Source organism: Novosphingobium capsulatum NBRC 12533 (assembly GCF_001598375.1).
Taxonomy (GTDB): domain Bacteria; phylum Pseudomonadota; class Alphaproteobacteria; order Sphingomonadales; family Sphingomonadaceae; genus Novosphingobium; species Novosphingobium capsulatum.
This window is the reverse complement of the sequence record NZ_BCYV01000022.1, coordinates 1-56,118: the sequence shown is the minus strand read 5'-3', so window position 1 is coordinate 56,118 and position 56,118 is coordinate 1. Positions and strand designations below refer to the sequence as shown.

Annotated in this window: 55 protein-coding genes (1 of these 55 only partly in view); 26 read left to right on the top strand and 29 right to left on the bottom strand. The window is 66.6% G+C overall.

The genetic code is table 11. The features are described from left to right. Together mltA and SCA01S_RS18285 are read right to left on the bottom strand one after the other, a co-directional pair. Positions 1-99 carry the start of a murein transglycosylase A gene (mltA, locus tag SCA01S_RS18290; RefSeq protein ID WP_062788068.1) on the bottom strand. The gene continues 1,104 nt to the left of window position 1, outside the view, so only the first 99 of its 1,203 coding nucleotides appear in the window; its start codon is at positions 97-99; its stop codon lies off the left edge, out of view. 66 nt (positions 100-165) lie between these two features. Further along, the gene (locus tag SCA01S_RS18285; RefSeq protein WP_062788066.1) at positions 166-846 is read right to left on the bottom strand and encodes a Tim44/TimA family putative adaptor protein; all 681 of its coding nucleotides are present in this window, start codon (positions 844-846) and stop codon (positions 166-168) included. A gap of 370 nt (positions 847-1,216) precedes the next feature. Between SCA01S_RS18285 and secB the strand changes: the two genes are divergently transcribed. The 4 genes from secB to SCA01S_RS18265 all read left to right on the top strand — a co-directional run bounded on the left by secB (position 1,217) and on the right by SCA01S_RS18265 (position 5,283). Next, entirely contained in the window at positions 1,217-1,744 is a 528-nt protein-coding gene (gene secB / locus SCA01S_RS18280; RefSeq protein WP_022675928.1) for a protein-export chaperone SecB, read from the top strand. A 44-nt stretch (positions 1,745-1,788) separates the two neighbouring features. After that, positions 1,789-3,375 (top strand): murein biosynthesis integral membrane protein MurJ, encoded by a 1,587-nt coding sequence (gene murJ / locus SCA01S_RS18275; RefSeq protein ID WP_054132481.1) that lies wholly within the window; start codon positions 1,789-1,791, stop codon positions 3,373-3,375. A 13-nt stretch (positions 3,376-3,388) separates the two neighbouring features. Then, entirely contained in the window at positions 3,389-4,405 is a 1,017-nt protein-coding gene (gene trpS, locus SCA01S_RS18270; RefSeq protein ID WP_062788050.1) for a tryptophan--tRNA ligase, read from the top strand. Between the two features lie 212 nt (positions 4,406-4,617). Next, positions 4,618-5,283: a DUF4136 domain-containing protein gene (locus SCA01S_RS18265; protein ID WP_022675925.1), complete on the top strand. Its 666-nt coding sequence runs from the start codon at positions 4,618-4,620 to the stop codon at positions 5,281-5,283. 109 nt (positions 5,284-5,392) lie between these two features. On the opposite strand, the gene SCA01S_RS18260 is transcribed toward SCA01S_RS18265, so the two are convergent. The 3 genes from SCA01S_RS18260 to SCA01S_RS18250 form a co-directional block, all read right to left on the bottom strand. Next, a complete protein-coding gene (locus SCA01S_RS18260; protein ID WP_054132478.1) occupies positions 5,393-6,241 on the bottom strand; it encodes a metallophosphoesterase family protein in 849 nt (282 codons plus the stop codon). A gap of 55 nt (positions 6,242-6,296) precedes the next feature. Beyond that, a complete protein-coding gene (locus SCA01S_RS18255) occupies positions 6,297-7,148 on the bottom strand; it encodes a diacylglycerol kinase family protein (RefSeq protein ID WP_062788049.1) in 852 nt (283 codons plus the stop codon). A 66-nt stretch (positions 7,149-7,214) separates the two neighbouring features. Further along, positions 7,215-7,481 carry a hypothetical protein gene (locus tag SCA01S_RS18250; RefSeq protein ID WP_062788048.1) on the bottom strand — a complete coding sequence of 89 codons (267 nt, stop codon included), beginning with the start codon at positions 7,479-7,481 and terminating at the stop codon, positions 7,215-7,217. Between the two features lie 374 nt (positions 7,482-7,855). Here SCA01S_RS18250 and SCA01S_RS18245 point away from each other — a divergent pair, with 374 nt between their 5' ends. Next, positions 7,856-8,236 carry a UrcA family protein gene (locus SCA01S_RS18245; RefSeq protein WP_022675921.1) on the top strand — a complete coding sequence of 127 codons (381 nt, stop codon included), beginning with the start codon at positions 7,856-7,858 and terminating at the stop codon, positions 8,234-8,236. Positions 8,237-8,390: 154 nt separating this feature from the next. Here the strand turns inward: SCA01S_RS18245 and SCA01S_RS18240 are convergent, their stop codons facing one another. Further along, a complete protein-coding gene (locus SCA01S_RS18240; RefSeq protein WP_062788046.1) occupies positions 8,391-8,924 on the bottom strand; it encodes a winged helix-turn-helix transcriptional regulator in 534 nt (177 codons plus the stop codon). Positions 8,925-9,076: 152 nt separating this feature from the next. Between SCA01S_RS18240 and msrB the strand changes: the two genes are divergently transcribed. From msrB to SCA01S_RS18225, 3 genes are all read left to right on the top strand, one after another. Continuing rightward, the gene (gene msrB, locus SCA01S_RS18235) at positions 9,077-9,475 is read left to right on the top strand and encodes a peptide-methionine (R)-S-oxide reductase MsrB (RefSeq protein WP_022675918.1); all 399 of its coding nucleotides are present in this window, start codon (positions 9,077-9,079) and stop codon (positions 9,473-9,475) included. A gap of 134 nt (positions 9,476-9,609) precedes the next feature. After that, a complete protein-coding gene (locus SCA01S_RS18230) occupies positions 9,610-11,841 on the top strand; it encodes a transglycosylase domain-containing protein (protein WP_054132474.1) in 2,232 nt (743 codons plus the stop codon). A gap of 109 nt (positions 11,842-11,950) precedes the next feature. After that, positions 11,951-12,196, top strand: a complete 246-nt coding sequence (locus SCA01S_RS18225) for a hypothetical protein (RefSeq protein ID WP_022677497.1) — start codon at positions 11,951-11,953, stop codon at positions 12,194-12,196. Positions 12,197-12,312: 116 nt separating this feature from the next. On the opposite strand, the gene SCA01S_RS18220 is transcribed toward SCA01S_RS18225, so the two are convergent. The 3 genes from SCA01S_RS18220 to hflK form a co-directional block, all read right to left on the bottom strand. After that, positions 12,313-13,869, bottom strand: coding sequence for a Do family serine endopeptidase (locus tag SCA01S_RS18220; RefSeq protein WP_028658191.1), 1,557 nt, complete (start codon positions 13,867-13,869; stop codon positions 12,313-12,315). Between the two features lie 117 nt (positions 13,870-13,986). After that, the gene (gene hflC, locus SCA01S_RS18215) at positions 13,987-14,829 is read right to left on the bottom strand and encodes a protease modulator HflC (protein WP_022677495.1); all 843 of its coding nucleotides are present in this window, start codon (positions 14,827-14,829) and stop codon (positions 13,987-13,989) included. Then, the gene (hflK, locus tag SCA01S_RS18210; RefSeq protein WP_062788044.1) at positions 14,829-16,064 is read right to left on the bottom strand and encodes a protease modulator HflK; all 1,236 of its coding nucleotides are present in this window, start codon (positions 16,062-16,064) and stop codon (positions 14,829-14,831) included. Before hflK ends, hflC begins: the two co-directional genes overlap by 1 nt. 183 nt (positions 16,065-16,247) lie before the next feature. On the opposite strand from hflK, the gene SCA01S_RS18205 reads away from it, so the two are divergent. From SCA01S_RS18205 to dnaA, 6 genes are all read left to right on the top strand, one after another. Further along, positions 16,248-17,216, top strand: coding sequence for an Mrp/NBP35 family ATP-binding protein (locus SCA01S_RS18205; protein ID WP_062788042.1), 969 nt, complete (start codon positions 16,248-16,250; stop codon positions 17,214-17,216). A 58-nt stretch (positions 17,217-17,274) separates the two neighbouring features. After that, positions 17,275-19,563, top strand: coding sequence for a molybdopterin cofactor-binding domain-containing protein (locus SCA01S_RS18200; protein WP_327195901.1), 2,289 nt, complete (start codon positions 17,275-17,277; stop codon positions 19,561-19,563). Continuing rightward, the gene (hemH, locus tag SCA01S_RS18195; RefSeq protein WP_062788039.1) at positions 19,563-20,615 is read left to right on the top strand and encodes a ferrochelatase; all 1,053 of its coding nucleotides are present in this window, start codon (positions 19,563-19,565) and stop codon (positions 20,613-20,615) included. Before SCA01S_RS18200 ends, hemH begins: the two co-directional genes overlap by 1 nt. A 167-nt stretch (positions 20,616-20,782) precedes the next feature. Next, positions 20,783-21,922, top strand: coding sequence for a cytochrome P450 (locus SCA01S_RS18190; RefSeq protein WP_084391114.1), 1,140 nt, complete (start codon positions 20,783-20,785; stop codon positions 21,920-21,922). 260 nt (positions 21,923-22,182) lie between these two features. After that, entirely contained in the window at positions 22,183-22,443 is a 261-nt protein-coding gene (gene rpsT / locus SCA01S_RS18185) for a 30S ribosomal protein S20 (RefSeq protein ID WP_022675888.1), read from the top strand. 721 nt (positions 22,444-23,164) lie between these two features. Next, positions 23,165-24,607: a chromosomal replication initiator protein DnaA gene (gene dnaA, locus SCA01S_RS18180; RefSeq protein WP_062788037.1), complete on the top strand. Its 1,443-nt coding sequence runs from the start codon at positions 23,165-23,167 to the stop codon at positions 24,605-24,607. A gap of 264 nt (positions 24,608-24,871) precedes the next feature. Here dnaA and SCA01S_RS22365 read toward each other — a convergent pair whose 3' ends face one another. Then, positions 24,872-25,033 (bottom strand): hypothetical protein, encoded by a 162-nt coding sequence (locus tag SCA01S_RS22365; RefSeq protein WP_157089035.1) that lies wholly within the window; start codon positions 25,031-25,033, stop codon positions 24,872-24,874. 82 nt (positions 25,034-25,115) lie between these two features. On the opposite strand from SCA01S_RS22365, the gene SCA01S_RS18175 reads away from it, so the two are divergent. Next, positions 25,116-25,904 (top strand): HesA/MoeB/ThiF family protein, encoded by a 789-nt coding sequence (locus SCA01S_RS18175; protein ID WP_174544811.1) that lies wholly within the window; start codon positions 25,116-25,118, stop codon positions 25,902-25,904. Between the two features lie 185 nt (positions 25,905-26,089). On the opposite strand, the gene SCA01S_RS18170 is transcribed toward SCA01S_RS18175, so the two are convergent. Further along, on the bottom strand, positions 26,090-26,821 hold the full coding sequence (locus tag SCA01S_RS18170) for an NAD-dependent deacylase (RefSeq protein WP_062788035.1): 732 nt from the start codon (positions 26,819-26,821) through the stop codon (positions 26,090-26,092). A gap of 72 nt (positions 26,822-26,893) precedes the next feature. Next, positions 26,894-27,943, bottom strand: a complete 1,050-nt coding sequence (locus SCA01S_RS18165; protein WP_062788033.1) for an NAD(P)-dependent alcohol dehydrogenase — start codon at positions 27,941-27,943, stop codon at positions 26,894-26,896. 110 nt (positions 27,944-28,053) lie between these two features. Between SCA01S_RS18165 and SCA01S_RS18160 the strand changes: the two genes are divergently transcribed. Genes SCA01S_RS18160 through SCA01S_RS18145 form a run of 4 tightly spaced genes read left to right on the top strand, consistent with a single transcriptional unit; the run spans position 28,054 to position 30,908 of the window. Continuing rightward, positions 28,054-28,983 (top strand): LysR family transcriptional regulator, encoded by a 930-nt coding sequence (locus SCA01S_RS18160; protein WP_062788032.1) that lies wholly within the window; start codon positions 28,054-28,056, stop codon positions 28,981-28,983. A 34-nt stretch (positions 28,984-29,017) separates the two neighbouring features. Next, complete coding sequence (gene dapB, locus SCA01S_RS18155; RefSeq protein WP_062788062.1) at positions 29,018-29,752, top strand: 4-hydroxy-tetrahydrodipicolinate reductase; 735 nt, start codon at positions 29,018-29,020, stop codon at positions 29,750-29,752. Between the two features lie 5 nt (positions 29,753-29,757). Further along, the gene (gene nth / locus SCA01S_RS18150; RefSeq protein ID WP_062788030.1) at positions 29,758-30,480 is read left to right on the top strand and encodes an endonuclease III; all 723 of its coding nucleotides are present in this window, start codon (positions 29,758-29,760) and stop codon (positions 30,478-30,480) included. A 29-nt stretch (positions 30,481-30,509) separates the two neighbouring features. After that, positions 30,510-30,908, top strand: a complete 399-nt coding sequence (locus tag SCA01S_RS18145; protein ID WP_062788028.1) for a hypothetical protein — start codon at positions 30,510-30,512, stop codon at positions 30,906-30,908. Positions 30,909-30,920: 12 nt separating this feature from the next. Here the strand turns inward: SCA01S_RS18145 and SCA01S_RS18140 are convergent, their stop codons facing one another. After that, positions 30,921-32,231: a dicarboxylate/amino acid:cation symporter gene (locus SCA01S_RS18140; protein WP_062788026.1), complete on the bottom strand. Its 1,311-nt coding sequence runs from the start codon at positions 32,229-32,231 to the stop codon at positions 30,921-30,923. Between the two features lie 261 nt (positions 32,232-32,492). On the opposite strand from SCA01S_RS18140, the gene SCA01S_RS18135 reads away from it, so the two are divergent. The 3 genes from SCA01S_RS18135 to SCA01S_RS18125 are packed head-to-tail and all read left to right on the top strand — an operon-like array spanning position 32,493 to position 38,436. Beyond that, complete coding sequence (locus SCA01S_RS18135) at positions 32,493-33,731, top strand: efflux RND transporter periplasmic adaptor subunit (protein WP_062788024.1); 1,239 nt, start codon at positions 32,493-32,495, stop codon at positions 33,729-33,731. After that, a complete protein-coding gene (locus tag SCA01S_RS18130) occupies positions 33,731-36,916 on the top strand; it encodes an efflux RND transporter permease subunit (protein ID WP_062788022.1) in 3,186 nt (1,061 codons plus the stop codon). Before SCA01S_RS18135 ends, SCA01S_RS18130 begins: the two co-directional genes overlap by 1 nt. After that, on the top strand, positions 36,913-38,436 hold the full coding sequence (locus SCA01S_RS18125; RefSeq protein WP_245652762.1) for an efflux transporter outer membrane subunit: 1,524 nt from the start codon (positions 36,913-36,915) through the stop codon (positions 38,434-38,436). The genes SCA01S_RS18130 and SCA01S_RS18125 overlap by 4 nt, the downstream gene beginning before the upstream one ends. A 73-nt stretch (positions 38,437-38,509) precedes the next feature. Here SCA01S_RS18125 and SCA01S_RS18120 read toward each other — a convergent pair whose 3' ends face one another. Beyond that, positions 38,510-39,304: a TorF family putative porin gene (locus SCA01S_RS18120; RefSeq protein WP_054132461.1), complete on the bottom strand. Its 795-nt coding sequence runs from the start codon at positions 39,302-39,304 to the stop codon at positions 38,510-38,512. Positions 39,305-39,557: 253 nt separating this feature from the next. Here SCA01S_RS18120 and SCA01S_RS18115 point away from each other — a divergent pair, with 253 nt between their 5' ends. After that, positions 39,558-40,358: a metallophosphoesterase family protein gene (locus SCA01S_RS18115; RefSeq protein WP_062788020.1), complete on the top strand. Its 801-nt coding sequence runs from the start codon at positions 39,558-39,560 to the stop codon at positions 40,356-40,358. Between the two features lie 412 nt (positions 40,359-40,770). Continuing rightward, complete coding sequence (locus SCA01S_RS18110; protein ID WP_062788018.1) at positions 40,771-43,359, top strand: TonB-dependent receptor; 2,589 nt, start codon at positions 40,771-40,773, stop codon at positions 43,357-43,359. A gap of 349 nt (positions 43,360-43,708) precedes the next feature. Here SCA01S_RS18110 and mtgA read toward each other — a convergent pair whose 3' ends face one another. Then, complete coding sequence (gene mtgA, locus SCA01S_RS18105; protein WP_084391118.1) at positions 43,709-44,377, bottom strand: monofunctional biosynthetic peptidoglycan transglycosylase; 669 nt, start codon at positions 44,375-44,377, stop codon at positions 43,709-43,711. 198 nt (positions 44,378-44,575) lie between these two features. Here mtgA and SCA01S_RS18100 point away from each other — a divergent pair, with 198 nt between their 5' ends. Both SCA01S_RS18100 and SCA01S_RS18095 read left to right on the top strand, forming a co-directional pair. Continuing rightward, on the top strand, positions 44,576-45,319 hold the full coding sequence (locus SCA01S_RS18100; RefSeq protein WP_062788014.1) for an SDR family oxidoreductase: 744 nt from the start codon (positions 44,576-44,578) through the stop codon (positions 45,317-45,319). A gap of 55 nt (positions 45,320-45,374) precedes the next feature. Beyond that, positions 45,375-45,803, top strand: coding sequence for a VOC family protein (locus SCA01S_RS18095; protein ID WP_062788012.1), 429 nt, complete (start codon positions 45,375-45,377; stop codon positions 45,801-45,803). A gap of 13 nt (positions 45,804-45,816) precedes the next feature. Here SCA01S_RS18095 and SCA01S_RS18090 read toward each other — a convergent pair whose 3' ends face one another. The 14 genes from SCA01S_RS18090 to SCA01S_RS22625 form a co-directional block, all read right to left on the bottom strand. After that, on the bottom strand, positions 45,817-46,335 hold the full coding sequence (locus SCA01S_RS18090) for a hypothetical protein (RefSeq protein WP_062788011.1): 519 nt from the start codon (positions 46,333-46,335) through the stop codon (positions 45,817-45,819). Continuing rightward, on the bottom strand, positions 46,332-46,592 hold the full coding sequence (locus SCA01S_RS18085) for a Pam3-gp28 family putative phage holin (protein ID WP_062788009.1): 261 nt from the start codon (positions 46,590-46,592) through the stop codon (positions 46,332-46,334). Before SCA01S_RS18085 ends, SCA01S_RS18090 begins: the two co-directional genes overlap by 4 nt. Next, positions 46,589-47,203, bottom strand: coding sequence for a hypothetical protein (locus SCA01S_RS18080; protein WP_062788008.1), 615 nt, complete (start codon positions 47,201-47,203; stop codon positions 46,589-46,591). The genes SCA01S_RS18085 and SCA01S_RS18080 overlap by 4 nt, the downstream gene beginning before the upstream one ends. A gap of 16 nt (positions 47,204-47,219) precedes the next feature. Then, positions 47,220-47,450, bottom strand: a complete 231-nt coding sequence (locus SCA01S_RS18075) for a hypothetical protein (protein WP_062788006.1) — start codon at positions 47,448-47,450, stop codon at positions 47,220-47,222. A gap of 67 nt (positions 47,451-47,517) precedes the next feature. Further along, positions 47,518-49,641, bottom strand: coding sequence for a hypothetical protein (locus SCA01S_RS18070; RefSeq protein ID WP_062788004.1), 2,124 nt, complete (start codon positions 49,639-49,641; stop codon positions 47,518-47,520). Between the two features lie 99 nt (positions 49,642-49,740). Further along, positions 49,741-50,238: a hypothetical protein gene (locus SCA01S_RS18065; protein ID WP_062788002.1), complete on the bottom strand. Its 498-nt coding sequence runs from the start codon at positions 50,236-50,238 to the stop codon at positions 49,741-49,743. Further along, positions 50,238-50,741 (bottom strand): hypothetical protein, encoded by a 504-nt coding sequence (locus SCA01S_RS18060; RefSeq protein WP_062788001.1) that lies wholly within the window; start codon positions 50,739-50,741, stop codon positions 50,238-50,240. Before SCA01S_RS18060 ends, SCA01S_RS18065 begins: the two co-directional genes overlap by 1 nt. Further along, the gene (locus SCA01S_RS18055) at positions 50,738-52,546 is read right to left on the bottom strand and encodes a phage tail protein (protein WP_062787999.1); all 1,809 of its coding nucleotides are present in this window, start codon (positions 52,544-52,546) and stop codon (positions 50,738-50,740) included. Before SCA01S_RS18055 ends, SCA01S_RS18060 begins: the two co-directional genes overlap by 4 nt. Then, entirely contained in the window at positions 52,546-53,196 is a 651-nt protein-coding gene (locus tag SCA01S_RS18050; protein ID WP_062787997.1) for a hypothetical protein, read from the bottom strand. The genes SCA01S_RS18055 and SCA01S_RS18050 overlap by 1 nt, the downstream gene beginning before the upstream one ends. After that, entirely contained in the window at positions 53,193-53,843 is a 651-nt protein-coding gene (locus SCA01S_RS18045) for a phage connector family protein (RefSeq protein ID WP_062787995.1), read from the bottom strand. The genes SCA01S_RS18050 and SCA01S_RS18045 overlap by 4 nt, the downstream gene beginning before the upstream one ends. Before the next feature lie 72 nt (positions 53,844-53,915). Continuing rightward, positions 53,916-54,083, bottom strand: coding sequence for a hypothetical protein (locus SCA01S_RS22360; RefSeq protein ID WP_157089034.1), 168 nt, complete (start codon positions 54,081-54,083; stop codon positions 53,916-53,918). A 13-nt stretch (positions 54,084-54,096) separates the two neighbouring features. Further along, on the bottom strand, positions 54,097-55,002 hold the full coding sequence (locus SCA01S_RS18040) for a hypothetical protein (protein ID WP_157089033.1): 906 nt from the start codon (positions 55,000-55,002) through the stop codon (positions 54,097-54,099). A gap of 71 nt (positions 55,003-55,073) precedes the next feature. Further along, positions 55,074-55,517: a Bbp16 family capsid cement protein gene (locus tag SCA01S_RS18035; RefSeq protein WP_062787992.1), complete on the bottom strand. Its 444-nt coding sequence runs from the start codon at positions 55,515-55,517 to the stop codon at positions 55,074-55,076. 34 nt (positions 55,518-55,551) lie between these two features. Next, positions 55,552-56,118 (bottom strand): major capsid protein (locus SCA01S_RS22625; protein WP_369405417.1); only part of this gene is annotated, 567 nt, incomplete at its 5' end.

Genomic DNA, 56,118 nt, shown 5'->3' with positions numbered 1-56,118 from the left:
CGGTGGACCAGGCTGGCGCCCTGGCGGCGTCGCGGTGGGAACGCAGGCGGCCAGCAGCGAAAGGGCCAGTGCAAGACCGGCCCTTTGCGCAAGCGAAATTCGGGAGAGGCGGCGACCGGCGCAGGCCACGGGATCAGTGCCCAAGCCGGTCAGCCCACGTATGCCTTAGGCTTCATCGGTTTCGTCGAGCAGCCAATCGGGATCGCGCGAGGTAAGATCGCGCGAGAACGTCCACAGGTCGCGGCTTTCGATCGCATCGTTGAGCGAACCGGCAACAACCTGCCCTTGGGCATTGCGCGTGACGGTGGCGATATCGGCGATGAAGCGCACGGTGACTCGCGCCGTGGAGCCGGCGAGTTCGGCGCCGACGATGCGGGCTTCCTCGATGCGGATGAGGCGCGCGTCGAGCGTTTCACCAGCAGCTTCGCGGGCGTCGAGCGCATCGGCAAAGCCGGCAAAGACATCGCCATCGCACAGCGCCTTGAGTTCCGAGCGATTCCCGCGCCAGAACGCCTCTAGCACCATGCCATAGGCGCTCTTGGCGCCAGCCATGAACAGGCCCACGTCAAACCGGCGATCGGCCGCGATGATGGCGCGGATGCCCGGTTCGGCATCGGCATCGAAATCGCGCGTCTCGGGCACCGGGGGCGCCAGGCGGTTGGCCGGCGTTGCCATGGCTTCGGGCAGGCGCGGCGCCATCGGGCGGGAAGCGCCTTGCGGATCGGGTTGTTCGATGCGGCGGCGGACGGGCTCCTCGTTCTGTTCGGGGCGACGGCCCAGAACCGAATAGAGCCTCAGGCCCAGGAAGGCCGCGATCATGGCCACAATGACGATCTCAACAATCACACGCACATGTCCCGCAAAGGTAGCCTTGGAATGCCGATCCACGTTTTGCGCAGCGCGGCCGGCCACCGGTTGATCGTGCATCAAATAGGTACGAATTACAAATGAACAACGCGTGGACGGCACAATGGCGGATTCCCGCGTTGTGACGTTGCCCACCGACGAAGTCGCCCGGATTGCGCCCGTGCGCTGCCTGATCGCTGCAATCGCGTAGGCGCGCAGTTGGTTCCCGTCCTTTGGTGCAATGACCGCTGGCAGAGGGTGACTGGCGTGCCAGACGCAGTCTGTTGCCGGGCGTTGCGCACAATGCTAGGCGCCGGGCACGTTTACCCGGCGCGTTCCCTGCGCCCCATCCGAACGAAAGCATGCGACCATGGCCGACGAAGGCAACATCATCAGCAATCTCTCCCTCGATGGCGCCGAAGGCGTGGTTTCAAACGGCGAAGACAACTCGCCGGCGATCGGGCTGATTTCCCAGTATATCAAGGATCTCTCTGTCGAGAATCCCAATGCGCCGGAAAGCTATCAGTGGACCGAGGCGCCCGAAATCCATGTCGATTTCAACATCGCCGCCCGCGCCCTGGCGCCCGAAGTTCACGAGATCGAACTCAAGATCAACGTGACGTCGAAGGGTGCGCAGGGCACCGCCTTCATCATCGAACTGGCCTATGGCGCGCTGATCGGCATGCGCAACGTGACCGACGAACAGGCCCACCCGTTCCTGTTCGCCGAAGGCCCGCGCCTGGTCTTCCCGTTTGCCCGCCGCATCGTGGCCGATGCCGTGCGCGACGCCGGCTACCCGCCGCTGCTGCTCGATCCGATCGACTTCAACGGCCTCTACATGGCGCAACTGGCCCAGGCCCAGGCCACGGCGACCGCCGAACCGGCCGGCCACGCCTGATTCGCTGATCGCCCGAGTCTCACCGGTCGCCTGAAGGACACCGCATGAACCTCCTCAAGGCGACCGGCACGATCGGCGGGCTTACCCTGGCCAGCCGCGTGCTTGGCCTGGTGCGCGACAGCCTGTTTGCCCGCTTTGTCGGCGCGGGCTTTGCCTCTGACGCGTTCCTTATTGCGTTTCGCCTGCCCAATCTGTTTCGGGCGCTGTTTGCCGAAGGGGCATTCTCCTCGGCGTTCATCCCGATGTTCAACAAGAAGGTGGGCGATCCTGCCGGCCAAGGGCTGCCCGATGGGCTGCGCTTTGCCGAAGAAGCGCTGGCGGTTCTGCTGCCGGTTCTGATCTTGATGACCGTGGCACTGGAAGTGCTGGCATGGCCAGTCACGCTGCTGCTGTCTGGCGGGTTCAACGGCGTTTCGTCCGAACAGTTCGCCTTTGCCGTGTCGCTCTCGCGGCTGACGATTCCCTATCTCATGCTGATCAGCCTGGTTTCGCTGCTGGGCGGGATTCTCAATTCGCTGCACAAGTTCTGGGTCAACGCGGCCGCGCCGATCCTGCTCAACATCACTCAGATCGTGGCGCTGTTCGGGTTCCACAATAGCGATCCGCTACTGACCGCGCGCAACCAGGCGATTGCAGTGTCGGTTTCGGGCGCATTGCAACTCGCCTGGCTCTACTGGTCGTGCCGGCAAAATGGGATCAGCCTGCGTTTGCGCCGACCGCGTCTGAACCCTGACGTGAAGGCCTTCCTCGCGCTGATCTGGCCGGCTGCAGCCGGGGCCGGGGCGGTGCAGATCAACCTGGTCATTTCCACCGCGCTGGCGGCCAAGCTGCTGGCGCATGGCAGCGTGACCTATATCTACATGGCCGATCGGCTGAACCAGTTGCCACTCGGGCTGATCGGCATTGGCCTGGGCACGGTCCTGTTGCCGACGATCTCGCGCCAGCTCGGCGCGGGCGAGGATGCCGCGGCGCAGGAAACCCAGAACCGCGGCATGGAACTGGCCCTGCTGCTGACGCTGCCGGCGACCATGGCGCTGGTGCTGTGCGGCGAACCGATCGCCGCCGCGCTGTTCGGCTATGGCCGCTATACCGCCGCTGATACCCACTTTACCGCGCAGGCCCTGGCCGCCTTCTCGATCGGCCTGCCCAGCTATATCCTGGTCAAAGTGCTGACCCCGGGCTTCTATGCGCGGCACGATACCAAGACGCCGGTGCGTTATGCCACGATCTCGATGGTGGTGAACCTGGTGGGCAACCTGGTGCTGATCGTGCCGTTGCAGCACATGGGGCCACCGCTGGCCACCGCGATCGCCTCGACCGTCAATGTCGGCATGCTGTATCATACGCTGCGCAAGCGCGGGCATTTCACCCCGGATGCGCAACTGCGCCGGCGCGCGCCGCGTCTGGCGCTGGCCGCCCTGGCCATGGGGCTGGTGCTGTGGGCCGGGCAGGGCGTGCTGATGCCGTATGTGCATGGCACCTGGGCCTTGCGCATCGGCGCGCTGGCCGTGCTGGTCATGGCCGGCATGGTCGTCTATGGCCTCGCCACCCTCGTCCTGGGGGCGTTCACGCGCGAAGACCTCGCGCTGCTCACCCGCCGCCGTCGCGCGGCACCCGCCAACAAATCGTAAGGCAAGACGTTCCATGCGTATCGTTTCCGGCATTCAGCCCACCGGCAATCTTCACCTCGGCAACTACCTGGGTGCGATCCGCAACTGGGTGGCGATGCAGGACGAATGGACCGCCAAGGGCGCGACCTGCCTCTATTTCCTGGCCGATCTGCACGCCATTTCCATGCCGCACGAACCGGCCCAGCTGGGTGCCAACACGCGCGAAATGGTCGCCGCGCTGGTATCGTGCGGGATCGATCCGGATCGCTCGATCCTGTTCAACCAGGCGCAGGTGCCGGCCCATGCCGAGCTGCAATGGCTTTTGAACGGCACGGCGCGGATGGGCTGGCTCAACCGCATGACGCAGTGGAAGGACAAGGCGGGCAAGAACCGCGAAGGTGCCTCGGTGGCGCTGTTCACCTATCCCGTGCTCCAGGCGGCTGACGTGCTGCTGTACCAGGCCACGCACGTGCCGGTGGGCGACGACCAGAAGCAGCACCTGGAACTGGCGCGCGACATTGCGCAGAAGTTCAACAACGACTTTGCCAGCGAAGACGCGCCCGTCTTCACGTTGCCCGATCCGATCATCCCGCCCGAAGCGGCGCGGATCATGAGCCTGCGCGATGGCACGGCCAAGATGAGCAAGTCCGATCCTTCGGACATGAGCCGGATCAACCTGGTCGATGACGCCGACACCATCATGCAGAAGGTGAAGAAGGCCAAGACCGATCCCGAGCCGCTGCCGAGCGAAGCGGCCGGGCTGGAAGGCCGGGCCGAGGCACGCAACCTGGTGGGCATCTATGCCACGATGGCCGGCACCGATGTGGCGGGCGTGCTGGCGCAGTTCGGCGGCCAGGGCTTTGGCCAGTTCAAGCCGGCGCTGGGCGAACTGCTGGTAAGCAAGCTGGCGCCGATGGCCGAACGCTATCGCACGCTGCGCGAAGACCGCGCCGCGCTCGACGCGATCCTGGCGCGCGGCGCGGAAAAGGCGCGCAGCCTGGCGGTGCCGACGCTCGACGCGGCCTATGCCGCGCTGGGCCTGGTGCGCTGAACCAACACGCGGCCAAGGTCTGCTAGACAGAAAGGGCGCTCCTTTGACGAGGGGCGCCCTTTCATTCATCTCCCTGGATTTCGGAGCATTTCACGGTCCTGTGCGTTATCATTCAAGCTCCATTCAGCCCCTCGCAGGCATCATTTCGTCGTGCTAACACACGACCGGCGCCGGGGATTGGGGACACCGGTGCGCATAAGGAGTCGATAGTAATGACCAAGATGCTTCGGGCCGGCAAACTTGCCTTGCTGGCTGCTCCCCTTCTTCTGGCCTTGTCGGGTTGTGCCACCAATTTCGACGCCAAGGTTTCCCGCTTCCAGCGCGAACTGCCGGCCCCTGCCGGGCAGACCTTTGCCGTGGTGGCGGAAGATCCGCGTGACCAGGGCGGTCTTGAATTTTCGCAGTATGCCGGCCTGGTGGCCGCCAAGATGGCCAGCCTCGGCTATGTCCAGGGTGATCCGCAGACCTCTGACCTCGTGGTCAAGTTCGGCTATGGCGTGGACCAGGGCCGCGAGCACGTGCGCTCGACCGGCGCCTATGATCCGTTCTGGGGTCCGTGGTATGGTCCCGGCTTCTATGGCCGCCCCTATGGCGGTTTCTGGGGCCGGCGCGGCTGGGGTTACGGCTGGTATGATCCGCTGTGGGGCCCGGGCTTTGGCGGCGTCGACGTGGTCACCGTCTATACCAGCGGCATCGACATGAAGATCGAGCGCCGCAGCGACGGCAAGCGCGTGTTCGAGGGCAAGGCCCAGGCGGCCTCCACCTCCAACCGCCTGCCCTATCTGGTGCCCAACCTGGTGGACGCGATGTTCACCGATTTCCCCGGTCACAACGGGGAAACCGTGCGCATCTCGGTGGCGCCCGAAAAGAAGAAGTAAGGCGTGATCGCCGGCTGGCGTAACTGGCCGGCGTGATGCCCAGCGAAGACCCCGTGCCGGCAAAGGCGCGGGGTTTTTGCTTATGCGGCGCCGGCGCGTTCCTGCCGGTTCAGTGCACCGGCGGATCGACCGGCGGGATGGCGGCGATCGGCGCGACGGGTTCGCCCGGCTCACGCGGGGGGAGCGCGTTTTCGGGGACGTCTTCGATCTGCATGGCGGGGGTGGGCACGGCTTCGAGATTGCGCACGGTCACCTCGATATCGCCGTTGCGCAGGACGAGATCATTGAAGCTGGGCGGGGTGGAGCGGGTGCGCAGCGACAGCGTGCCCGCCCCGATCATGCGCACTGGGCCATGTGGGGTGGGCCGAATCAGGTCGAACGCGTCGTGGACATGGCCCGAGAGCACCGCCATCACCTGGCGGCGGGCAAGTTCGGCCAGGGCCTTGTTACCATTGCGGGTCAGCGCTTTGCCGCGCGTGCCGGCCTCGACCAGCGGGTGGTGGCACGCCACGATCGCCCGCGTGCCGGCCGGCAGGGCATCGATTCGCGCCAGGCAATCGGCCAGGGCATGGTTGCCGACGTGGCCCTTGGACCAGTTGAAGCGCCACTGCGCGCGTGCGGTGGTCTTAAGCGGGACGATCGCCACGCCGGGCAGGTTGAGCGGCCGTTCCAGCACGTGTTCGATGGCGCGAAAGCGGCGGTAGGGATCGAAGAACCGCTCGATCGGATTGAAATAGGGCAGGTCGTGGTTGCCCACTTCGACTGTCACGGGCACGTCGAGCGCGCGAATCCATTGGCAGGCCGCGGCGAATTCGCGGTGCCGCGCGCGCATGGTCAGATCGCCGGTGATGGCCACGGCATCGGGCCGTTCCTGCGCCACGCAATCGACCAGCCAGGCCAAGGCCCGCGGGTCTTCCAGGCCGAAGTGGATATCGCTGATATGAAAGATGCGCGTCATGCCGGGCGGGTTCCTTGGGGCTGCCGGCCGGCTTTTCCCGCGCGGCGCTGCCCGGTCAAGAGGCGGCGGCCGCGCTGGCGAGGAATTCGACCGGCAGGGTGACGCAGCGGAAGGTTTCGCGCTGCGCGCCATCGCGGCGTTCGCCATCGATCATCAGCGCGATGGGTTCGTCGCTGGCGCAAGTCACGGCTTCGGCCTGGCCCAGTTCTTCATGCGGACCCTGGCGGAAATCGCGCTTGACCAGCATCGACACGCCATGGGCGGCAAGATCGGCCCAATCCTGCGCGTCATAGCCATCAAGCGTGAGCGTGCCATCATCAGCATCGATGCGCACGGCGCGATAGCCCTCGGGCTTGCCCAAGGCGGGCTCCTCCACGCGCACGGCAGCGCCGCCGGCGGTGCTGCGCACCGCTTCGCCCAGGGCACTGGCGATGCTCGACAGGTCCATGTCGCGCACACCCTCGCGCACATCGGCCCAGGTGGCGCCGGGGCCGGCAAGGACTTCGACCAGGGCATGGCCGGCCGATGTTTCGACCGCGTGGCGGCGCATCGCTTGGAGTTCACCCCGGCCCAGCCGCGCCGCGATCGTGGGGGCATCGACATCGCCATGCAGTGACTTGGCCAGGAGATTCTGCGTGCCGCCCGGCAGGATCAGTACTCGCCCCGACCAGCCGTGCAGACGCGCAACCTGGGCATTGACCGTGCCATCGCCGGTGAAGATCGCCAGCGTGGCGACATTGGCCGCCTCCAGCGTGGCGCGGCTGGGCAGATCGTCGGCCGGGATACGCAGCACGCGCGAGGGCGCGTGGCCGCCTTCGGCCAAGGCAGCGGTGAGTGCGGCAACGGCAGCTTCGGAATTGCTGCCGCTCGCCGGATTGACGACAAGCCAGAGCGGAATGGTGGTCATGAGCAAAGGGTCCTCCCCCCGGCCAATGCGCCGGGCACCGCGCGGTTCCCCGCCATGGCCTTATGGTCAGACCCGGCCCGACAAGATCATCCAGGCGGAAAAGCCGTTCATCATGCTGTAGAGGCCATAGCCGATCGCGCCCCACGCCCAGCCATGCGCGGCGAGCAGCATGCCCGCCACCAGCATGAGGAACTCGATCAGCAGCGAAAAGCGCTGGTTCATTGTCTTGAGCAGCGGCGGCATCTGGCGCAGCAGCGGATGGTTGCTGGCCATCACCGCGCGGTTGAGCGCGAAGTTGACGATGCCCAGGACAAAGATGACGGCCACTGCCATTGCGCCGCGATAGTGCGCCTTTCTTGCCGCGGGGCAAAGGCTTTGCTGCGCAGTGACACGCAGGTTCGGACGAATCGAGCTGGCATTGCCGTCCGCCGGCCCGCGCGGTCAAGGCGTTGGTCGGCCCAAGGGCGGAACGGTCGTGTCGTTGGCCGGTGCTGTATGGCGGTTCGTCGGGGACGAGCGGCGCTGGTCGGGATGGGGCCGTGCCTGGTCGAGCAGGGCGCGCCGGGGCGGCAGGACCGGGTTAAACCACTGACATACCGCAAGACAGACAGCCCAACGGGCCAACAGACGCCCTGCGGGATGCCACAGAAACCCGACTGATCCATTCGATCCGCGCTTTTGTTCCACCACACAAAAGGAATCGACCCATGTTTGCCACCACCACTGCCTTCCGCCCCGCCTTCCGCCCCCTCGCTCTCTCGCTTGCCGCGCTGGGCGCCCTATCGCTGGGCAGCATGCCTGCCGCCGCGCAGACCACCGCCGCCGTATCGGCCGAGTCGAACGCCGACATGGGCATGACGGTGACCCGCGTGCCGGTGAAGCTGTCCGACCTCAACCTGATGACCGTGCAGGGCCGCGCCGTGGCCGATCGCCGGGTTCGCGCTGCCGCGCGCCAGGCCTGCGGCATCGGTATCGGCAAGGTCACGCTCGACCAGGCGCAGGACCAGCGCAACTGCTTCAGCGTGGCGACGCGCCAGGGCAAGGTTCAGGTTGCGCTGGCCCGCGAGCAGGTTCTCGCCGCGCGCTGAGCAGTTCGCCGCATCCATGAATTTGCGCGAACGAAACCGTTTTGGCCCCATTCATCAAACAACGTCCAGACAAGAGCTTGCCGCACGCGCAGTCCCCCGTGCGGTTGGCGGGGCAGGGTCGCCGTTTCCACCGGCGATCCTGCCCCGAATACTGTCAGGCCCGTTCCTTGGACTTTGCGGCCGGCGCTTGTTCCCCACGATCATGATCGGCGTTTTCGGCCCGTGCCGGCGCATCGATTTCTTCCCGCCGGCGCCAGGCAAGATCTGCCGGGCCAAGCGGGCGGCCATCATGCGCGCGCAGCACGATCGGCGCGATCGGCTGGCCATCGCGGGCATCACACAGCACCGGGTTGCAGGAAATGCCCGCGCCCCACTTTTCCCCCCACTGGCGCAGCGCCAGCATCGCCGGCAGCAGGTCAAAGCCCTTGGGCGTCAACCGATATTCCACGCGCCGGCGATCGTCGCAGCAGGGAATGCGGGCAAGAATGCCATGATCGACCAGCCGCGACAGGCGGTTGGACAGGATGTTGCGGGCAATGCCCAGTTGCGAGAGAAATTCCTCGAAATGCGAGATGCCGGTGAATGCGGCCCGCAGGATCATGAAGGACCAGCGCTCGCCCATCACCTCCAACGCCACGGGGAGGCTGCACTGGGCAATATCGGCCAGAGGCTCTTGCAATTTTTCCATCACGCATCGGTCATAGCGCATAATGTGGCGGAATTTAAGCGATGTGCGACAGGAAGTGGCACAACGCGACAGAGGACGCCCCAGAACGCGCGCCATCCGGTTGTTCCGCCCGCGCCCGCACCCCATATTGCGCGGTAAAGGAGATCCCATCCATGACCGACAAGCTGAACCTGACCGAGGCGGAATGGCGCGAACGCCTGAGCCCGGAGCAGTATCACGTCCTGCGCCAGGCCGGGACCGAGCGCGCGTTCACCGGCAAGTACGACAAGAACAAGGCGCGGGGCGACTATACCTGCGCGGGCTGCGGGCAACCGCTGTTCACCTCTGCCACCAAGTTTGACAGCGGCTGCGGCTGGCCCAGCTTTACCCATCCGATGGATGAAACCGCGGTGGAAGAACTGCGCGACACCTCGCACGGGATGATTCGCACCGAGGTGCGCTGCGCCCGCTGCGAAGGGCATCTGGGCCACGTGTTTCCCGATGGCCCGGCGCCCACCGGGCTGCGCTATTGCATGAACTCTGCCGCGCTCGACTTCACGCCGGAAGAATGATGCGTTAGGGAGCGAGCCGAGGCGCCGGGTTGCCTGTTTCATTAACCCTGCGTTACGGATCGCCCGTGCAAGGGCGGCCCTTGGCTCGCAATCACGGCGCGCTCCTGCGCCTTCGAGGAAACCGGTAACCACTAATGGCCAGACGGGACGTTCCGCGCCGCGGACAAGACGGCGATGACCCCGCGCAGCGCAGCCGCGCACCTTCCATGATCGGACGATGGCTGCGCCGCCTGCTGGTGTGGGGCACGGGCCTGGCGCTGCTGGTCGCGCTGGGCATTACCGGCGCGGTGTTGGTCACCGCCCGTTCGCTGCCCAGCTATGACAAGCTCAAGTCCAGCCAGGCCGGTCAGATGATCGTGGTTCGGGCCAACGATGGTTCGGAAATCGTCACGCTCGGACCCAGCTACGGCAAGTGGATTCCCTATAATCGCATCCCGCAGCCGATGAAGGATGCGCTGGTTTCGGTGGAAGACCGCCGGTTCCGCGAACACTGGGGCGTGGACCCGGTGGGCATCGTGCGCTCGTTGATGGTGCGCGCGCAAAGCGGGCACTGGCGCCAGGGCGGCTCCACCATCACGCAGCAGCTGGCGCGCAACATCTTCCTCAACAACAGCCGCACGTTCGATCGCAAGATTCGCGAGGCGATCCTGTCGCTGGCCCTGGAAAGCAAGTTTTCCAAGGACCAAATCCTCGAACTCTATCTCAACAAGGTCTATTTCGGCGGCGGCGCCTATGGCGTGGATTCGGCCGCGCGCAAGTTCTTCGGCCATTCGGGCGAGCAGCTTTCGCTGGGCGAGGCGGCGATCATCGCTGGCCTGGTGAAGGCGCCATCGCACTATTCCCCGACGGCAGACGCCCAGGCCGCGGTCGATCGCGCCAAGGTGGTGCTGGAAACCATGGTCGATGCTGGCACGCTGACCCCGGCCCAGGCGGGTGCAGTCGATCTCAAGGCCGTGCATCTCGCCGCCGAGCAGGGCCAGAATTCGGCCCGCTATTTCACCGATTGGGTGCTGCCGCAGCTTGACGTGCTGGTGCCCGATAATGACCAGCCGATCGAGGTGTGGACCACGCTCGATCCCGTGGCGCAGCGCGCCGCCACCGATGCCATCAGCTCGCAAGTGCCCAAGGGCGCGCAGGGCGCGATGGTCAGCGTCGACCGCGATGGTGCGGTCCTGGCGATGGTGGGCGGCACCGACTATGTCACCTCGAACTACAACCGCGCCACCAATGCCGTGCGTCAGCCCGGTTCGGCGTGGAAGCTGTTCGTTTATCTCGCGGCGCTGGAGCGGGGCTATCGCCCCGAAGACCGCGTAGTGGACGAGCCGGTGACGATCGACGGGTGGAGTCCGCGCAATTCGGGCGGCAGCTATGCCGGCCAGATCGACGTGCGCACCGCCTTTGCCTATTCCAAGAACACCGTGGCGGCGCAGCTGGGCAACGAAGTGGGCTTTAGCGCCGTGGCCAACATGGCCCGCCGCTTTGGCATCACCACGCCGATCAACACGATGCCTTCGATGGTGCTGGGCACCAGCGACGTGCGCGTGATCGACATGGTGCGCGCCTTCGCCTCGGTCGAGGCGAAGGGCCGGCTGGTGACGCCCTATGGCATCCGCAAGGTGACCACCACCGACGGCGAAGTGCTCTACAGCCACCGTCCCGATGCGCAGCAGCAGCTGGTGCCCGATTACGTGGCGGCAGAGATCACCGATCTGTTGCAGACGGCGGTGAACATCGGCACGGGCCGCGCGGCGCAGATCGGCCGCCCCGTGGCGGGCAAGACCGGCACCACCAGTTCCAACAAGGATGGCTGGTTCCTGGGCTTTTCCAGCGGGATCACCACGGGCGTGTGGATGGGCCGCGACGATGCCCACCCCGTTCCCGGCCTGCAGGGTGGCACTGCCCCGGCGCGCGCCTTTGCCGCCTATATGCGCGTGGCCACGGCCAAGCGCCCGGTCGAGCAGTTCGACAACCAGCTCAAGCTGCCCGAATGGCAGCTGGAGCCCGATGACGAGGCGATGCTCAACAACCCCAACGACTATTACTATACCGACGAAAACGGCAATACGGTCAACGGCCAGCAGGGCGATGGGCTGGAAGGCGGCCAGAGCGGCGCTCCCAATGGCGGGCCGCAGGGCCGCACGCCCGACGATGCCATTCCGGTGGACCAGGATGGCCTGGGCACCGGCCCGGCAGCGCCGGCGCGCCAAGGCCCGCGCAATGCGCCAGCGGCGGCAAGTGATGATCTGCTCGATCGCGCCACTGGCCGCACCCGCCAGACGCCCAGGCCAGCCCAGCCGGCAGTGCCCCGGCCGCCGGCCACCAAGCCGCCGCCAGACCGTCGGGCGCAGGATTGGCAGGGCTATTGAAACCTGTGACAGCATGAAAATGCCACCGGGGCGCGAACCATTCGCGCCCCGGTTCGTTTGTGCCCCATGATCGGCGGCCTTGCTGGCTGCCGCAGATGGAGGTTGAGCGATGAGCATATTCCATTGGGCCGCTGCCGCAGTGGCGGGCTACGTCATCTATCGCAGCGTCCGCAACAAGGACGGCGAGAGCGCCGCGCCGGCCGCGTTTGCCCATGGCGAAACGCCGGGCGACAATTTTGCCAAGGTGCGCTCTGCCGGGGTGGAGGGCATGCGCTCTGATCCGCCTAAGTGGGACAAGCAGGACCAGGTGGTGGACGAAAGCTTCCCGGCCAGCGACCCGGCAGCCAACTATTGATGGCTTGCTGACGGCAGGGTGAGGGCGCTGCGTGCGCCCCACTCTTCACAAACAAAAAGGCCGGCATCCCGCGTGGGGATGCCGGCCTTTTTATGCTTGCTTAAGCGGTCTGGCGATCAGCGCAGGCGGATCGGCAGATAGATCGCCGGCTGGCCGGCGCGCTGCACGCGCAGGAGCACGGCCTCGCGGTTTTCGGCCTTGGCCTGACGCACCACGGCTTCCAGATCGGCGACGGTCGCGAGCATGCGATAGTTGGCCGAGAGGATGATGTCGCGGCGCTGCAGGCCCTTGGCCCCAGCGTCAGACGAGCTGTCCACCCCGGTAACGACCACGCCGCGCGTATCCTCGCTCACGCCCAGCTGACGGGCGATCTGCGGGGTGAGCGGCACAGCGCCGATACCCAGCGACTTTTGCAGCGCGCCCGTTGCCTGGGCCTGCTTCTGCTGCTGCTGGCCATCGCTGTTGTCGCCCAGGCCGTTGTCGTCCTGCTGGTCCTGGTCGAAGCTCTGGTTGGCCAGCTCTTCCTCGGTCGGGCGCTTGCCCACCACGGCATTGACGGTCATCGGCTTGCCGTTGCGCACCAGGTCGATGGCCACGGTCTTGCCCGGGGCGGTGTTGGCAACGATGAACGACAGCGTCTGGTCGGGCTTGACTTCCTTGCCATCGACGCGGGTGACCACGTCGCCCGCCTGGATGCCGGCCTTGGCCGCGCCAGCGCCCGGTTCGACCGACTGGATGAATTCGCCACGGTTCTTGGGCAGGCCCAGCGAGGCGGCAAGATCATCGTTGATCGGCTGGATGCGCACGCCGAGATAGCCACGCTCGATCGCCTGGCCGTTCTTGAGCTTTTCCACGATCGGCGCGGCGATTTCGGCGGGAATGGCAAAGCCGATCCCGACGCTGCCGCCGGTGGGCGAATAGATCGCGTTGTTGATGCCGATCACGTTGCCGGCCATGTCGAACATCGGGCCGCCCGAGTTGCCGCGGTTGATCGAGGCGTCGGTCTGGAGATAGCGGTCATAGGCGCTGCCCGAGCCGGTGGCGCGATAGACGGCCGAGATGATCCCCTGCGTTACCGTGCCGCCCAGGCCAAACGGGTTGCCGATGGCGATGACCCAGTCGCCCACGCGGGCCTTGCGCGAGTCCCCGAACTTGACGAACGGGAACGGCTTGTTGCCGGTGATCTTGAGCACGGCGAGATCGGAGGCGGCATCCTTGCCAACCAGCTTGGCGGGATATTCGGTGCCATCGGGCGTGGTGACCGAGATGGATTCCACCTCACCCTGGCCGTCGGCGGTGATCACGTGGTTGTTGGTGACCACATAGCCATCGGCCGAGATGATGAAGCCCGAACCGAGCGACTGCGCCTCGCGCGTGCTGCCGCCACCCTGGCCGCCCTGGCCACCGCCGAACAGATCGCCAAACGGCGTGCCGGCAAAGGGGTTGTTGTTCTGGACCTTGACCCGCTGGCGCGTGGAGATGTTGACCACGGCGGGCTGGAGCTGGGCCGTCAGATCGGCGAAGCTGGACGGCGCACCCTGGCGCGGGGTGATCGCCTGAATCTGCGAACTGTCATTCTGCGCTACCTGGGCGCCGGCCGGAAAGCCCGTTGCCAGCGTGAGCGCGCTGCCGGCGAGAAGCAGTGCCGTAGTCACTCCATAAGCGTATCGCACGAGGGTTGATCCTTTATTCGCTTGTTGCTTGACGCGGCGTGAGGGAAAACCGCGCCCGATCCGGGAGCCGTTTCACGCTTCGTCGCATGAACGGACTTTGAATGGAACAGGTTCCGATCAGTCGCCCTTGAAACGCTTCAGATAGCGGTTGTCGGGCGAAAGGATGATGCTGGTATTGCTGCCTTTCTGGGTGAAGGTGTAGTCATAGCTCTGCATGGCACGGTAAAAGTCATAGAATTCAGGATCCTTGCCAAAGCTGGCCGCATAAATACGGGCTGCTTCCGCTTCGGCCTGGGCGCGAATGATCTGCGCATTCTTTTGCCCTTGGGCGGCAATCGTGGCCGCTTCCTGGGCGCGGGCGGTCGCCATGCGGGCAAAGGCGGATTCCAGCGGCGTGCCATCGGGCAGGTCGGCGCGCTTGATCCGCACGTCGATCACCTGGGCGCCGTATTCGCGCGCCTCGCGATCGAGCCCTTCGCGGATGCGGGCCATGGCCTGGCCGCGTTCGGGGGTGAGCAGCGAGGCAAAGGTGCGCTTGCCCAGTTCCTGGCGCAGCACCGAATTGAGGATCGGCTGCAGCTGCTGTGCCACGCGGTCGACCGTGCCGGCGGTCTCGTACATCTTGATCGGATCGATCACGCGAAAGCGGGCATAGGCATCCACTTCCAGGCGGCGCTGGTCGAGCGAGGTGACCTGCTGGCGTTCCATATCGACATCGAGCACGCGGCGATCGATGCGCACTGCCTGTTCAAGGAACGGAATGCGCCAGACCAGGCCCGCGCCGGTGCGGCCGAAATCGGCATTGGGGGCATAGCGGTTGATCACGCGCACCGGCTGGCCGAGCCGCACGATCACCACCTGTTCGGTTTCGGGCACGGCGATCACGCACATCATGACCAGCACCGCCAGCGCGACCAGCCCGGCGACGATGCGCTGGTTGAGCGAGATGAACGGCTGCATCAGCGTTGCCCCCCCTGGCGGTTGTCATCCGGCGCGGGCGGCGGCGATTGCCGCAAGGCGGGAAGCGGCAGATAGGGCACCGTACCGGGTGCTTCCACGATCACCTTGTCGGTCTGGCCCAGAACGCGCTCCATCGTTTCATAATACATGCGCCGCTTGGTCACTTCCGGGGCCAGCTTGTACTGTTCATAGACCTTGTCGAACGCGGCAGCTTCGCCCTGGGCGGCGGCCAGCTTCTTTTGCGCCCAGCCTTGCGCTTCGTTGACATCGCCCTGCGCCTTCTGCTGCGCGGCGAGCACTTCCTTGAACGCGTCGACGACCTTGGCCGGCGGATCGATCTTGGTGATTTCCACGCCCTGGATCTTGACCCCGGAACGATAGGCATCGAGCACGCGCTGCATCTTGTCGCGCACGCTCTGCTCGATCGTGGCGCGGCCGGTGCCCATCGCGTCGTTGAAGTTCACCTCGGCAATGGCCGCGCGCATCGATGCCTCGGCCACTTCGCGCACGGTCTGGTCTGGATCGGCCAGCTGGAAAGTATAGAGCTTGAGATCCTTGATGTTCCAGCGCACCAGATAGTTGAGGTTGACCAGGTTCTGGTCACCGGTGAGCATCAGGCGCTCGCCATCGCCTTCGGGAATGGTCTCGCGCTGGATCGAGGTGACATCGCGCGTATCGACCGACTGGATCGGCCAGGGCAGCGTGAACGAGACGCCAGGGCCAAGCGTGCGCGAATACGAGCCGAACGTGGTGACCACGCCCTGTTCCTGCGGAGCAAGGCGGTGCATGCTCGATCCGCCCAGCCAGAGCAGGACGACGGCGGCAATGCCGATCGGCCACCACGATTTGCCATCGGGCCGCTGCGGCAGGCGCAGGTTGGGGCCACGGCCGCCGAGCAGCGGGCCAGTGGGGCCGCCATTGCCGCCACGGCCGCCCCCGTTTCTCCCGCCGTTGCCGCCACCTTTGCCTGCGCGGGCCCGAAAGATGTCTTCGATGCTGGGCGGACGGCGCGGGTCTCCGGCTGGTGGCAGCCAGGGATTGCGCGGGGCGTCTCCGCCCGGGGTCTTGCTGCCTGCGCCCTTTGCCGGCTTGGTCTTGTCGCTGTCAGCTTTGTCGTCGCTGCCCGCGCTTGGCGAGCCGGGTTCCGCGTTGCTGTCCGCAGCGCCCGGTTCCTGGCCGGGCTCGCTGCCGCCGGGTTCGTTGCCCGCGCCCCATGGGCTTTTACGGTCCGTCATGACCGGGATTCCGAAAAGGGCGCGAGGGGGCGCAGGGCCAGTCCACGAAAAGCAGTCATGACCAGTCTTATAGGAAGGGATCGCGTGAAAAACAGTGTCTCGTTCCCAAAATTCGTCTGCTAGGGGGCAATAGCACGCCCGCAGTTTGCCGGGACAGATGCGCCAAGGAACAGGAATCAAGCAGTGACGATCGATGAAGCGGCCGTGCGCCAGGCCATTGCCGATGCCGTGGGTGGCGAAAGGCTTCAGGTGGTGCGGGTGACCGGCACGAGCGCAACGGCGGTGATCGATGCCGGCGGGCTGGACAGCGCCGCGCGGGCCGCGCTGGAGCAGGCGGCCAAGGCCGCTGGCGTGGCGGCCGGGCTGGACGAGCTGCGCGTGGCGCTGACCGCCGAAAAGCGCAGCCGGCGCATCCTGGCGGTGGGTTCGGGCAAGGGTGGCGTAGGCAAGTCCACGCTGTCGGCCAACCTGGCCGTGGCGCTCGCCCGGCTGGGCCGCAAGGTCGGCCTGGTCGACGCTGATATTTATGGCCCCTCGCAGCCGCGCTTGCTCGGCACCGAGGGGCGCAAGCCCGAGGCGCGCGACAAGACGATGATCCCGATCCCCAGCCCGTGGGGCGTGCCGATGCTGTCGATGGGGCATCTGGTGCAGCCAGGGCAGGCGATCGCCTGGCGCGGGCCGATGGCTGGCAGCGCGCTGGGCCAGCTGATCGAGGCCGATTGGGGCGATACCGAAATCCTGGTGGTCGACCTGCCGCCGGGCACCGGCGACATCCAGTTGACTATGCTGCAGAAATACAAGCCGGCCGGGGCGGTGATCGTGTCCACCCCGCAAGACCTGGCCTTGATCGACGCGACCCGCGCGATCGGCCTGTTCGACCAGGGCAAAGTGCCGGTGCTGGGCCTGGTCGAGAACATGGCTGGATACCTCTGTCCGCATTGCGGCCAAGTGAGCGATCCGTTTGGCCACGGCGGCGCGGAAGCGACCGCGCGCGAACTGGGCCTGCCGTTCCTGGGCCGGGTGCCGCTCGATATCGCGATCCGCCAGAAGAGCGATGCGGGCGAGCCGCCGGCCGCTGGCGAAGGGCCGCAGGCGCAGGCGTTCATGGGGCTGGCGCGCGCCGTGCTGGCGGCGCTGGACCAGACGGCCTGATCGCCCGGCGATGGCCCTGCCGCCAGCCCTTCGCAGGCTGAAACCGACGCGACGCGGCGTGTTGATCGGTGCCGGGGCAGGGGGCGCCTTGATTGCCGCCTTTGCCCTGGTGCCGCGCCACTATGCCGCGCCGCTGGTGGCCGGCAGGGGCGAGCGGGTGGCCAATGCGTTCCTCAAGCTGGCGCGCGATGGTACGCTGACCGTGGCCGTGCCAGCCTGCGAGATGGGCCAGGGCGTGACCACGCTGCTGGCGCAGATCGTGGCGGTGGAACTGGGCGCCGATTGGGCGCAAGTGGCGGTGGAGCCGGCGCCGCTCAGCCCCGCCTATGCTGATGCGGTGCTGGCCGCGCACTGGGCGCCGCTATGGCTACCAACCTGGCTGCCGATCCTGCCCGATATGATGGCCGATCCCGCCAATGGCCTGACTCGCCTCAAGGCCGAGCGCGGGCCGATGATGCTGACTGTGGCCGGCACCGGCCTGGCGATGTTCGAACAGCCGCTGCGCGAGGCGGCGGCCGCGCTGCGTGCGCAGCTGATCGCGGCGGCGGCGGCACAATGGGGCGTGGCCGCCGATAGCCTCGATACGCGCGGCCATGCCGTGATCGAGCGGCGTGCCGACCAGCAGGGCCGGCGCCTGCCTTTTGCCCGGCTGATCGATGCCGCGCTCGATCGCGATCCACCCCACGATGTGCCGTTGCGCGCTAGCCCGGCGCAAGAGGCGCCGGCGCGGTTTCCCGCTGGCAGCCGCCCGGCGTTTCCCCGGCTCGACTTGCCGGCCAAGGTGGATGGCAGCTTTGTCTTTGCCGCCGACGTGCGCCTGCCCGGCATGGTCCACGCCGCCATCGCGCATGGGCCGCAGGGCGGTTGCGTGCTGTCTTCGTGGGATGCCCAGGCTGCCGCGCGCGTGCCGGGATGCCTGGGGGTGGTTCATGCCAAGGGCTGGCTGGCGGCGATCGGGGTCACCTGGCACGCTGCCGATCGCGCCGTGGCGGCGATGGAGCCGCGCTTTCGGCCGCGCGGCCCGGTCGCTGATAGCAATGCCATCGATGCCGTGCTCGATCAGGGGCTGGCCAAGGGCAAGCCAGTGCGCCTGTGGGGGCAGGGCGATCCCACCGCGCTGCTGGAAAAGCCCAGCCTGTCTGCCCGCTATGACATCGAGGTGGCGCTCCATGCGCCGCTGGAGCCGGCCACCTGCACCGCGCGGCTGGAGCATGGCCGGCTGGAGCTGTGGCTGGCGACCCAGGCGCCCGAGCCAGCACGGCGCGAAGGGGCGCGGGCAGCTGGGCTGTCTGAAGCGGGCGTGGTGGTCTATCCCATGGCGGCGGGTGGCAGTTTCGATGCGCGGCTCGATGCCCGAATCGCTGGTGAGGCGGCGGCCCTGGCGCGGGCCACGGGCAAGCCGGTGCAACTGACCTGGTCGCGCTGGCAGGAATCGCTCGCCGGGCTGCCGCGCGCGCCGGTTGCCGCGCTGCTGGAAGCCGGGATGAGCCCCGACAAGCAACAGCTGCTGGGCTGGCGCAGCCGCATTGCCACGCCTGCCTCCATGCGCGAGACGGCTGCGCGCGTGCTCGACGGCGAAGGCGCGCAAAGCGCGCGGCGCTGGCAAGACAGCGCCGATCCGCTGGCGCTGGAAGGGGCCATGCCGCCCTATGCCATTCCCGAATGCGCGGTCCATCATGTGCCCGTGGCGCTGCCGCTGGCCACGGCGCGGATGCGCGGCGGCGGGGCGGCGGTCACCGCGTTTCTGACCGAAAGCTTCATCGACGAATGCGCCCATTTTGGCGGTAGCGAGCCGCTGGCCTTTCGCATGGCGATGCTGGGCGGGCAGCCGCGCCTGGCCGCCTGCCTGCAGGGCGTGGCGCATCTGGCGATGTGGGGTGGCGGGGCCGATGCCTCGGGCCAGGGCATTGCCTGCCATGCCCTTACGCTGGCCGCGCCGGAAGGGCCGCGCCACGGCTATATCGCCGTGGTCGCCACCGCGCGGCAGGTGGATGGCGCGATCCGGGTGGAAGCCTTGAGCGCGTGCGTTGATATCGGCCGGGTGATCAATACCGACCTGGCGCGCCAGCAGATCGAGGGTGGGCTGTTCTTTGGCCTGGGCCTGGCGGTGGGGGGCAGCACCGGCTATGCGGCCGGGCGGCCGCTGGCCGGGCATTTTAGCCAGTTGGGCTTGCCGCTGCTGGCCGATTGCCCCAAGGTCGAGATTGTCTTTGTCGAGAGCAGCGCCCAGCCGTTCGACCCCGGCGAACTGGGGGTGGTGGCGGTGGCGCCGGCCATCGCCAATGCGCTGTTTTCCGCAACCGGGCTGCGGTTGCGCCGCCTCCCCCTCCTGTCTGAAGGCGTTTGATGACCCCTGCTGCCCCAATCCATGCCTGCCCCGCCCATCTTCCGGCCGATCATCCGCCGGTGGCCACCGGGCGTACCGGGGTGCTGCTGGTGAACCTGGGGACGCCGGACGCACCCGATACGGCCTCGGTGCGGCGCTATCTCAAGGAATTCCTGTCGGACAAGCGCGTGGTGGAAATCCCCGCGCTGCTGTGGCAGCCGATCCTGCGCGGGATCATCCTGCGCACGCGGCCCAAGAAATCGGCTCACGCCTATGCCCAGGTCTGGGGCCCGGAAGGATCGCCACTGGCCGCGATCACCGCTGGCCAGGCGCGCGCGCTGCAGGCGCGGCTGGGCGACGGCGTGATCGTGCGCCATGCCATGCGCTATCAAAGCCCGGCCATGGCCACGCAGCTCGATGCGCTGCTGGCTGCCGGGTGCGAACGCATCCTGGTGGCGCCGCTCTATCCGCACTATTCCGGCGCCACCACGGCCAGCGCGCTTGATGCCCTGGCCGACTGGATCAAGCAGCGCCGCCGCCTGCCGGCGCTGCGCACGCTGCCGCCCTATCACGATGATGAAGTGGCGATTGCCGCGCTGCATGCCGACATGGCGCGCCAGATCGCCACGCTGGCGTTCGTGCCCGATGTGCTGCTGCTGAGCTATCACGGCATGCCCGAGCGCACGCTGCATCTGGGCGATCCCTATCACTGCCACTGCCGCAAGACTTCGCGTCTGCTCGCCGCCGCCTTTGCCCAGAGCCATCCTGGCATGGCGGTGATGACCAGCTTCCAGTCGCGCTTTGGCCGGGCCAAGTGGCTGGAGCCGGCCACCGATACCACGCTGGTGGAACTGGCCGAGGGCGGCACCCGCAAGGTGGCGATCGCGGCGCCGGGCTTTTCCGCCGATTGCCTGGAAACGCTCGAAGAACTTGCACTGCGCGGGAAAGAGGATTTCCTGGCCGCCGGCGGCACCGATTTTGCGGCGCTCACCTGCCTCAATACCTCGCAACACGGCATGGACCTGCTCGAAGCCCTGGTGCGGCGCGAACTGGCTGGCTGGATTGCCGTGTAGGCGTAAGCTGGCAGTGCGCGCCAGCCCGCCGCTGCGGGCGATTTGACACGCCCGCCAGACATGGCATGTTCCCATCCAGCCGTGCTGCAACGCCGAAACGGGGGTTTCGGGGGCAGCGCGGGTGAACGGGCCAGAACCGGCAACAGGTTCGGCCCGATGGAGAGAGCATGCTGACATCGGCGATTCCTGCACAAGCCCATGATTCCCCTGCCGTGCCGCTACCCGTGGCCGGCGCTGATCCGACACTGACCGCGCCACCGCTTGAGCCTGACATTCCGGTAAGCCGCGTGACGGCCTGGCAAGATGACGCGGCCCTGCTGCTGCGCGAGCGTGCCAACCTGGGGCCGGTGTTTCGCCGGGGCGAGCGGGTGATCCTGCTTGAGGCGGCGCATAACCACCTGGTGCTTGCCGATGATGGCGCGCGGTTCGTGCCGCTGGTGCGTGAAGCCGATCTCCCGGTTGACCTGCCAGTTGACTTGGCAGTGCTGGAGCGCGCGCTGGGGGCGGAGCTGGGCCGCTGGCGTGCTGGCACGGTGCGGTTTCAGTCGGCCATGGCGATGACCCTCGCGCGCGCGCTGGTGCCGGCTGTCACGGGCCTGGCCTATGGTTCCGGCCCGGCCGAGCGGCTGGCCAATGCGCTGGGCACGCTCGACGATGGGCGTAGCCTGCTGCGCCGGGCCATGCCGCGCGGCCTGCCGTCCTCGCCCATGGGCGCGCGCAAGGCACTGGCCCAGGGCCTGCACCAGGCCGGCTGCACCGCGCCCGGGCTGCTCGATGCCGTGCAGGCCAGCCATGCCACGGCGCTGCGCGTGCTGGGCACCCTGGTGCGTCATCTGGCCGACACGCCGGACTGGCAGGATACCCTGCGCGCCGAAGTGCGCAGCGCCTATCGCCCCGCAGCGGGCACCGGCGCAGCGCCCGAAACGCTGGAACTGGTGGACATGGCCACGAACGAGGCGCTGCGCCTGATGCCCGGACCACTGCTGGTGGAGCGCCGGGTGGCAGCAGATGTCATGGTGGGCGAGCACCGGCTGGAGGCCGGCACGCTGGTGGCGATCAGCCCGGCGCTGACCCACGCCGATCCGGCGCTGTGGCCCGAGCCGCAGCGATTCGATCCGCTGCGCTTTGCCGCACCCCGCGCGGCGGCGCGTGCCCCCGGTGCCTGGATCGCGCAAGAAACGCTGCCTGGCGGCGCCGGGCCGGCGGTCTTGGCGGCGGCGCGGCTGGGCATTGCCCATCTGCTCGATCGCTTTGTCCTGGCCCCGGCGGGCGAGGGCGGCAAGGTCTTGCTGCGCCATGCGGATTGAGGTGGAGGGGCTTGCCCGCTATGGCGGGCGGGCGAATCGCAAGTACGCATGGCCGGGGCCGGGCGTTTGACTGCCACGGGGCGGCCGGACGCATGGCAAAGGCGCAACGCGCGCCTTGACGATTCGTCCACAGCCCGGTAAGGGCGCCGCTTTCCGGCGGGCTTGCCCGCCTTGTCGAACGACTACGTCGAGCAAGCTACCAGGACATTTCCCGGTCTGCCCCATCGGGGTGGCCCGCCAGAGGACGAAACAGGACAGACATGGCCAATACGCCGCAAGCCCGCAAGCGCATCCGTCGCAACGAACGCCGCGCCGAAATCAACGGCAACCGTCTTTCGCGCATCCGCACCTTCGTGAAGAAGGTGGAATCCGCGATCGCTGGCGGCGACAAGGCCGTGGCGGCAGAAGCCCTGCAGGCTGCCCAGCCGGAACTGGCCCGTGGCGTTGCCCGTGGCGTGGTCCACAAGAACACTGCAGCCCGCAAGCTGTCGCGTCTGAGCAAGCGAGTCGCTGCGCTCTGATTCGGCGCTGGGGTATTCCTTTTTCCTGAAGGAATACGCTGCGTACAAATACGGCTTTGGCCGGCGTGATGAACGCCGGCCATTTTCGTCTGCGGCTTATGCGACGGTTCGATGACACGGCCATTTCGGCAAGTGTCGGATTCGTGGCGATTCGCGCGCTCTCTGATTTGCTAATAGCTATAAATTCAATGACTTGGCGATTTGTCGCGTAGTTGTTGAGTCAAGGCTAATTATTTCAGAAATTTTGCGCTCCATGGGCTTGCACAGCCCCCGCAGTGGCTCATAGACAGAGACCACGCCGCGCGCTGGCCGCTTTGCTGTGATGCAGAACGACCGGTGTGTAGTGTCACGGAACATCGCTCAAAACGGCATCCGCCGTGCCCATTGCGGCATCGGCGGACGGGTAAGCTGTGTCTGCGGGCGTGGTTGGTCGGTCTTTGTCCGAAAAGCCGCGTTGGGCGGACACGCTCGCCTTTGTCGGGCGTCCGCAATTCGGGGGTATCTGGCCGCAGGCCTGGAAATTTAGGTGGGACGGCGAAGCGTGAAGATGGATCATTTCGGCGGTGCGAGCGGCGGTGCAGGTGGCACGGCCGCGCTCGGTTCCCAAGGTGGCAATTCCCGAGGGTTGGCAGGTTCCCAGGCTGGAACCGCTGCCCTTGCAACAACCAATGGGCGCGGGGCCGGTCAGGCCGCGACGCTTCGGAAAGGACGTGACGGGGGAATGGAGGACCAGGAAGCTCTCGACCTGGCGGCCGATTGGGCCGACATCAGCCAGGGGCTGAAGAAGGATCTGGGTCCGCAACTGCACACGCAATGGATCAAGCCGATCCAGCTGGGCAGCTTCTGCAAGGAAACCGGCACGCTGGACCTGTTCCTGCCCACCGAATTTTCGGCCAACTGGGTGGCGGATCGCTTTGCCGATCGCCTGTCGCTTGCCTGGAAGATCGCGCGGGCCGAAGTGCGCCAGGTGCGCATCACCGTGCACCCGCGCCGCCGGGCCATGCCCGAGCTGCGCGTGGGCGGCCGTGCTGCGCCCGAACTGCGCGTGCCGGCGGCCAACGAAAGCGCGCCGACGCTGGCCCCGGCCAGCCGTCCGGTGGCCGCCCCAGCGCCGCAGACCGTGGCTGGCTTCGATGTGTCGGCCTCGGGCATCGATCCGTCGCTGACGTTTGGCGATTTCGTGACCGGCAGTGCCAATGTGCTGGCGCTCAATGCCGCGCAGCGCATGGCTGCGGCCGAAAAGCCGCAGTTCTCGCCGCTCTATCTCAAGGGCTCCACCGGGCAGGGCAAGACGCATCTGCTCCACGCCATTGCCAACGGCTTCATGGCCGCGCGGCCGGGCGCACGGGTGTTCTACTGCTCGGCCGAGCGGTTCATGATCGAATTCGTCCAGGCCATGCGCCAGAACGAGATGATCGAGTTCAAGAGCCGCCTGCGCAGCTTCGACATGCTGCTGGTGGACGATATCCAGTTCATCATCGGCAAGGCCAGCACCCAGGAGGAATTCCTCCACACCATCGATGCCCTGCTGAGCGCCGGCAAGCGCCTGGTAGTGGCGGCCGATCGCGCGCCCCAGGCGCTCGACGGGGTCGAACAGCGCCTGCTCTCACGCCTCTCGATGGGGCTCGTCGCCGATATACAGGCTGCTGACATCGAACTGCGGCGCCAGATCCTGGAGCACCGCCTGTCGCGCTTCACCAGCGCCCAGGTGCCGCAAGACGTGGTCGAATTCCTGGCCCGCACGATCAACCGCAACGTGCGCGAACTGGTCGGTGGCCTCAACAAGCTGATCGCCTTTGCCCAGCTGACCGGACAGCAGGTCAGCCTGCAACTGGCCGAGGAGCAGTTGACCGATATCCTGTCGGCCAACCGCCGCCGCATCACCATCGACGAGATCCAGCGCACGGTGTGCCAGTTCTATCGCGTCGATCGCTCGGAAATGGCGTCAAAGCGCCGCGCCCGCGCCGTGGTGCGCCCGCGCCAGGTGGCGATGTACCTGGCCAAGGTGCTCACCCCGCGGTCCTATCCCGAAATCGGCCGCAAGTTTGGCGGTCGCGATCACTCGACGGTGATTCACGCCGTGCGCCTGATCGAGGATCTGCGCAGCCGCGATGCCGACATGGACGGCGACGTGCGCACCCTGCTGCGCCAGCTGGAAGACTGACCCACACTGTTGTGATGCCCGGCCCCGTGTGACGGGGCCGGGTTTCCACCACCGCTCCACCGCGCGTGCACAGGATTGTGCCCCGCTTGCGCACAGGTTTGCCACAGGGTTGTGCGCAATCCTGTCCCAGGCCTGTCCCCAGCCCTGTCCCCATGGTTGTGCGCCGCTTTTCCGCAGGGTCATACCCGGCTTTTGCCGGGGTTATCCGCCCGTCATGCACAGGGTTTTGCACCGGGTTATCGGCCGGTGATGCACAGTTTGTGATCAGGTTTTTGCGCTGACTTTTCCACAGGCGCTGGCGGTGTCGTACCAAGTGCCGCCGCTGGCCTGGCATGCGTGTTCGGCCCAGCGGCCCTTGCCCCACCAGCCGATTACCACGCCCAGCAGCAGGGCGAGGATCAGCACGATCCAGATCCGGTCTCTCATGGCCGGCAGTGTGGCCGCGCGGCAGCGGCTTTGCAAACGGCGCCTCTCGCCTTTTTGCGCGCGGGCGCCTACCTCCACGGCCATGACGCCTGCCATTACGCCAGACCGCTTGAACCGCTTTGCCCGCCATATCTTGCTGCCCGAGGTGGGCGGCGCGGGCCAGGCGCGGATCATGGGCGCGCATGTGGTCTTGGTGGGCGTGGGCGGCATCGGCGCGCCGGCCTTGCAATACCTGGCGGGCGCGGGCGTGGGGCGGCTGACCCTGATCGACGATGATGTGATCGAGCCATCCAATCTTCAGCGCCAGACGATCTTTGCCCTGGCCGATGTGGGCCATGCCAAGGCCGAGGCTGCGGCGCAGTGGGTGGCGCGCTTTGATCCCGACCTGGTGGTGCAGGCCCATCGTACCCGCATCGGGCATGACAACGCCGCCGCGCTGATCGCCGGGGCTGATGTGGTGCTGGACGGATCGGACAACTTTGCCACGCGCCTGGCGGTATCTGATGCCTGCGTGGCAGCCGGCGTGCCGCTGACCAGTGCGGCGCTTGGCCGGTTCCAGGGCCAGGTGGCCAACTTTGCCGGGCATCGGCCGGGCGAGGCCTGCTATCGCTGCTTTGTGGGCGACGCATTCGATGCCGACGATTGCGACACGTGCGCGGCGCAAGGCGTGCTGGGGGCGATGGTCGGCATGGTCGGCACATTCGGCGCCATGGCGGCGCTGCGCGTGTTGTTGGAAGGCGTGGCCAGCCTGGGCGATCCGCAGTGGGGCCAGTTGCACGTGATCGATGGATTGAAGCCCGGCCTGCGCACGATGCGGATTGCGCACGATCCAGCCTGCACCACCTGTGGCACCGACCGACCCGCCGCCTGAACGCCGACGCGGGGTGTGAAAAAAAGCGTAACCATACCGCGTTCAGGGGATGGCGGTAGCGCCACGCGCGCGTAGACAACAAGTGCGACCCGACAGGCGCGTGGTGCGAGCCACGATCCTGGGACTTGGCCCGGACCGAGGCTCCCTGGAGACCTTGTCCGGGCTCTTTCGCGCTCCTTTGAAAATCACGGTGTCTTGAGCAGTTCATCCACCCAATCGGGCACGATCTGCGTGGCCGGGCCCAGGCGGGTATCGTGGAACCAGGCCGAACCCTGGCTGCGGTCGAGATTGAGCTCGAGCGTTTCGGCGCCGATTTCCCGCGCCAGCCGCACGAAGCCGGCGGCCGGATAGACCGCCCCCGAGGTGCCGATCGACACGAACAGGTCTGCCCGGGCCATGGCATCGTGGATATCGTCCATGCGATAGGGCACTTCACCGAACCAGACGATATCCGGCCGTAGCGCTGCGGTGCCGCAGCTGGGGCAGGGTGGCCGGTCGATCAGCGGGCCGGTCCAAGCATGGCGGCTGTCGCACGCGGTGCACCAGGCCGAAAGATGCTGGCCGTGCATGGGGATGAGATTGTCCGATCCGGCGCGGCGGTGCAGGTCATCGACGTTTTGCGTCACCAGCGTGACGCTGCCGCCCGGCACCTTGGCAGGCCAGGCGTGCTCAAGCCGGGCCAGCGCGCGGTGCGCCGCGTTGGGCAGCTTTTCCTGAATGGCGGCGCGGCGCATGTCGTAAAAGCGCAGCACGAGATCGGGATCGCGGGCAAAGGCCTCGGGCGTGGCGACGTCTTCCACGCGGTGTTGCTCCCACAGGCTGGGGCCGCCATTGGCGCCGCTGCGGAAAGTGTCGATTCCGCTTTCGGCCGAAACGCCGGCGCCGGTGAGGATCACGATATGCTGGGGCAGGCTCATGCCCCGATCATGCCGGATCGGCACGGGTGTGCCAATCCGGCATGAAGGCCAGGGATGGCCAGCGCGGAAGGATCAGGCGAACGTGCTCGAATCGATCACGAAGCGATAGCGCACGTCACCCTTTTCCATGCGGTCCCAGGCCTGGTTGATATCCTGCACGGCAATGGTTTCGATGTCCGAGACGATGCCATGCTCGGCGCAGAAATCGAGCATTTCCTGGGTTTCGGCGATGCCGCCGATCAGCGAACCGGCGATCGAGCGGCGGCCGAAGATCAGGTTGAACACGGTCGGGCTGGGATGCGGATGTTCGGGCGCACCGACCAGGCACAGCGTGCCGTCACGCTTGAGCAGAGTGACGAAGGCATCGAGGTTGTGGCTGGCGGCCACGGTATCGAGGATGAAATCGAGGCTGCCGGCATGGGCGGCCATCTCATCGTCGTTGCGCGAGACGACGACCTCGTGCGCGCCGAGCGCCATGGCTTCCTCGCGCTTGGCCGGGCTGGTGGTGAAAGCCACGACGTGCGCACCGAGCGCGCGGGCAAGCTTGACGCCCATGTGGCCCAGGCCGCCGATGCCGACGATGCCGACCTTCTTGCCCGGCCCAACGTTCCAGTGGCGCAGCGGCGACCAGGTGGTGATCCCGGCGCAGAGCAGCGGCGCAACCGCAGCGAGCTGGTCGGGCGCATGGCGGACATGCAGGACAAAGCCCTGATCGACCACGATTGCCTGGCTATAGCCACCCAGCGTGTGGCCGGGGGCATCGCTGCTGGGCGAATTGTAGGTCTGCGTCATGCCTTCTTCGCAGAACTGTTCCAGCCCATCGTGGCACGCGCCGCAATGGCCGCACGAATCGACCATGCAGCCAACGCCGACGGTGTCACCCACCTTGAACTTGGTGACATCGGCACCAGCGGCCGTGACGTGGCCGACAATCTCGTGCCCGGGCACCACCGGATAGACCGCGTTGTTCCATTCGTTGCGCGCGGTGTGCAGGTCAGAGTGGCAGACCCCGCACCAGGCGATGGCAATGGCGACATCGTTGGGGCCGGGTTCACGGCGGGTGATGGCAAGGGGGCCGAGCGGCTGGTCGGCCGCGGGCGCGGCATAGGCCATGACGGTCATGCAGCAGGTCCTTTCAAGAAGGGGGGAGAGGGATGGCGGCCTCTCTAGGCTATCGCCATTAAGCTGATAATGGGGCAATTAGGGCATGGACTGATATCAGGAATGCATCAATGATCCGCCCCGACCATGATGACCTGCGCGCGCTGTTGGCCGTGGTGCGCGAGCGCAGCTTTACCCGCGCTGCCGCGCAACTCGGCACCTCGCAATCGGCGCTGAGCCGCACGATCGCCGGGCTGGAGGCGCAGATCGGGGTGCGCCTGCTCAACCGCACGACCCGCGCCGTGGCGCCCACGCCCGAGGGCGAGCGGCTGGCCCAAGGCGTGGCGCCGCATTTCGCCGCGATCGACGCGGCGGTCGATGCCCTGGGCGAAAGTCTGGCGCGGCCATCGGGCCTGGTGCGGCTGACGGTGGACGAGGGATCGGCCGAAACTGTGGTGTGGCCGGGCCTGCGCCGCATCCTTCACGCCTGGCCCGAGATTGCGGTGGAGGTGCTGGTCGACAATGGCTTGGTCGATATCGTGGCGGCCGGGCTGGATGCCGGTGTGCGATCGGGCGATATCCTGGCGCGCGACATGGTGGCGGTGCCGATCGGGCCGGATTTGCGCATGGTGGTGGTGGCAACGCCGGCATTCTGCGCCGGGCGCGATCTGCCGCGCCATCCGCGCGATCTGGCGGCGCATCCGTGCATCAACTTTCGCCTGCCCACGCGCGGCGGCATCTATGCCTGGGAATTTTCGCGCGGGCGGGAGGCGCTGCGCATGCGGGTGGAAGGGCCGCTGACGGTCAACACCCTGGCACTGGCAGAGCAGGCGATGCGCGATGACCTGGGCTTTGCCTTCCTGCCCGAAAGCGGCGTGGCGGCCGACATTGCCGCCGGGCGGCTGGTCCAGGTGCTCGACGATTGGTGCGAGCCCTATCCCGGCTATCATCTCTATTATCCCAGCCGCGTGCATGTTTCGCCCGCGCTGCGCGTGGTGATCGATGGCTTGCGCTGGCGGCCGGCGCATTCTGTCTCGACCGAGGGTGGGCGAACGCCGTAAGGGGGGCGCGGCAGAGCAGAAGGACGCAATGGACATGGCACGCATCGGCATCATCGGCAGCGCGGGGCGCATGGGGCAGGCGTTGCAGGCCGCCGTGACAGCGGCTGGGCACGACCTGGCGGGCGGAATCGACCGCGATGGCGATGTCATGGCGCTGGCCCAGGCCAGCGATGTGCTGGTCGACTTTTCCGCCCCGGCCGCGCTGGAATTCAACCTCGATGCCGCGATCGCCACGGGCACGCCGATCGTGGTGGGCACGACGGGCCTGGAGGAACGGCACCATTGGCTGATCGATGCGGCGGCGGTTTCGATTGCCGTGCTGCAGACCGGCAATACCTCGCTCGGCGTTACGCTGCTCGCGCACCTGGTGCAGGAGGCCGCCGCGCGGCTGGGCACGGATTGGGACATCGAGATCGTCGAGACGCACCACCGCATGAAGGTGGATGCGCCATCGGGCACGGCGCTGCTGCTGGGCGAAGCGGCGGCGCGCGGCCGCCAGGTGGGCCTCAAGGACGTGGCCGTGCGCGGGCGCGATGGCATGACCGGCAAGCGCGAGACCGGCACGATCGGCTTTGCCGCGCTGCGCGGCGGCAGCGTGGCGGGCGATCACACCGTGCATTTTCTGGCCGATAACGAGCGCTTGAGCCTGTCGCACCTGGCCGAGAACCGCGGCATCTTTGCCAAGGGTGCGATCCGCGCCGGCGAATGGTTGCTGGCCCAGGAGCCGGGCCGCTATACCATGCCGCAAGTGCTGGGGCTGGGAGACTGACCGCCTTGAAGAAGGACCAGATCTTCGAATTCTTTCGCCGCCTGGCCGAGGCCAACCCCGCGCCCGAAACCGAGCTGGCCTATGGCAACACCTACCAGTTGCTGGTGGCCGTGACGATTTCGGCGCAGGCCACCGACGTGGGCGTCAACAAGGCGACGCGCCGCCTGTTCGAGGAGGTGAAGACGCCGGCGCAGATGGTTGCCCTGGGCGAAGAGGGATTGAAGGCGCACATCAAGTCGATCGGGCTGTTCAACACCAAGGCCAAGAACGTGATCGCGCTGTCGGAAATCCTGGTGCGCGACTATGGCGGCGAGGTGCCGGCAGACCGCGATGCCTTGACCGCGCTGCCCGGCGTGGGGCGCAAGACGGCCAATGTCGTGCTCAATACCGCGTTCGGCATGGAAACCTTTGCGGTGGACACGCACATCTTCCGCGTTGGCAACCGCACCGGCCTGGCCAAGGGCAAGACCCCCGAAGCGGTGGAAGCCCAGTTGGACAAGAAGGTGCCGGGGCCGTTTCGACTGGGCGCGCACCATTGGCTGATCCTGCATGGGCGCTATATCTGCAAGGCGCGCACGCCCGAATGCTGGCGCTGCCCGGTGGTGGACTTGTGCGGCTTCAAGGCCAAGGTGCTGGAACAGGGGGCCAAGCCGCCGGTTGCGAAGAAGAAAGTGGTTACGAAGAAAAAGGTCGCCAAGAAAAAGGTGGTTGCCACAAAAACGGCGTGATCCACGCGCCATGCCAAGGAGAGAGTGCCATGGTTCGTTCGATCCCGGTTGCCGCCTTGCTGATCGCTCTGGCGGCCTGCACGCCCGGTGATGGGCCGCGCAGCGCTGGCGCCGATGGCCATTCGCCCAAGACCCCTGCCGCCACCCCGATCGGCCGGGCGGAAAGCTGCATTCCGCTCAGCCAGATCAGCGAAAGCCGGGTGCGCGACGACTGGACGATCGATTTCCGCGTCGGCAGCCGCTGGTATCGCAACACGCTGCCCCAGCGCTGCTATGGCCTGGGGTTCCAGCAGACGTTTGGCTATGCCACCAGCCAGGCGCAGCTGTGCAGCGTGGACGTGATCACCGTGTTGCAGACCGGGCCAGGCGGCGGCCCGCGCGGTTCGTGCGGGCTGGGCCAGTTTCAGCCGGTGACTCTGGCGAAATAGCCTGTTTCGCCGTTACTGCCCCTGGTCGAGATGCAGGCCGCGCCGGCCGTGCTCGGGCGTATCGTGCGGTGGCACGGGGGCCGGGGCATCGGGATCGAGCGGCACCTGCAGCATGCCTTCCCAGCGGGTGATGACCGCTGTTGCCACTGCGTTGCCCACCACGTTGGTGGCGGTGCGGCCCATGTCGAGGAAGGTATCGACCCCCAGCAGCAAGGCGATCCCTTCGACCGGCAGGCCGAACTGGGTGAGCGTGGCGGCGATCACCACCAGGCTGGCGCGCGGCACCCCGGCGATGCCCTTGGACGTGACCATGAGGGTGAGCAGCATGGCGATCTGCTGCTGCCACGACAGCGGGATGTTATAGGCCTGCGCGATGAACATCGTGGCAAAGCTGGTGTACATCATCGAGCCATCGAGATTGAACGAATAGCCCAGCGGCAGCACGAAGCCCGAGATGCGGCGCGGCACGCCGAACCGGTCGAGCTGTTCGAACAGGCGCGGCAGCGCGCTTTCCGAACTGGCCGTGGAAAAGGCCAGCAGCACCGGCTCGCGAATATAGCGCGCCAGCAGCAGCACGCGCTTGCCCAGGAAGATGCCGCCCAGGCCGAGCAGCAGGCCCCACAGCAGCAGCAGCGCGAAATAGAATTCCGACACGAACACGCCATAGGTGACGATGATGCCCAGGCCCTTGGTGGCGACCACCGCCGCCAGCGCGCCGAACACGGCCAGCGGCGCGGCCTTCATCACATAGTCGGTCATCGTCAGCATCAGGCTGGCCAGCGCCTCTGCCCCGCGCAGCAGCGGCGCGCCCTTTTCGCCGATGGCAGACAGCGCCAGGCCGGCAAACAGCGAGAACACCAGGATCTGCAGCACGTTGTTCTGCGCCATGGCATCGAGCAGGCTGGTCGGCACGATCTGCAGCACGAAATGGTGCACGGTGAAATCGGCGGTGGCGAGATCGCCGACCTTGGCCGAGGCGGCAAACTGCAAGCCATGGCCGGGGCGGAACAGATTGACCAGCAGAAGGCCCAGGCTGATCGACACCAGGGAGGCGGTGATGAACCAGCCCAGCGCCCGGCCGCCGATGCGACCCAGCGCCGCACTGTCCCCCATGCCGGCGATGCCCGAAACCAGCGTGGCCAGGATCAGCGGCGCAATGATCATCTTGATCAGGCGCAGGAACACATCAGGCAGCAGCTTGAGCGTTTCGGCGGCCGTCGCCAGCGTTGGGCTGTCGGCCGGCAGCGCGCGGTTGAGGGCATAGCCCGTGGCGATCCCCAGGATCATGGCGATGACGATGTAAAGCGTAAGGCGCCGGGCCAAGGGATGCTCCGCAAATTGTTTCAGGTGTGACGGTCTGGTGGCAGACCCTAGGCGGCGTGGACAGATTGCACAACGCCGCGGTGGGATGCGCGGGCGATCGGCGGGCCGGGCACGCCGGATGGCCTGCATTACGGTAATTTAACGAGACCGCTAGTGGCGCGGACAGGCGGCGTGGGCCAGAGGGCAGCATCGGCCTGTCTCTCGCCTGCAACGGTTGATAGACAAGCTGCCATCTTTGGACCGAAGAGAAGACCGCGCGCCATGAATTTCGAACACGCCGTGCCGCAGATGTCCCGTGCCAAGCAGATCAGGGTTCTGGCCCTGTCGGTTGCCGCCGTGGCCCTGGTGGCGACAGGAGCCACTGCCCTGCGTTCCTGGATGCACCAGCCCGAGCCGGTGGCGGCCCCGCTGCCGGCCGGCGAAGTGCAACTGACCGACAGCCAGGTGGCCAGCCTCAAGATCGAAACGGCCGGCGCGGACGATGGCTATGCCCGCACGGGCGCCAGCGGCCAGATCACGGTGGACGAAACGCGCTCGACCCCGGTGTTCCTGCCCTATTCGGGCCAGGTGCAGCAGGTCTTCGTGCAGAACGGCGATCGCGTGCAGGCCGGCAGCCCGCTGCTCTCGGTGCACACCACCGACATCGCCGATGCGCGCAACGCCCTGGCTGCCGCCCTGGCGCAGCGCACCAGCGCATCGGCGCAAGTGCGCGTGGCGACCGAAAACGCCCAGCGCGCCGAGGAAATCTATCGCACCGCCGGTGGCGCGTTGAAGGATCTGCAGCAGGCGCGCAGCGACCTGGTGGCCGCACAATCGCAACTGGGCATTGCCAATGCCGCGGTGACCGCCGCCCAGGCCAAGCTGGGCGTGTTCGGCGCCGGCACGGGTGCTGGCAGCAATGCCGTGCTGCGCGCGCCGATCGGTGGCGTGGTGGTGACCCGCTCGATCGCGCAGGGGCAGTATGTGGCCGGTGGCGCCAATGCCGCCGGCAGCCAGCCGGCGTTCCTGATCGCCGATCTGTCGCGCGTGTGGCTGGTGGCGCAAGTGGCCGAAAGCGACGCATCGCGCGTGCACCTGGGTGACAAGGTAGTGGTGACCGCCACGGCATTCCCCGGTCGCACGTTTGACGCAACGATCGACAACGTCGGCGCACAGATCGATCCGGTGTCGCACCGCCTGCAGGTGCGCGCCACGATTCCCAATGCCGATGGCGCGTTGAAGCCGCAGATGTTTGCCAACTTCACCATTGAAACGCCCGAGAAGGAAGTTTCGACGGCCCCGGTGACCCCGCACCTGCTCAGCCTGCCGGCCGAGGCAGTGATCCACGAGGGTGACAGCGCCCGCGTGTGGGTGTGGCTGGGCCACGGCCGCGTCAAGGCGCGCGACGTGACGACCGGCGAAAGCCACGATGGCCGCGTGACGATCATTTCCGGCCTCAACCCGGGTGAAAAGGTCGTGACCCAGGGCGCCATCTTCGTGAACGAAGCGGGGCTCGACTGATGGTCAAGCTGGTACGCTATGCGCTGGGCCAGCGCCTGACGATTGTCGCCTTCTTCGTGCTGATGCTCGTGGCGGGCGGCATCGCGTTCTACAATCTCAACATCGAAGCCTATCCCGACCCCGTGCCACCGATGGTGGAAATCGTGACCCAGTCTTCGGGCCTTTCGGCCGAGGAAATGGAACGCAACGTCACGATTCCGATCGAAGTGCAGATGTCGGGCCTGCCGCACATGACGGCGATCCGCGCGATCTCGCTGTTCGGCCTGTCGGACGTGAAGATCCAGTTCACCTATGATTTCAATTACGAGCAAGCCCAGCAGCAGGTGATCAACCGCCTGGCGCAGCTGCCCCAGCTGCCGGGCGGCGCGGTGCCGACGATTTCGCCGACCAGCCCGGTGGGCGAAATCTATCGCTATCGCATTGCCGCGCCCAAGGGTTATTCGGTTGAAGACTTGAAGACGCTGCAGGACTGGGTGCTGCAACGCCGCTTTCGCGCCATTCCAGGCGTGGTCGACGTGACCGGCTGGGGCGGCAAGCTGCGCAGCTATGACGTCGTGGTCGACAACAACCGCCTCCAGGCCCACCACCTGACCGTGGCGCAGGTGATCGCCGCGCTGGGCAAGGCCAATGCCAACGTCGGCGGCCAGACCATCAACTTTGGCGCGCAGAGCGCGATCGTGCGCGGCATCGGCCTGATCCAGTCGGTCGATGCGCTGGAAACCACCCCGGTGGGCCGTGATGGCACCGCCCCGGTGCTGGTGCGCGATGTGGCGACGGTGAAGATCGGCAACATGCCGCGCAACGGGATCGCCGGCCTTAACGGCGATGACGACATCGTCCAGGGCATCGTGCTGATGCGTCGTGGCGCGCAGTCGATGCCGACGATCCAGGCGGTGGAAGCCGAAGTCCAGAAGATCAACAGCACGGGCGTGCTGCCGCCGGGCGTCCATCTCGAACGCATCTATGACCGGTCTGAACTGATCGGCGTGACGACGCGCACCGTGATGGAAAACCTGGTTGCCGGCGTCCTGCTGATCTTCTTCCTGCAGTGGGCGTTCCTGGGCAATCTGCGCAGCGCGCTGATCGTGGCGGCCACGATTCCCTTTGCCCTGGCCTTTGCCGTGCTGATCCTGACGGTGCAGGGGGAAAGCGCCAACCTGCTGTCGGTGGGGGCGCTGGACTTTGGCCTGGTGGTGGATGCCACCGTCATCATGGTGGAGAACATATTCCGCCACATGGCCGAGCGATCGCACCATGTGGAAACGCATGAAGGCGGGCGCTATACCTTTGCCAGCCGCATCGGCTCGGTCCTGGCGGCCAGCAACGAAGTGAGCCGCGGCATCTTCTTTGCCGCCGCGATCATCATCACCAGCTTCCTGCCGCTGTTCACGCTGACCGGCGTGGAAGGGCACATCTTTGGCCCGATGGCCAAGACTTATGCCTATGCCATCATCGGCGGGTTGATCGCCACGTTCACCGTGGCGCCGGTGCTTTCGGCGATGATGCTGCCCGACAAGCTGGACGAGGCCGAGACCTGGCTGGTGGCGCGCATTCGCCGGGTTTACGAACCGGCCGCGGCGTTCTGCTTCCGCAACCAGCTGCTGGCGATCGGCGCGGCCGCGATCATGGTGATCGGCGCCTTTGTCGGCGTGCGCTCGCTGGGGGTGGAATTCCTGCCCCACCTGGAAGAAGGCAACATGTACATCCGCGCTACGCTGCCGGCGGCGATCTCGCTCGATGCGGGTGAGCCGGTGGCCCGCGCGATCCGCCGTGACATCATGCAATACCCCGAAGTGACCGCGGTGCTTTCCGCCCACGGCCGCCCGGACGACGGCACCGATGCCACCGGCTTCTTCAACGTGGAATACTTCGTGCCGCTCAAGCCGTTCGATGAATGGCCCAAGGGCATGGACAAGGAAAAGCTGGTCGCCGATCTCTCGGCCAAGCTGCAATCGCGCTATCCCGGCGTCGACTTCTCGTTCTCGCAGATCATCGAGGACAACGTGGAAGAGGCCGCATCGGGGGTGAAGGGCGCCAACTCGGTCAAGCTGTTCGGCCCCGACCTGGTGACGCTGGAGAAGATTGCCGGCCAGCTGCGTGACCAGATGGCCAAGGTGCGCGGCATTACCGACCTGGGGATCTTCCAGTCGCTGGGCCAGCCGACCGTGCGCATCGACGTGGATCGCGAAAAGGCCGCGCGCTATGGCCTGAGCGTGGACGACGTGAACCAGACGGTGCAGGCCGCCATCGGCGGCACCTCGCCGGGCGACCTCTATGAGCCGCACACCGATCGCCACTTCCCGATCATGGTGCGCCTGGAAGCCGACCAGCGCGACAGCCTGGAAGCGGTCAAGCGCATCACTGTGGGGGCCACCGCGCCCGATGGCACGGCGATCTCTGTGCCGCTGTCGGAACTGGCGGATATCCGCCTGACCACCGGCGCCAGCTTCATCTATCGCGAACACCAGGAACGCTACATCCCGATCAAGTTCTCGGTGCGTGACCGCGACCTGGGCAGCGCGGTGGAGGAAGCGCAGGCCCGCATTGCCAAGAATGTGGTGCTGCCCGCCGGCTATAGCCTGGAATGGGCGGGCGAGATGAGCAATCTCAAGAACGCGGTGGCGCGCCTGGAAATCGTTGTGCCGCTGAGCCTGCTGCTCATGCTCGGCCTGCTCTATGCCAACTTCCGCTCGCTGCGCGATACGCTGCTGGCCTTCTCGGTCATTCCGATGGCCGTAGTGGGCGGCGTGCTGGGCCTGATGCTCACCGGCACGGCGTTCTCGATCTCGGCAGCGATCGGTTTTGTGGCGCTGTTCGGGATCGCGGTGATGGATGGCATCCTGCTGGTGACCAGCTTCAACCAGGCAATGGACGAAGGCATGGCACGGCTTGATGCGCTGCGCCACGCCACCACCAATTCGCTGCGGCCCGTGCTGATGACCTGCCTGGTGGCGGCGATCGGCCTCGCGCCGGCGGCGGTGGCCACTGGCATCGGCAGCCAGGTGCAAAAGCCCCTGGCCCTGGTGGTCGTGGGCGGCATGACGCTGGCCCCGGTGCTGATCCTGCTGATCCTGCCCCTGCTCATCAACCGTTTCTCCAGCCGGGTCGCCGGGCCGCGCAAGCGCGCCGGGGCCGATACCGATGCTGGTGATACCGCAATGCCGCATGAAGGAGAGCCGGCATGATCCGTTTCCCGATGCGCCGTTCGCTGGGCACCCTGGCCAGTGGCATGCTGCTGGCCTCCACCATGCTGGCTACGGCCGGTGCGGCCAAGGCGCCGCCGGTGGTCAATACCGTGGCGGTGCCGATGCCGCCCACCCCGGCGGGCAGCGCGCCGCCCGATCTGCTCAACCAGCCGATCACCGGCGATGGGCAATCGCAGGTGGTTCACCCCGGCACGGCAGTGGCCAAGGATTGGTGGCAGGCGTTCCGCAGCCCGGCGGTCAACACCCTGGTGGATCGCGCGCTGACGGCCAATGCCGATCTCGCCGCCGCCCAGGCCCGCGTGGCCCAGGCGCAGTCGCTGATCGGCGTGGCGCGGGGCGCGCTGTTGCCGCAGCTTGATGCCGGGCTGACCAGCGAGCGGCAGCGCCTGTCGCGCAGCCTGTCCACCCCGATCGCCGATCCCAATCCACAGGTCTTCTCGCTGCATACCGCGCAGGTCAGCGTCAGCTATTCCCCCGACCTGTTCGGCGGCGGCGCGGCGCGGGTGCGATCGGCCAAGGCGGCGGCGGCCGTGGCCCAGGCCCAGGCCGATGCCACGCGCTCGATGGTGGCGGCCAACGTGGTGCTGGCGGTGATCCAGAACGCGGCGCTCGATGCCGAAATTGCCGCCAACAGCGATGCGATTGCCAGCGGTCGCCAGGTCTTGGACCTGCTGCGCCAGCGCGAAAAGCTGGGCGCGGTGGGCCATGCCGACGTGGCCGCGCAGGAAGCCGCGCTGGCCGCGGTGGAAGGCACGCTGCCGCCGCTGGTGCGCGCCAGTGCCGCCAACCAGGCCGCGTTGCTGATCCTGATCGGCAAGGCGCCGGGCATGCCGGTGTTCGACAACGGCGCGGCCATGCCGGCGCTGGAAGACCTGACGCTGCCGGCAGACCTGCCAATGGCCTTGCCGGCCGAGTTGCTCAAGACCCGGCCCGACGTGGCGGCGGCAGCGGCCACGCTGGAAGGCGCGGCGGCCGACGTGAAGGTGGCCATGGCTGCGCGCCTGCCGCAGCTCACGCTGTCGGCTACGGCGGGCGGCACGGCGGAAGACTTCGGCCGGATGTTTGCCGATGGCAATCCGTTCTGGCAGTTGCTGGGCGCCCTGGCCGCGCCGATCTTCCATGGTGGCTCGCTCAAGCGGCAGCAGCAGGCGGCCGAGCATGCCCTGGATGCGGCCAAGGCCGGTTATCGCGGCACGGCGCTGCAGGCCTTTGCGGATGTCAGCAATGCGCTGACCGCGCTGTCGGCCGACGCCACCGCGCTGTCGATCGCGCAGCGTGGCGATTCGGCGGCTTCGGCCAGCCTGGGCTTCGTCAAGCGGCAGTTGCAGCTGGGCGGGGTGGGCACGCTGCAGGTGCTCAACGCCAGCGCCGTGGCGCAGACCGCGCGGGCGCAATACGTGGCAGCCAAGGCAGCGCGCCTGTCAGACACCGTGGGCCTGTTCGTGGCGCTGGGTGGCGGCCTGCAGACGCCGCAAGGCGCAGCGGCAACCGGGCACTGAAACGGTAAAAGCCCGCGTCGGTGATCCGACGCGGGCTTTCCCCTGTTGCCCTTGGGCGAACGACGTTACGCGATCAGAACGAGGCCATCAGCGAGACCACGCCAACCGTCTTGCCGGCGCGATACATCTGCTCGCCCGAAACCCCGGCGAAGGGATTGTTGGCGGCATCCTGGCGGCTGACGTTGGTGCCGACGACCGAGAAATCGAGCGTCAGGTTCTTCCACGCGGTGCTGACACCGGCGGTGTAGTCGATGTATTCCTTGGTATAGTTGAACGAACCGCCGGTGTGGCCCAGGTGGGTGTGGATCGTGAACGGCGTGTTCGGAATGGCGCCCGACAGTTCACCATAGACGTAGGTGTCGGTGCGCGTGGCATAGACATCCAGGTTCTTCTGGTGCGGGGCGAAATTGATACCGGCCTTGGCGTTGATCGGGCCGAGCGCCTTGGACAGCGAGCCATAGACTTCATAGAAGTTGAGGCCCGGCGCACCCGGATAGATGTAGCCATAGAGGCCCACGTCGACGGTCACGCCGCTGTTGCTGAGGCCGTGGGTGAAACCGCCATAGACGTCGATTTCGGTGCCGCCGATGTTGACCGCCGGGCTGGGCGAAGCGCTCGAACCCCAGGTCGACACGTAGAAGCCCGAGCTGTGCGACAGGGTCAGCGTGCCCTGGACGGCCGGCAGGTTGTTGGACTGCGAGATGCCGCGGAACCGGTACTGGCTGATGACGCCGGCGGCGCCAGTCACCTTGAAATCGCTCGGGGGCGCGGTCTCGTCGGCCATGGCAGGCACGGCATAGCCGGCAAGCACGGCAAGGCTGAACGCCGTGGCGACCTTGGCCACGCGCGACTTGATGGACGTACGCATGAAATACCTCTTTAATTTTGTCTTTGACGCGTCGCCCCGCCTGCACAAATCGCCCCGGCCTCTTTCTTGCGCGGGCTGGTTGACGACTTGCACTTATCTGGATGCCGCCGCCTGCTGCGTTGCACAAGACCATTCCGCCGACCGTGGCATTCTCGTTCTGGAATGTGTCTTTTGTGCATCATAGTGTTTCTGGCGCTTGTCTGCGCCGTGGCAGCACCCATATAGTTTGGCGAATGATCGTCACGGCCGGTGCATGCTGAAGTTGCTAAAGTCACTCGTTTCCGGGGCGCGGGCAGAACCGCCTGCGCCGCCCACGCTGGTTCCTGCGGGCCAACGCGTCTATGCGGTGGGTGACATTCACGGCCGGCTCGACCTGTTCGAGCAGATGATCGGCCTCATTGAAGCCGACGATGCGGCACGCAGCGGGCAAGGCGTGGTGAAAACCACGGTTATCCTGCTGGGCGACCTGATCGATCGTGGGCCCGATAGCGCGGGCGTGATCGACCGGGCCAGAAGCTGGGCGCAGCGCCGCCGTGTGCGCATCCTGGCCGGCAATCACGAGGAAATGTTCCTGGGCGCGTTCGAGCGCGATGAAACCCTGCGCCATTTCCTGCGCCATGGTGGCCGGGAAACGCTGTTGAGCTATCCGATTGATCCCGAAGACTATGCGCGGATGACGCTGGAAGAACTGCGTGCCGCGATGCCCGATTTCGTGCCGCAGGCCGACATCGCATTCCTGCGCGGGTTGGAAGACCAGATTCGCATCGGAGACTATGTCTTCGTGCATGCCGGCATCCGCCCCGGCGTGGCGCTGGACGAACAGGTGCCCGGCGACATGCGCTGGATTCGCGGGGAGTTCATCGCCGACCGCACCCCGCGTAATTTCGCCGTGGTGCATGGCCATACCATCGTCGACGAGCCGGAGCTTTCGCCGCTGCGTGTCGGCATTGATACCGGCGCCTATGCCTCGGGTCGGTTGACTGCCGTCGGGCTGGAAGGCGCGGAGCGCTGGCTGCTGGTGGCGCAGGACGAATCGGCAGAGGCTGCCGCCTGATGGGCGCCGCCGCCGGACCGTAACGCCAGGCGGATTTCACCGCAAACCGCGGCTGGTCTTGGCACAAGCGTTTGCTTTGGTGCCAAATGTTTCGCACTTGCGCAAATTCTTTGCTGTTGTTGCGAAGCCGCCACAATCTGCACCATCGTTGCGCCGGAATGCTTTCACTTGAAATGATTGGCAAGACTGCGCGCTTGATCCTGAAGCATTTTGTCGCGAACGCCAAAATCAAGTAAAAATTGCAGAAATTTTGTCATTTTCGTGTCACAAGAAACCGGTCAGGGAGGCCTGCCGGCGCGTGGAAGATTTGTGCCGGCGCCCTGCCATGCGTCGGGTCGTCTGATGGCAGCGGGGACGGATCATCTTTCTGTCGTTGCATCGCGGCGACTGATTACACGCAACGGGGACACCAATGCACCGCTCGCACTTTACTGCCGGCTCCATGCTGGCGCTGGGCATGGCTCTGGCCAGCACGCCCGCCTTTGCCCAGTCCACCGGCTCGGTCGATTTCGAACAGCAGGCCATCGTGGTCAGCGGCCATGCCGCCAAGTCGGTGAACGGCGTTCAGCTGCCCGACACGCCCAAGGCCAAGCAGGTTCTCGACCAGACGATCATCGCCCACCAGACGCCGGGCCAGACGATCAACGACATCATCAACCTGGTGCCGGGCGTCAGCTTCCAGAACAACGATCCGTTCGGTTCGGCCGGCGGCAAGCTGTTCATCCGCGGCTTTGACAACACCCGCATTTCGCAGACGTTCGACGGCATGCCGCTGAACGACACCGGCAACTATGCCCTCTATTCAAACCAGCAGCTTGACCCCGAAATCATCGAGCAGGTCAACGTCAACCTCGGCACCACCGACGTCGACTCGCCCACGGCCGCCGCTTCGGGTTCGACCGTCAACTATCGCTCGCGCATGCCGACCGAAGACTTCCACGCGCGCATGCTGGGTTCGGTGGGCGATTTCAACTTCATGCGCATCTATGGCGAAGTTGACACCGGCAACCTGACGGCCTCGGGCCTGCGTGGCTGGATCACGGCGTCGAGCGCGACCAACAACGCCGTGTTCGGCGGTATCGGCAAGATCGACAAGAAGCAGTTCAACGCCAAGCTCTATCAGCCGCTGGGCAGCAACGGCGACTTCATCTCGATCGCCGGCCACTACAACAAGAACCGCAACAACTTCTTCGGCTCGGTGCCGATGTGGACCGAAAACTACGGTTCGCGCGTTGTGGGTGGTTCGTCGGCCAACCGCTATCCGCTCAACGGTGACGAGCGCTTCTATCAGGAAGCCCGCTGCACCACCGCGGCTGCCAACGCCGGCGTTGCCGATGTGGCCAACTCGTGCGGTTCTGACTACGAATACCGCTATAACCCGTCGGACACGGCCAACGTGCGCATCAACACGCGCTTCACCCTGGCCGATGGCCTGGTGCTGACGGTCGATCCGTCGATCCAGTGGACCAGCGCGAACGGTGGCGGCACCGTGGTGGCGACCGAAGCGGCAGCACCCAACGGCACGCTCGGCTTCAATGGCAGCAACTACTACTTCGGCCGTGATCTCAACGGCGACGGCGATCTGCGCGACACCGTGCGCCTGCTGGCGCCGAGCCAGACCAAGACCGCGCGTCTCGGCCTGCTCGCCTCGCTGCGGTACGACATCAACCCGAACAACACGATCCGCGTGGCTTATTCGTATGACCGCGGCCGCCACAAGCAGACCGGTGAACTGGGCAACCTCTACACCAACGGCTTCGGGGTGGATTACTTCCCGTCGGAAAACGCGCTGACGGACGCCAAGGGCAACATCGTCCAGAAGCGCAACCGCCTGTCCTATGCGATCCTGCACCAGGTTTCGGCGGAATATCGCGGCACGTTCGATGCGCTGTCGGTCAACATCGGCCTGCGCATGCCGTTCATGAAGCGCAACCTGAACAACAAGTGCTTCACCACTGGCGCCAGCGGCGGCGTGGCGTGCTATGCCACCTCGGGCGATCTGGCGACCAATGCTGCCGCCAACCCCTATGTCGTGACCGCGGCCGGCCTGCCGACCAGCGGCTGGGCCGCACCGCAGCAGCGCGTGTTCACCTACAGCAAGCCGCTGCCCACCGTGGGCTTCACGCTCAAGGTGGCGCCGTCGGCCAGCATCTTTGCCAACTATTCGAAGGGTCTGCAGGTGCCGGGTACGGACAACCTGTACAACTCGTTCTACTTCCCGCTGAACAATGCTGCAGCCAAGCCCGATCCGGAAACGACCGACAACTTCGACGCCGGCGTGCGCTTCCGTTCCGGCCCGCTGCTGGCGCAGGTTTCGGCCTGGTACACCATCTACCAGAACCGTCTCGCCTCGGCGTTTGACCGCGATCTCCAGGTTTCGATCTATCGCAACCTCGGCCGCGTGGACAAGTATGGCTTCGACGGCTCGCTGGCCTACGCGCCGACCAAGGATCTCTCGTTCTACGTGTTCGGTTCGTACCTGCACTCGAAGATCCGCGACAACGTCGATGCCGGGACCTGCTCTGCGGCCAACGTGACGCTGGGCATGTATGGCTGCACCGCGGCCGGCACCCAGGCGTTCTACCAGACGGCTGGCAAGCGTGAATCCGGCGCCCCGGTCTACACCTTCGGTGGCCGTGTCGACGGTACGGTCGGCCCGCTCTCGCTGGGCGTGCAGGCCAAGCGCACCGGTCCGCGCTATGTGAACGACCAGAACCTGCCGTTCTACGTGAACAGCGGCGGCAAGCTGGAAATCTTCCCGGCCAAGACGCGCCCGTACACCGTCGTCGATCTCGACGCGAAGCTGGCTCTGTCGAAGGTGGCGGAGATGTTCAACGAACGCACGTTCCTGCAGCTCAACGTCACCAACGTGTTCGACGTGAACTATGTCGGCGGCTTTGACGGCACGCTGCTCAGCCAGGCGACCAATGGCAACCCGATCACCTATGCGCAGCTCAGCCCGCCGCGCACGCTGATCGCGACGCTCAGCTTCGGCTTCTGATCCTTTCGGACAGAGCTGGCTAAAAAGCCCGCCGTCATCCCTTCGGATGGCGGCGGGCTTTTCATTGCGGTCCGCCGCTGCGCCGGGATGCGCGCATGATACGACCAGTCGTGCTGCACTGCACTATCCAGAACTGGGCCAACTGCGGCATTCTAGGCTCGGCCTAATGCGAGCCGGGAACGAATGCCCGCTATCGGCGTTGTGCTCTGCAGCATTGTTGTTCCGGTTGAATGCGTGATCCTGCGGCAAGAAGGGGGCAAGCCCTGCCTGCCAAAGATGTGATATCCGGCGGCTCGGCTTACACGCTGGAGGGGCCGTCTCCCGCCACCGGGAGGCGGCCTTTCCGCCATTATTGGTAGACGCAGGTATCGTACTGGCCGCGCACCACCGAAGACCGCGCGGCAATGGCATTGCCATGGCGGCGCACAAAGCCGCTCGCGCCGGTTACTTCACGCACCTTGGGCTGGGGAAAGGCCGCAGCGATTCGCGCGGCCTCGATCCGTGACAGGTGCAGCGCGCCCTTGTTGTAATAGCGCTGGGCGCCGGCCTCCACGCCATAGGTGCCGATGCCGGTTTCCGCGACGTTGAGATAGACCTCCATGATCCGCCGCTTGCCCCAGATCTGCTCGATCAGCACGGTGAACCACGCTTCCAGGCCCTTGCGGAAATAGCCACCGCCCTGCCACAGAAACACGTTCTTGGCGGTCTGCTGGCTGATGGTGGAGCCGCCGCGAATCCGGCCGCCCTGCTGGTTGCGTTCGAATGCCTGGAGCATGGCAGCCTGATCGAACCCGTGATGGGTGCAGAACCGCGAATCCTCGCCCGCGATCGCCGCGTCCACCATCGTGCGGTCGATTCGCGTCAGCGGCGTCCAGTCCTTGGATATGCTGTTGCCGTCCATCAGCATCGTGGCGGTGATCGGCACCGGCACCCACTTGTAGATCAGCACCCACAGCACGCTGCCCACCAGGAACACGACGATGGCGCGGCCCAGCCACCAGCCGAGCCGCCAGGCCATGGAGCGTTCCTGGGACGGGCGGGAGGGCATGAGGTGCTTGAACATGCCCGCCTTATGCCGCGCTGCGGAAAGGCAATCAATCCGGCGACGCCACGGGATGCTTCCACCGCGCGCATGGCGGCGCAAACTTTCGGGCAGGGCGTTGCCATCAGTAGGGCCAGCCCCCACTTTGCACGCGACATAAAAAGGATCGCCTTCATGAAAACCAGCGGCAACACCATCCTCGTCACCGGCGGGGGCAGCGGCATCGGGCGCGCACTCGCCCAGGCCTGGCATGCGGCGGGCAACACCGTCATCGTCACCGGCCGCACGCTGGCCACCCTGGAAGAAACCGTGGCCGGGCGCGACGGGCTTCACGCCATGGTGCTCGACGTGACCGACGCCGCCGCAGTCGCCAGCTTTGCCACCGAAGTGACGGCGCGCTTTCCCGCGCTCAATGTTCTGGTCAACAATGCCGGGATCATGCGGTTCGAGGATCTGCGCGGCACGCGCGATCTGGCCGATGCCGAGGCCACGGTGGTGACCAATCTGCTTGCCCCGATCCGCCTGACCGATGCCCTGGTCAACCACCTGGCGCAGCAGGCCGATGCGGTAATCGTCAACGTCACCTCGGGCCTGGCATTCGTGCCGCTGGCAGCGGCCCCGACCTACAGCGCGACCAAGGCGGCGATGCATTCCTATACCCAGTCGCTGCGTGCGCAACTGACCGGCCAGGTGGACGTCATCGAGCTGGCCCCGCCCGCCGTGCAGACCGGACTGACGCCAGGCCAGGAAAGCCGCGAAGGCTATCTGCCGCTCGATACCTATATCGCCCAGGTGATGGATCTGTTCTCACAGGTGCCCACGCCGGTTGAAATCTGCGTGCCCAACACGCTGGCGTTTCGCCATGCCGAGCGCGACGGCAGGTTCGACGCGCTGTTCGCCCAGCTGAACGGGCACTGAGCGGCCGCCTTGCGCGGCGCATGAATTTCATCGCTTTGAACGGAGCCACCAGACGATGACCAAGTTTTTGCACACCATGATCCGGGTGACCGATCCTGATGCGACGATTGCGTTCTTCAACCTGCTCGGCGTGCAGGAAACGCGCCGCTTTTCCAGCGAGCAGGGCCGTTTCACCCTGATCTACCTGGCCGCGCCGGGCCAGGATTACGAAGTGGAACTGACCTACAACTGGCCGGCCGAGGATGGCAGCGCCGAAGCCTATGCCGGCGGGCGCAACTTTGGCCATCTGGCGTTCCAAGTCGAAGATATCTACGCCACCTGCCAGACGCTGGCCGATGCCGGGATCACGATCAACCGGCCGCCGCGCGATGGGCACATGGCCTTTGTGAAGACGCCCGATGGCATCTCGGTGGAACTGCTGCAGAACGGGCGGCTGGATCCGGCCGAGCCCTGGGCCAGCATGCCCAACACCGGCACCTGGTAAATCCAGGACATGGTCAGGGCGCGCCCGCCGGCAACGCCACGGTGGGCGCGCTGACATCCAGTGCCCAGTCGCGCAGTGACAGGGCATAGGCGGTTACTTCGCTGCAGGCCTGCACGTCGTCCTGGGATACCACGATACCAGCGGCGGGCAGGCTTTCACGAATGCCGGCAGGATGGGGCGCGGCGGCGGCAAAGGGTGTGCCGCCTGCACCGGTAGCGGGCACGGGCTGCACGCGGTGAGTGGCAGCAAAACGCACAGCGGCAGCGCGTGCCGTTTCCAGTTCCTGATCATGGCGTGTCTCCTCGACATGGGCAAGTTGGCGATAGCGTTCTGCGTCGCGTGCCAGGGCGGCCTGCGCCTGGGCCTGGGCTGCGCGCTGGGCAGCGTGATAGCTGGCTGCCTGGCTGGCGAGGTCTTGCGCGCGCAGGCGGGCCAGCGTGGCGAAATGGTGGCAGGCCAGCGCGAGCAGCACCATGCCGATCCACGGCGCCAGGCGGCGCAGCAGGGGCAGCATCCAGGCGAGTGCGATCACCGTACCACCGCCACGCTGTCGGGCACGATTGCGCCCAGGCGCGCTAGGGCGCGGCTGCGGCGCAGGCTGCGCCGCTGGCCATCGGCGATCGGCAGGACGATGGCGGCCAAGGCCGTCACCAGCGTGGCGCTGTCATTGGCCAGCCAGCCACGGCCCACGGCAAAGGCCACCAGCGGCGGCAGCACTTGGCGCACCAGCACCGCAAGTTGATAGGGCCGGGGCGAGGCAGGAATTTCCAGCGGAGCGTTCGCGATCACAGCAGCAATCCCTTGGCACGGGCAACCAACCGGCGACGGCTGTCAATGCCGTTGCTGCCGCCGTTGATGCGATGGGTGATGGCATCGTCCTGGCCGGCATCGGCCAGGTCGGAGAGTTTGCGCGCCGCCCAGAATGCGCAGGCCGTGCGCACGGCGATGTCGGGTTGGGCGGCCAGATCGGGCTGCGCTTCCAGCGGCAGATCAAGCGCCGTGCCCATCGCCCGATAGACCGCCCGCCCGGTGATCTGGAACAGCCCGCGCCCACGATAGGCAAAGCCATCGCCGGGTGTGGTGTTGCCAAGGTCAAGCCGCCCCTGGTAGCCGGCCTGGGCCAAGGTCGGCCCCCAGATTTCTACCAGGGCGCGAAAGCCGCCGCTTTCATGGGCGGCCTGGCCCAGGAAGTTGGCAAGGCGGGCAACGCTTGCCATCAGCCCCGCTGCCGGCAGATGGATCGCCGCGGCGCTTCCCAGGGGGCGCAGCGCGGCCATCGGCCTTCCCGCAACGGCGGCCAGCAGGGCTGCCATCGTGCGACCGCCCGCCACGCCATCGGCAGCGCCGATATCGTAGCCAGCCGCGATCAGCCGCGTTTGCAGCTTTGTCACGTCGATCATGGTGTGGTCTTTCGCTTCAGTGCGCCAGCGCGCTCACGCCCCAGGCGATGATGGCGGAGAGCGTGCTGGCCAGGGCGGTCAGCGCGGCATAGGCGCCGCGCCGCGCGCTTTCGCGCGCCTCAATCTTGGCCAGTCGCGCATCGATGCGTTCCAGCGCGGCGGCCATGCGATCGAGGCTGTCTTCCATCGCGTCGAGCCTTCCTTCCATGCGCCCCATGTCGCGGTGCAGATCTTCCTGGCTGGTCATCGGCGGGCCCCCGTGATGATGATTGCGATGGTGGCCTGGTGGGCGGCCGGCGCGCGGCTTGGCTGCATCACAGGTATGCCACTTCTGCTTCCCAATAGAGCGTGGCGGCCACGCCCGGTGGCGTGAAGTTGGCATTGAAACTGGAGCTGCCCAGTGCCGTGGTGCCAACCGACGGCTTCCACGTGTTGTCGGCGATGGTCCAATAGACCACCTTGGTCGGCGTAGCGGCCAGGCCATGGTTGATCACCGCATAGGTATCGGTTGCGGCCACCGCCACGCTGCCCATCGCGCGCAGGCGGCCGGCAGAACTGGCGGCCATGTCGCCGATGTTCTTGTCGGTGAAGCGGTTGCGGGTAATGCCGTTGGCAAAGGGCGCGCTCAGGGCTTCCAGCACGTTGTTGTGCGAAAAGCGGCCCATCGCGCCGTCCGTCGCGCTGACACCCTGCAGCAGGTAGCAGCCGGCGAAGTCTGCGGCATTCTTCGAATAGTCCTTGCCATAGACCGCCACGCCAAAGCGCAGGAAGCTGCACCCGTAAAAGCTCAGGCGAGAGGTGTCATAGCCGTCGGGGGCGCCGATGAAGCGGTTGCCATCGAACCCGTACCAGACATCTTCGAAGAAGCAGGAATAGACACTCAGGCGGTGGATCGCGCGGCTGTCACCGCTGGCCGCGTTCTTGACGGCAATGGCACTGACGCGGCGCGCGGCATCGTTGGGAATGCCCAGGAAATGGCAGCCCCGCATGGAAAATTCAAAGATGCCATAGGTGTTGCCCAGCTCCTTTTCCACCTGCACGCACGACAGCGGGGCGGGGTTGGGAGGATTGACCAGCTTGCCGATGTAGAACAGGCAATCGCTGAAGTGATAGTGATCTTCGTTCTGGATGTTGGAGGGTTGCAGCCGGATCCACACCGCGCGAGAGTTCACGTTGATCTTGACCCGGCGCAGATAGACCCACTGCGTCCAGCGGCATTCCAACCCGGTCACGTCATTGACCGAGGAATACATGCTGATTTCCACGTTATCGAGCGTGGTTTCATCGCAAAAATCGAGCGTCACGATCGAGCCGTAATGCCCGTCGGCGGGCAGGAACGCGATATTGACCAGCTTGACGCCGATCGCCTTGATCCCCGCCTTGACCACCCGGCCGTTCACCATGGTGCTGTCATCGGCAAAGCCGATCAGCAGGCGCGCGCTGTTCTTGGCCAGGAAGCGGCACCCGGAACCGCGAATCATCGCGGAATTGGCGGTAATGCGCTTGTCGCTGGTATAGGTGAACACACCCGCCGGCACTTCCAGCGTGCGCCCGCCCACGGCGTTGAGCCAGGCAAAGGCGGCGACCATGGCCGCTTCGGCCTGGGCATCGCTGACGCTGCCATCGCCCGGATTGCCAAACCAGGTGAGGTTGGCAACGCCCGGGCGCACCGCCGCGCGCACCCACGCCCCGTTGGCGCCGCTCGATCCGGTCGATGCCGGCACATAGAAGGCTTGTGCCGGATCGGCCGCCACCGCGGCAGACAGGTCGGCCGGCGACCAGTAGAAATAGCCCTGGCGCCCCGGTTCGAGCAGATAGACCATGACCGAGCGGTTGGCCCGTGCGGCCAGCGCGGCGCGGGTGGTGCACGGCACGATCGTTTCATGCAGCATGCCGCCACCGGGCATGCCCACCAGCGTGGCGCCCTTGTTGGCATCGGTGCTGGCCATGTCGGCGCGCAACAGCGCATCGCCGTTCACCGCATCGGCCAGAACGGCCGTGCCGTCGATCGGCGAAAAGGCAAAGTACTTGCCCTTGCGCTTGGCCGCGGCGGGCAGTGTCCCGGCGTTTTCGCCCAAGGGGATGCGCATGCACCGCTTGAGATCGCGTGACAGCGCCTGGTCGCGCAGCGCGGCGCGATCATTGGCCAGGTTGACCGGCGCGGCCAGCCAGGCCGATCCGTTTTCAAACGCGGTGGTCTGGGTGAAATCGGGATCGAGCCACACCACCAGCTTGCCGGGGCCTGGCGCCACGGCGAAAGTCACCGTGCCGCCACCACCTTCGTACAGCTCCACGCTATAGCCATCGGTGATCGGCTGGTCGTCGAGCAGCACGGCGACATCGCCAGTGTCCTGCGCGGTGAACGTGAAGGGAAACGAACGCGTCACGCCATTGGCGCTGAATGGCCCGTCAAAGGCGTTGGTGGTGGAAACGGCCATGGCAAACGATGTCCTTGCAAGGCGCGCGTCACCGGCCGCCGGGCAAGGGCGGGGCTGCAGGCGCGCAGACGGTCAGGATGGGTGGAAAAGAGCGGGCGTTCAGCCGATGCGGGCGCGCACCGCGCCGTACTGGCGCACGCCGGACAGCACGGATTGGCCCATGTCGACCAGCCCGCTCATCAACGCGGTCTGGCCCTGGGCAGAAGCGGCGCTGGCCCGCCCCATGGCAAAGGCTGCGCCGGCGTCGGTCTGGCGCACGGCGCCGGCGCCCTGCATCGCGATATCTGCCACGCGTGCGCTGCCGGTCAGGCGGGTGCTGTCCACCGCCTCGGCGGCGGTGCCGAATTCAACGCCCACGCCACCGGCGGCAGCGGCCACGCGCTGGCGGCCTTCATCGGCGGCCATCTGGCGATACTGGTCCTGGATCGCGCGGTTGGTTTCGGCCTGGGCATCGCGGCCCGCGCTGCGCTGCAGGTCAGCCTGGCGCAGCGCGACATCGCGCTGGTACTGCGCCTGGTGGATGGCGCTGATCGTGCTGATGCCTTGGCCGGCCACGGCGAGGCCAGCGGCAAAGATGGGAAGGGCAGGGCCGCACATCAGGCATTCTCCTGTTGCAGAAAGGAAAGGGCCGGGCGCTGGCGGGCGAAGCGGCGAAACGCCATGTCGCCCACGCGCACGGTGTCGTGGTCTAGGGTGAAACCCCATCGCGTAAGCAGGCGGATCGCCCGGACGTTGTCGGCAGACACTAGGTTGGCCAGCACCGCGCTTGAATCGTGCATTTCGGCCAGGATCACCGGGCCCAGGCGCACCAGCGCGCGGCCGTGGCGCCACACTTCGTCAGTGCCCAGGAACCATGGCACGCCGCGCCCGGCCACGGCGCATTCCACCACCACGCCGAACATGGCGTGCGGCTGTCCGCGCACCAGCGCGGTCCAGCAGCGGTGCGATGCGATCAGGCCATGGCGCAGCGCCGCCTTGGGCTCGCGCCCCATGGCGCGGCATTCGGCCTGGTCGATCGCGCGCATGTGCCGGGCCAGAAAGCCGATATGGCGCCGCTGGGCCGGCACGATGCTGAGATCATCGCTGCCTGGCCCGGTCATCCGCCCATCACCGGGTCGATTGCCACGCCCAGCAGGGTGAACGGCAGCGGCGCGTTCTGGCGGATCCAGATGGCGCAATCGTCGCGCGCGCGATTGTCGAGATTAACGAGGTATTCCCCGTTCATCAGCGCATCGGGCGCGCTCCATGCCTCGTCACGGCGCGATTTCACCGGGAACAGGTGATCGGCATCGATGCCGGCGGTGATCTGCCGGGTATCGGCCAGGGTCAGCACGGCTTGCCCTGCCTGGCAGATGCGGCCCACGCTGCTGCCGGTGCTGGTCGACAGGCGCATCGGCAGGGTTTCCAAATCCACCTGATAGGGGATGCCGAAGATCACCTGCGTGGCCCCGCCCATGCCGGCGGGCAGGTCGATCGTGCCATTGGCCACGGTCAGCCCGGCAACGGCCACGCCATCAACCAGGCCGGCAATATCGCTGCGCCCTTCCAGATGCCACAGCCCGGTAAAGCGGGTGCGTGGTGCATCAAATTGCCCCCGCACTGCGCAATCGAGATAGCAGGCATCGTTCACGTCGGACCAGGTCTGGCTCGCCATGCGTTCGACAAAGCGACGGGCCTCGCCACCGATCACGCGTTCCACCACCAGATAGACGCGGTCTTCCCCGTCCTCGGCAATGGCGCAGACCGACAAGACCTTGCCGTCGGTTTCGCACAGGGTCCAACCCCACACGTTCTGCTCCTGCTCCCAGGTGAAGCAGGCCAGCTTGCCATCCTCGCGCACGGCCCAGACCACGCTGCGCGGCTCTTGGGCATAGCACCAGGAAACGATGCCGAGCCCCTCGAAGAAATGCGGCGAGAAGATCGAGACGTCGTTGGATTTCAGGCCGTCGATGGTGAAATCATAGCCGATCGTGCGCACCGTGCGGCCCACGCTGGGTTGGTAGAACACCACATTGTCGATCACCAAAGGCGAGAGCCGCGACGATCCGCGCCCGATCTGGCGCCGTGTGGCCGGTGGGCGCGTGGCATCCAGCACGCCGCCCGATCCATCGCCATCGATGTGGAACACGCTGTCCGATGTCAGCGCCAGCAGGCTGGTGGTGGTGACCAGCTGGTTTACCGAATTGACCCGGCCGGCCACGATGGTGAACGCCATGGAATCGTCTGCCCGCAAGGGCCGCGATCGGTCCATGTTCTCCAGCTGCCCGCTGCGCGTGGCCCAGATGCCGTGCGGCACGTTGCGCGTACGCGCCCAGATCGCCCGCTGTTCGAACAGGGTGACGGTGGAGGGATAATCATCTGCTCCGGCGAACGGATTGGCCGCCTGGGGCGGCGCGCGATCGAGCGCGGGGGCGATGTTGTCGTCGCGGAACGTGGTGCTTTGCGTCGTGCCGATATAGCCGAAGAACTGCGAATTGTCGGCCTTGTAGACGTTGTAGCGCGTTGCCCCGGCCACGGCAGGCCAGCTGATCGTGTTGAAATTGCGCTTGAGCGAAAGATCGTTGGTGGCGGTGGACTGGCTGCTGGCGCGGCTTTCCATGCCGGTGTCATCGTTCACCGCTGTCACGCAATAGCTGGCGCCCTGTGGGAAATAGGCGGCATTGCCATTGCTGCTATCGGTATTGGCAACCGTTGCCGCGGCGCCGCAACTGGTCGGCGCGGCCATGGTGGGGGCAAAGGTCACGTTGCGAAACGACCAGTCGGTATGCCCGGCGCGCACCAGCTTGGCCGGCGCATGATCGATGTGGGCCAGATACATCGTATCGGCGGTCTGCTCGAAATCGAGCTCGGCCAGTTCCACCCCGTTATAGGGAGAACCAACCTTGTAGATGCGTGCGCCGCCCATCAGTACCAGGCCTTTCCGCCGAATTGGCCCGACCCGCCGAAATAGATCGCCGGGCGGGTGGGTGCAGGGTTCACCGGTGGCACCACCGGGGCGGCTGGCGCCACGGGCGGTGCGCTGCGGGTGGTGCCGCCGCTGCAGCCGGCAAACAGCGCCACGGCGCGGGTATCGGCATCGATGCGGAAATGGCTGGCATCGGTCACTGCCACCACCGTCCACGCCCGCCCGTTGAGCAGCGCGCCCATGTCACCCGCGCAGCCGCTGATGTAGAAGCGGTCGCCCACGGCAAAGCCGTGATAGGCCACCTCTACCAATGCCTGGCTGGCGTTGCTGATCGCGGTGATCGCCAGTTCCTCTTCCAGGATGCGGCCGCCGCCGGCGCAGGGGCTCATATAGCCCTGGCCCATTTCCAGCGCATAGGTCTGGCTCAATGAAAACTGGAACGGCACGAGCCGCACCGGCTGCGTCGGATCAAGCACTTCGGCCACCAGTTCGGTGCCCGGCCGCTTGGCGATGCCCCCGTACTTGAGCACGATGACATTGCGCGCCTTGCGCAGGGCGGTGCCCCAGGCGTCCACGTCGAACCGGCCATAGAGCTGCGGGCCCAGCTCGCCACGGCAGAAATTGGCCTGCGCGGTGCGGGCGCCGATCATGCCGGGTCTCCCAGGAACGACAGGCCAGCCCGCGCCATTTCCGCCTCGCTGACATAGCGTGCGGGCCGGTCCCCGCGCTTGTTGGCCTCTTCGGCGATTGCCCGCATCCGCGCCAGTTCGGCCGCGCGGGCCAGGGCCTGGGCTGCGCTGGCGTCCTTCTTCACCGGCAGGGCCAGGCGCGCCGCCAGTTCCAGCTCGAACGCGCGCGCCACCAGCGGCGGCAGTTCGGGCGCGGTCACGTTGCTGCGCACATAGACCAGCGTGGCATTGGCCACGTTGGTATAGATGCGCCCCGCTTCATACAGGAACGCCAGCGGCGCTGCGTCCTGCAGCGGAAAGGGGAACGCGCCGCCAGCAGGCAGCGTGGCGGCATCGTCCTCTACCGCGCGCACGGCGAGCGGCTGCGACAGGTTGGTGGGGGCAGCATAGGCATGCAGCCATTCCGCCGGCCGATCGTTGGCGATCTCGGCCAGCGCGATCCGTGCGCGCGCCCAGGGCCAAGGGGCCCATTCGGCCAGTTCGGCCAGCAGCGGCTTGGCAAAGCGGTTGGCTTCGCGCGCCTCGATGCTGCCTTCGGCAAAATCGGCGATCTGCCCGGCGGCAATCTGCGCCAGGGCACGGTTACAGATGTCGATCAGTTGGGCCATGGGCTTGTCCTTGCGACCATCACGATGTTGGGGGGCGCGCAGCGCGCGGAGGTTGCCGGCGCAGGGCAGGCATCACCCCGCCGGTGTTTGCCAATCGGGCGTGCCGACATAGCTGAAGGCGTCGGTGCCGAAATGATCCCGCGCCAGGGTGCGGGTAAAGCCTTCCTCGCCGGGCTTGAGGTCCAGCCCGTCGTCGAACAGATCGCCGATGGTGTCGTCGTCGCGGCGCCAGATTGCCATGGATCGCTCTCCTTCAGGCGTAGTGGATGTTGAGGCACAGGATGTCGCCGGCGGCGAGCGCGGTGGTGTCGCTGTCGGGTGCCGCACCGGTCAGGGCAAAGGCCAGGCCCGCGCTGAAATAGAGCGCGGTCTGGAAATCGATGTCGAACGGGGCCGAGGGCGCGAGGTAATAGGTCGCCACCGGCGTATCGGTGCCCACGGTCGGCGCCGAAGCCTTGTTGTAGAGCTTGAGATAGCGCGCCGAGGCGCTGGCATTGTGGCCGCGCACGCGGAACAGATCGGCGCCGCTGGTCTTGACGCTGGTGGCGTTGGTGGTTGCAGCGGCCGACAGCAGCCGGTTGGTGCTGGCCGGCTTCTTGGCCAGGTCCCAGGTCGCGCCGTTGTGCTGCATGCCAAAGCCGGCCACGGCGAGCGCATACGACGGGTTGGTCGTGCCGTTGGCCGGGGCAATGGCCGTGAACGCGCTGCCAGCAGAACTGAATAAGGTGACGGCCAGGGCCCCCTTGTTGGTCAACTGCATGTTGCCGCGCTGGCCATCGGCAAGCGTGGGCAGCGTGGCGCTGTAAACCCCGCCCACCTTGACCGGATTGCCGGCATCGGCCGCGCCTGCCGCCACGTTGCCCAGGCTGGCGACGTTGCCCGATACGCCGCCGGAATGGCCCACGGTCACGGCCAGGTTGGTGCCGCCGGGAGAGCGGACCCACACGTTGGCGGCATTCCCCACGATTGTGCCGCGCGGATTGATCGTCACGCCGGCCAGGTCGCTGGCCGGGGCGGTCGCCCCGCCGAAACACACCTTCACCGGCTGCTGGCCGGTGTTCTGCAACAGCACGTCGGTGTTGGCGGCGGCGGTAAGCGTGGCGGCAATGTCTTGCCAGGCGCCGTTGGCGGCAAAGCTGCTCTGGGTGGCGGCTGCCATGTGCATCTCCTTGGTAACGGGTTCTGACGGGCAAGGCCGGGTGCGTGTTGGCGCGCACCCGGCTGCTGGCCTTACTGGCCGCCCACGCCCAGGTTGGTCTGGCGGCTGGCCACCACCGCGGCGGTGATCTTGCCGGCCGTGGCGTTGCTGCCGCCCACGGTGTAATAGAGGCGCAGGTAGCGGGCGTTGACGCCCTCCTCGATGCTGCCGGGCACCTTGAACTGATAGCCGGCAACCAGGCTGGCCAGCGGCACCACCGCGCCACTCGAAACCGTGGTCCAGGTGGCGTTGTCGGGTGAAACCTGCACGCTCACCTGCAGGTTGGTGAGCCCGGCAAAGGCCTGGGTGACCGTCACCGCCAGGTCCAGTTCCGGGCCACGGCCCAAGTCGCGGATCAGCGGGGCAGTAGCGCCAAACGGCGTGCCGGTGGTGCCAAGGTCGATGACATTGGCCGACGCGGCCGAGGCGGTCACCGCCTGGGCATCGCTCAGCAACAGCGAATTGTCGAAAATCATGCGAAATTCTCCCAATTGGAGGGGGCGATGCGGCTTAGGCGACCAGCGCTTCGTTGGTGACGAGCGCGTCGGTTTCGCGGATCGGGATGCCGCGCCAGGTCATCACTTCCTCGCCCTGGATTTCCATCGGCGTCAGGCGCACGAAGTTGTCCACGCCGCTGCGGCCATTGCTGGTTTCGGCGTCCAGCGCTTCGAGCAGCACGCGGTTCATATAGATCACGGTGCGGCCCGGGCTGACTTGGCCTTCGCGCTCCATGTGATAGGCGCGGCGGCCCTGCAGCTTGTAATAGAGCTTGCGCAGCAAGGGGTTGAGCGCCACCGTCCCTGCCACCACGTCCGACACGTCGATGTTGGCGATGCGCCCGTTGAAGCGCCAGTCCTTCACGCACAGCCCCATGTGCTGGGTGAACTTCTCTTCCTTGACGTAATAGGGATTGCCGTTGCCATCGAGCACGCGCTGGCGGCCCATGTCCTCGCGCTGCACGCCGGCGGGCACCGAATCCGGCACGATCACGCTGGTCTGCATGTCACCGTGGGTGACGAACCAGATCGAGGCGTTGTCGGCCTGCACGCCGCCCGCGTTCACCACGTTGGGGTTGGA

Excerpts from the sequence above, each read along its gene's own strand:
- secB (WP_022675928.1), top strand. The coding sequence starts at position 1,217 with ATGGCCGACGAAGGCAACATCATCAGCAATCTCTCCCTCGATGGCGCC.
- murJ (WP_054132481.1), top strand. The coding sequence starts at position 1,789 with ATGAACCTCCTCAAGGCGACCGGCACGATCGGCGGGCTTACCCTGGCC.
- trpS (WP_062788050.1), top strand. The coding sequence starts at position 3,389 with ATGCGTATCGTTTCCGGCATTCAGCCCACCGGCAATCTTCACCTCGGC.
- SCA01S_RS18265 (WP_022675925.1), top strand. The coding sequence starts at position 4,618 with ATGACCAAGATGCTTCGGGCCGGCAAACTTGCCTTGCTGGCTGCTCCC.
- SCA01S_RS18260 (WP_054132478.1), bottom strand. The coding sequence starts at position 6,241 with ATGACGCGCATCTTTCATATCAGCGATATCCACTTCGGCCTGGAAGAC.
- SCA01S_RS18255 (WP_062788049.1), bottom strand. The coding sequence starts at position 7,148 with ATGACCACCATTCCGCTCTGGCTTGTCGTCAATCCGGCGAGCGGCAGC.
- SCA01S_RS18250 (WP_062788048.1), bottom strand. The coding sequence starts at position 7,481 with ATGGCAGTGGCCGTCATCTTTGTCCTGGGCATCGTCAACTTCGCGCTC.
- SCA01S_RS18245 (WP_022675921.1), top strand. The coding sequence starts at position 7,856 with ATGTTTGCCACCACCACTGCCTTCCGCCCCGCCTTCCGCCCCCTCGCT.
- SCA01S_RS18240 (WP_062788046.1), bottom strand. The coding sequence starts at position 8,924 with ATGGAAAAATTGCAAGAGCCTCTGGCCGATATTGCCCAGTGCAGCCTC.
- msrB (WP_022675918.1), top strand. The coding sequence starts at position 9,077 with ATGACCGACAAGCTGAACCTGACCGAGGCGGAATGGCGCGAACGCCTG.
- SCA01S_RS18230 (WP_054132474.1), top strand. The coding sequence starts at position 9,610 with ATGGCCAGACGGGACGTTCCGCGCCGCGGACAAGACGGCGATGACCCC.
- SCA01S_RS18225 (WP_022677497.1), top strand. The coding sequence starts at position 11,951 with ATGAGCATATTCCATTGGGCCGCTGCCGCAGTGGCGGGCTACGTCATC.
- hflC (WP_022677495.1), bottom strand. The coding sequence starts at position 14,829 with ATGCAGCCGTTCATCTCGCTCAACCAGCGCATCGTCGCCGGGCTGGTC.
- hflK (WP_062788044.1), bottom strand. The coding sequence starts at position 16,064 with ATGACGGACCGTAAAAGCCCATGGGGCGCGGGCAACGAACCCGGCGGC.
- hemH (WP_062788039.1), top strand. The coding sequence starts at position 19,563 with ATGACCCCTGCTGCCCCAATCCATGCCTGCCCCGCCCATCTTCCGGCC.
- SCA01S_RS18190 (WP_084391114.1), top strand. The coding sequence starts at position 20,783 with ATGCTGACATCGGCGATTCCTGCACAAGCCCATGATTCCCCTGCCGTG.
- rpsT (WP_022675888.1), top strand. The coding sequence starts at position 22,183 with ATGGCCAATACGCCGCAAGCCCGCAAGCGCATCCGTCGCAACGAACGC.
- dnaA (WP_062788037.1), top strand. The coding sequence starts at position 23,165 with ATGGAGGACCAGGAAGCTCTCGACCTGGCGGCCGATTGGGCCGACATC.
- SCA01S_RS22365 (WP_157089035.1), bottom strand. The coding sequence starts at position 25,033 with ATGAGAGACCGGATCTGGATCGTGCTGATCCTCGCCCTGCTGCTGGGC.
- SCA01S_RS18175 (WP_174544811.1), top strand. The coding sequence starts at position 25,116 with ATGACGCCTGCCATTACGCCAGACCGCTTGAACCGCTTTGCCCGCCAT.
- SCA01S_RS18170 (WP_062788035.1), bottom strand. The coding sequence starts at position 26,821 with ATGAGCCTGCCCCAGCATATCGTGATCCTCACCGGCGCCGGCGTTTCG.
- SCA01S_RS18165 (WP_062788033.1), bottom strand. The coding sequence starts at position 27,943 with ATGACCGTCATGGCCTATGCCGCGCCCGCGGCCGACCAGCCGCTCGGC.
- SCA01S_RS18160 (WP_062788032.1), top strand. The coding sequence starts at position 28,054 with ATGATCCGCCCCGACCATGATGACCTGCGCGCGCTGTTGGCCGTGGTG.
- dapB (WP_062788062.1), top strand. The coding sequence starts at position 29,018 with ATGGCACGCATCGGCATCATCGGCAGCGCGGGGCGCATGGGGCAGGCG.
- SCA01S_RS18145 (WP_062788028.1), top strand. The coding sequence starts at position 30,510 with ATGGTTCGTTCGATCCCGGTTGCCGCCTTGCTGATCGCTCTGGCGGCC.
- SCA01S_RS18135 (WP_062788024.1), top strand. The coding sequence starts at position 32,493 with ATGAATTTCGAACACGCCGTGCCGCAGATGTCCCGTGCCAAGCAGATC.
- SCA01S_RS18130 (WP_062788022.1), top strand. The coding sequence starts at position 33,731 with ATGGTCAAGCTGGTACGCTATGCGCTGGGCCAGCGCCTGACGATTGTC.
- SCA01S_RS18125 (WP_245652762.1), top strand. The coding sequence starts at position 36,913 with ATGATCCGTTTCCCGATGCGCCGTTCGCTGGGCACCCTGGCCAGTGGC.
- SCA01S_RS18120 (WP_054132461.1), bottom strand. The coding sequence starts at position 39,304 with ATGCGTACGTCCATCAAGTCGCGCGTGGCCAAGGTCGCCACGGCGTTC.
- SCA01S_RS18115 (WP_062788020.1), top strand. The coding sequence starts at position 39,558 with ATGCTGAAGTTGCTAAAGTCACTCGTTTCCGGGGCGCGGGCAGAACCG.
- SCA01S_RS18110 (WP_062788018.1), top strand. The coding sequence starts at position 40,771 with ATGCACCGCTCGCACTTTACTGCCGGCTCCATGCTGGCGCTGGGCATG.
- mtgA (WP_084391118.1), bottom strand. The coding sequence starts at position 44,377 with ATGGCCTGGCGGCTCGGCTGGTGGCTGGGCCGCGCCATCGTCGTGTTC.
- SCA01S_RS18100 (WP_062788014.1), top strand. The coding sequence starts at position 44,576 with ATGAAAACCAGCGGCAACACCATCCTCGTCACCGGCGGGGGCAGCGGC.
- SCA01S_RS18095 (WP_062788012.1), top strand. The coding sequence starts at position 45,375 with ATGACCAAGTTTTTGCACACCATGATCCGGGTGACCGATCCTGATGCG.
- SCA01S_RS18080 (WP_062788008.1), bottom strand. The coding sequence starts at position 47,203 with ATGATCGACGTGACAAAGCTGCAAACGCGGCTGATCGCGGCTGGCTAC.
- SCA01S_RS18075 (WP_062788006.1), bottom strand. The coding sequence starts at position 47,450 with ATGACCAGCCAGGAAGATCTGCACCGCGACATGGGGCGCATGGAAGGA.
- SCA01S_RS18070 (WP_062788004.1), bottom strand. The coding sequence starts at position 49,641 with ATGGCCGTTTCCACCACCAACGCCTTTGACGGGCCATTCAGCGCCAAT.
- SCA01S_RS18065 (WP_062788002.1), bottom strand. The coding sequence starts at position 50,238 with ATGTGCGGCCCTGCCCTTCCCATCTTTGCCGCTGGCCTCGCCGTGGCC.
- SCA01S_RS18060 (WP_062788001.1), bottom strand. The coding sequence starts at position 50,741 with ATGACCGGGCCAGGCAGCGATGATCTCAGCATCGTGCCGGCCCAGCGG.
- SCA01S_RS18055 (WP_062787999.1), bottom strand. The coding sequence starts at position 52,546 with ATGGGCGGCGCACGCATCTACAAGGTTGGTTCTCCCTATAACGGGGTG.
- SCA01S_RS18050 (WP_062787997.1), bottom strand. The coding sequence starts at position 53,196 with ATGATCGGCGCCCGCACCGCGCAGGCCAATTTCTGCCGTGGCGAGCTG.
- SCA01S_RS18045 (WP_062787995.1), bottom strand. The coding sequence starts at position 53,843 with ATGGCCCAACTGATCGACATCTGTAACCGTGCCCTGGCGCAGATTGCC.
- SCA01S_RS22360 (WP_157089034.1), bottom strand. The coding sequence starts at position 54,083 with ATGGCAATCTGGCGCCGCGACGACGACACCATCGGCGATCTGTTCGAC.
- SCA01S_RS18040 (WP_157089033.1), bottom strand. The coding sequence starts at position 55,002 with ATGGCAGCCGCCACCCAGAGCAGCTTTGCCGCCAACGGCGCCTGGCAA.
- SCA01S_RS18035 (WP_062787992.1), bottom strand. The coding sequence starts at position 55,517 with ATGATTTTCGACAATTCGCTGTTGCTGAGCGATGCCCAGGCGGTGACC.